At 50.5% G+C, this 57,671-nt stretch carries 58 protein-coding genes (2 of these 58 cut by a window edge); 36 read left to right on the top strand and 22 right to left on the bottom strand.

Translation table 11 applies throughout. The annotated features are described in order from the left end of the window. From M0R33_RS11750 to M0R33_RS11740, 3 genes are all read right to left on the bottom strand, one after another. On the bottom strand, positions 1-277 hold the 5' portion of the coding sequence (locus M0R33_RS11750) for an ABC transporter permease (protein WP_292569006.1). Its footprint begins 482 nt before the window's first position; the window shows 277 of its 759 coding nt (coding positions 1-277); its start codon is at positions 275-277; its stop codon lies beyond the left edge, outside the window. After that, positions 277-1,242 carry an ABC transporter substrate-binding protein gene (locus tag M0R33_RS11745; RefSeq protein ID WP_292569004.1) on the bottom strand — a complete coding sequence of 322 codons (966 nt, stop codon included), beginning with the start codon at positions 1,240-1,242 and terminating at the stop codon, positions 277-279. The genes M0R33_RS11750 and M0R33_RS11745 overlap by 1 nt, the downstream gene beginning before the upstream one ends. 192 nt (positions 1,243-1,434) lie before the next feature. Then, on the bottom strand, positions 1,435-1,782 hold the full coding sequence (locus tag M0R33_RS11740) for a hypothetical protein (RefSeq protein ID WP_292569002.1): 348 nt from the start codon (positions 1,780-1,782) through the stop codon (positions 1,435-1,437). Between the two features lie 292 nt (positions 1,783-2,074). On the opposite strand from M0R33_RS11740, the gene moaA reads away from it, so the two are divergent. The 5 genes from moaA to M0R33_RS11715 all read left to right on the top strand — a co-directional run bounded on the left by moaA (position 2,075) and on the right by M0R33_RS11715 (position 7,982). After that, the gene (gene moaA / locus M0R33_RS11735) at positions 2,075-3,082 is read left to right on the top strand and encodes a GTP 3',8-cyclase MoaA (protein ID WP_292569000.1); all 1,008 of its coding nucleotides are present in this window, start codon (positions 2,075-2,077) and stop codon (positions 3,080-3,082) included. Positions 3,083-3,099: 17 nt separating this feature from the next. Then, on the top strand, positions 3,100-3,462 hold the full coding sequence (locus M0R33_RS11730; protein ID WP_292568999.1) for a YajD family HNH nuclease: 363 nt from the start codon (positions 3,100-3,102) through the stop codon (positions 3,460-3,462). Beyond that, entirely contained in the window at positions 3,459-4,025 is a 567-nt protein-coding gene (locus M0R33_RS11725; protein ID WP_292568998.1) for a DNA-3-methyladenine glycosylase I, read from the top strand. The genes M0R33_RS11730 and M0R33_RS11725 overlap by 4 nt, the downstream gene beginning before the upstream one ends. Before the next feature lie 5 nt (positions 4,026-4,030). Next, a complete protein-coding gene (locus M0R33_RS11720) occupies positions 4,031-4,504 on the top strand; it encodes a pyridoxamine 5'-phosphate oxidase family protein (protein ID WP_292568996.1) in 474 nt (157 codons plus the stop codon). A gap of 184 nt (positions 4,505-4,688) precedes the next feature. Further along, on the top strand, positions 4,689-7,982 hold the full coding sequence (locus M0R33_RS11715) for an EAL domain-containing protein (protein ID WP_292568994.1): 3,294 nt from the start codon (positions 4,689-4,691) through the stop codon (positions 7,980-7,982). Here M0R33_RS11715 and M0R33_RS11710 read toward each other — a convergent pair. Next, positions 7,979-9,103 (bottom strand): transglycosylase SLT domain-containing protein, encoded by a 1,125-nt coding sequence (locus tag M0R33_RS11710; RefSeq protein ID WP_292568992.1) that lies wholly within the window; start codon positions 9,101-9,103, stop codon positions 7,979-7,981. The genes M0R33_RS11715 and M0R33_RS11710 overlap by 4 nt on opposite strands. A gap of 144 nt (positions 9,104-9,247) precedes the next feature. On the opposite strand from M0R33_RS11710, the gene M0R33_RS11705 reads away from it, so the two are divergent. The 6 genes from M0R33_RS11705 to M0R33_RS11680 all read left to right on the top strand — a co-directional run bounded on the left by M0R33_RS11705 (position 9,248) and on the right by M0R33_RS11680 (position 14,489). After that, positions 9,248-10,063, top strand: a complete 816-nt coding sequence (locus M0R33_RS11705; RefSeq protein ID WP_292568990.1) for a DUF2797 domain-containing protein — start codon at positions 9,248-9,250, stop codon at positions 10,061-10,063. 739 nt (positions 10,064-10,802) lie between these two features. Next, positions 10,803-11,183 (top strand): Hsp20/alpha crystallin family protein, encoded by a 381-nt coding sequence (locus tag M0R33_RS11700; RefSeq protein ID WP_292568988.1) that lies wholly within the window; start codon positions 10,803-10,805, stop codon positions 11,181-11,183. 30 nt (positions 11,184-11,213) lie between these two features. Continuing rightward, on the top strand, positions 11,214-11,999 hold the full coding sequence (locus M0R33_RS11695; protein WP_292568986.1) for a hypothetical protein: 786 nt from the start codon (positions 11,214-11,216) through the stop codon (positions 11,997-11,999). Positions 12,000-12,148: 149 nt separating this feature from the next. Then, positions 12,149-12,343, top strand: coding sequence for a DUF2934 domain-containing protein (locus M0R33_RS11690; protein WP_292568984.1), 195 nt, complete (start codon positions 12,149-12,151; stop codon positions 12,341-12,343). Between the two features lie 194 nt (positions 12,344-12,537). Then, a complete protein-coding gene (locus M0R33_RS11685) occupies positions 12,538-13,818 on the top strand; it encodes an ATP-binding protein (RefSeq protein ID WP_292568982.1) in 1,281 nt (426 codons plus the stop codon). Next, positions 13,815-14,489 carry a response regulator gene (locus M0R33_RS11680; protein ID WP_292568980.1) on the top strand — a complete coding sequence of 225 codons (675 nt, stop codon included), beginning with the start codon at positions 13,815-13,817 and terminating at the stop codon, positions 14,487-14,489. Before M0R33_RS11685 ends, M0R33_RS11680 begins: the two co-directional genes overlap by 4 nt. Here the strand turns inward: M0R33_RS11680 and M0R33_RS11675 are convergent. Both M0R33_RS11675 and M0R33_RS11670 read right to left on the bottom strand, forming a co-directional pair. Then, positions 14,475-14,993 carry a DNA-deoxyinosine glycosylase gene (locus M0R33_RS11675; RefSeq protein ID WP_292568979.1) on the bottom strand — a complete coding sequence of 173 codons (519 nt, stop codon included), beginning with the start codon at positions 14,991-14,993 and terminating at the stop codon, positions 14,475-14,477. The two genes, M0R33_RS11680 and M0R33_RS11675, sit on opposite strands and share 15 nt — an antisense overlap. Before the next feature lie 8 nt (positions 14,994-15,001). Then, positions 15,002-15,571: a Smr/MutS family protein gene (locus M0R33_RS11670; RefSeq protein WP_292568977.1), complete on the bottom strand. Its 570-nt coding sequence runs from the start codon at positions 15,569-15,571 to the stop codon at positions 15,002-15,004. Between the two features lie 63 nt (positions 15,572-15,634). Between M0R33_RS11670 and surE the strand changes: the two genes are divergently transcribed. Both surE and M0R33_RS11660 read left to right on the top strand, forming a co-directional pair. Continuing rightward, entirely contained in the window at positions 15,635-16,384 is a 750-nt protein-coding gene (gene surE, locus M0R33_RS11665; RefSeq protein ID WP_292568976.1) for a 5'/3'-nucleotidase SurE, read from the top strand. 2 nt (positions 16,385-16,386) lie between these two features. After that, on the top strand, positions 16,387-17,049 hold the full coding sequence (locus M0R33_RS11660; protein ID WP_292568974.1) for a protein-L-isoaspartate(D-aspartate) O-methyltransferase: 663 nt from the start codon (positions 16,387-16,389) through the stop codon (positions 17,047-17,049). A 132-nt stretch (positions 17,050-17,181) separates the two neighbouring features. Here M0R33_RS11660 and M0R33_RS11655 read toward each other — a convergent pair whose 3' ends face one another. The 10 genes from M0R33_RS11655 to M0R33_RS11610 form a co-directional block, all read right to left on the bottom strand. Beyond that, the gene (locus M0R33_RS11655) at positions 17,182-18,045 is read right to left on the bottom strand and encodes a F0F1 ATP synthase subunit gamma (protein WP_292568972.1); all 864 of its coding nucleotides are present in this window, start codon (positions 18,043-18,045) and stop codon (positions 17,182-17,184) included. Next, the gene (locus M0R33_RS11650; protein WP_292568970.1) at positions 18,023-19,546 is read right to left on the bottom strand and encodes an alternate F1F0 ATPase, F1 subunit alpha; all 1,524 of its coding nucleotides are present in this window, start codon (positions 19,544-19,546) and stop codon (positions 18,023-18,025) included. Before M0R33_RS11650 ends, M0R33_RS11655 begins: the two co-directional genes overlap by 23 nt. Next, the gene (locus M0R33_RS11645; protein WP_292568968.1) at positions 19,536-20,303 is read right to left on the bottom strand and encodes a hypothetical protein; all 768 of its coding nucleotides are present in this window, start codon (positions 20,301-20,303) and stop codon (positions 19,536-19,538) included. Before M0R33_RS11645 ends, M0R33_RS11650 begins: the two co-directional genes overlap by 11 nt. 3 nt (positions 20,304-20,306) lie before the next feature. Further along, positions 20,307-20,594: a F0F1 ATP synthase subunit C gene (locus tag M0R33_RS11640; protein ID WP_292568966.1), complete on the bottom strand. Its 288-nt coding sequence runs from the start codon at positions 20,592-20,594 to the stop codon at positions 20,307-20,309. Between the two features lies 1 nt (position 20,595). Further along, positions 20,596-21,288, bottom strand: a complete 693-nt coding sequence (locus tag M0R33_RS11635) for a F0F1 ATP synthase subunit A (RefSeq protein WP_292568964.1) — start codon at positions 21,286-21,288, stop codon at positions 20,596-20,598. Beyond that, the gene (locus M0R33_RS11630; RefSeq protein WP_292568962.1) at positions 21,285-21,575 is read right to left on the bottom strand and encodes an ATP synthase subunit I; all 291 of its coding nucleotides are present in this window, start codon (positions 21,573-21,575) and stop codon (positions 21,285-21,287) included. Before M0R33_RS11630 ends, M0R33_RS11635 begins: the two co-directional genes overlap by 4 nt. Continuing rightward, positions 21,562-21,876 (bottom strand): AtpZ/AtpI family protein, encoded by a 315-nt coding sequence (locus M0R33_RS11625; protein ID WP_292568960.1) that lies wholly within the window; start codon positions 21,874-21,876, stop codon positions 21,562-21,564. The genes M0R33_RS11630 and M0R33_RS11625 overlap by 14 nt, the downstream gene beginning before the upstream one ends. A 4-nt stretch (positions 21,877-21,880) precedes the next feature. Next, entirely contained in the window at positions 21,881-22,267 is a 387-nt protein-coding gene (locus M0R33_RS11620) for a F0F1 ATP synthase subunit epsilon (RefSeq protein ID WP_292568958.1), read from the bottom strand. 1 nt (position 22,268) lies between these two features. Beyond that, complete coding sequence (gene atpD, locus M0R33_RS11615) at positions 22,269-23,696, bottom strand: F0F1 ATP synthase subunit beta (protein WP_292568956.1); 1,428 nt, start codon at positions 23,694-23,696, stop codon at positions 22,269-22,271. Positions 23,697-23,839: 143 nt separating this feature from the next. Beyond that, positions 23,840-24,514, bottom strand: coding sequence for a transaldolase family protein (locus M0R33_RS11610; protein ID WP_292568954.1), 675 nt, complete (start codon positions 24,512-24,514; stop codon positions 23,840-23,842). A 141-nt stretch (positions 24,515-24,655) separates the two neighbouring features. On the opposite strand from M0R33_RS11610, the gene M0R33_RS11605 reads away from it, so the two are divergent. The 7 genes from M0R33_RS11605 to M0R33_RS11575 all read left to right on the top strand — a co-directional run bounded on the left by M0R33_RS11605 (position 24,656) and on the right by M0R33_RS11575 (position 32,848). After that, a complete protein-coding gene (locus tag M0R33_RS11605) occupies positions 24,656-25,828 on the top strand; it encodes a heparan-alpha-glucosaminide N-acetyltransferase domain-containing protein (protein ID WP_292568951.1) in 1,173 nt (390 codons plus the stop codon). Between the two features lie 817 nt (positions 25,829-26,645). Beyond that, a complete protein-coding gene (locus tag M0R33_RS11600; protein WP_292569089.1) occupies positions 26,646-27,587 on the top strand; it encodes a sugar phosphate isomerase/epimerase in 942 nt (313 codons plus the stop codon). Beyond that, positions 27,577-28,449 (top strand): UbiA family prenyltransferase, encoded by an 873-nt coding sequence (locus M0R33_RS11595; protein WP_292568950.1) that lies wholly within the window; start codon positions 27,577-27,579, stop codon positions 28,447-28,449. The genes M0R33_RS11600 and M0R33_RS11595 overlap by 11 nt, the downstream gene beginning before the upstream one ends. Positions 28,450-28,476: 27 nt before the next feature. Further along, a complete protein-coding gene (locus M0R33_RS11590; RefSeq protein ID WP_292568948.1) occupies positions 28,477-29,334 on the top strand; it encodes an EboA domain-containing protein in 858 nt (285 codons plus the stop codon). Positions 29,335-29,351: 17 nt separating this feature from the next. Further along, positions 29,352-30,236 carry a TatD family hydrolase gene (locus M0R33_RS11585; RefSeq protein ID WP_292568946.1) on the top strand — a complete coding sequence of 295 codons (885 nt, stop codon included), beginning with the start codon at positions 29,352-29,354 and terminating at the stop codon, positions 30,234-30,236. Next, complete coding sequence (eboE, locus tag M0R33_RS11580; RefSeq protein ID WP_292568944.1) at positions 30,233-31,447, top strand: metabolite traffic protein EboE; 1,215 nt, start codon at positions 30,233-30,235, stop codon at positions 31,445-31,447. Before M0R33_RS11585 ends, eboE begins: the two co-directional genes overlap by 4 nt. Positions 31,448-31,459: 12 nt before the next feature. Then, complete coding sequence (locus tag M0R33_RS11575; protein WP_292568942.1) at positions 31,460-32,848, top strand: nucleotide pyrophosphatase/phosphodiesterase family protein; 1,389 nt, start codon at positions 31,460-31,462, stop codon at positions 32,846-32,848. A gap of 8 nt (positions 32,849-32,856) precedes the next feature. Here M0R33_RS11575 and M0R33_RS11570 read toward each other — a convergent pair whose 3' ends face one another. The 3 genes from M0R33_RS11570 to M0R33_RS11560 form a co-directional block, all read right to left on the bottom strand. Beyond that, positions 32,857-33,453: a hypothetical protein gene (locus M0R33_RS11570; RefSeq protein WP_292568940.1), complete on the bottom strand. Its 597-nt coding sequence runs from the start codon at positions 33,451-33,453 to the stop codon at positions 32,857-32,859. Positions 33,454-33,631: 178 nt separating this feature from the next. Next, positions 33,632-34,351, bottom strand: a complete 720-nt coding sequence (locus tag M0R33_RS11565; RefSeq protein WP_292568938.1) for a PEP-CTERM sorting domain-containing protein — start codon at positions 34,349-34,351, stop codon at positions 33,632-33,634. 91 nt (positions 34,352-34,442) lie between these two features. After that, positions 34,443-36,113: a thrombospondin type 3 repeat-containing protein gene (locus M0R33_RS11560; RefSeq protein ID WP_292568936.1), complete on the bottom strand. Its 1,671-nt coding sequence runs from the start codon at positions 36,111-36,113 to the stop codon at positions 34,443-34,445. 653 nt (positions 36,114-36,766) lie between these two features. Here M0R33_RS11560 and M0R33_RS11555 point away from each other — a divergent pair. The 15 genes from M0R33_RS11555 to M0R33_RS11485 all read left to right on the top strand — a co-directional run bounded on the left by M0R33_RS11555 (position 36,767) and on the right by M0R33_RS11485 (position 54,922). Continuing rightward, positions 36,767-38,017, top strand: a complete 1,251-nt coding sequence (locus M0R33_RS11555; RefSeq protein ID WP_292568934.1) for a radical SAM protein — start codon at positions 36,767-36,769, stop codon at positions 38,015-38,017. Between the two features lies 1 nt (position 38,018). Next, entirely contained in the window at positions 38,019-39,029 is a 1,011-nt protein-coding gene (locus tag M0R33_RS11550; RefSeq protein WP_292568932.1) for a methyltransferase, read from the top strand. Further along, entirely contained in the window at positions 39,026-39,739 is a 714-nt protein-coding gene (locus M0R33_RS11545; protein ID WP_292568930.1) for a YdjY domain-containing protein, read from the top strand. The genes M0R33_RS11550 and M0R33_RS11545 overlap by 4 nt, the downstream gene beginning before the upstream one ends. A gap of 292 nt (positions 39,740-40,031) precedes the next feature. After that, positions 40,032-41,231: an inositol-3-phosphate synthase gene (locus tag M0R33_RS11540; RefSeq protein WP_292568929.1), complete on the top strand. Its 1,200-nt coding sequence runs from the start codon at positions 40,032-40,034 to the stop codon at positions 41,229-41,231. Next, complete coding sequence (locus M0R33_RS11535) at positions 41,228-41,920, top strand: hypothetical protein (protein ID WP_292568927.1); 693 nt, start codon at positions 41,228-41,230, stop codon at positions 41,918-41,920. The genes M0R33_RS11540 and M0R33_RS11535 overlap by 4 nt, the downstream gene beginning before the upstream one ends. Positions 41,921-42,000: 80 nt before the next feature. Further along, entirely contained in the window at positions 42,001-43,083 is a 1,083-nt protein-coding gene (locus M0R33_RS11530) for a prenyltransferase/squalene oxidase repeat-containing protein (protein ID WP_292568925.1), read from the top strand. Between the two features lie 234 nt (positions 43,084-43,317). Further along, the gene (locus M0R33_RS11525) at positions 43,318-44,586 is read left to right on the top strand and encodes a hypothetical protein (RefSeq protein ID WP_292568924.1); all 1,269 of its coding nucleotides are present in this window, start codon (positions 43,318-43,320) and stop codon (positions 44,584-44,586) included. Further along, positions 44,586-45,059, top strand: coding sequence for a hypothetical protein (locus M0R33_RS11520; RefSeq protein WP_292568922.1), 474 nt, complete (start codon positions 44,586-44,588; stop codon positions 45,057-45,059). The genes M0R33_RS11525 and M0R33_RS11520 overlap by 1 nt, the downstream gene beginning before the upstream one ends. Positions 45,060-45,517: 458 nt before the next feature. Next, a complete protein-coding gene (locus M0R33_RS11515; protein WP_292568920.1) occupies positions 45,518-46,180 on the top strand; it encodes a hypothetical protein in 663 nt (220 codons plus the stop codon). Further along, positions 46,177-47,199 carry a MoxR family ATPase gene (locus M0R33_RS11510; RefSeq protein ID WP_292568918.1) on the top strand — a complete coding sequence of 341 codons (1,023 nt, stop codon included), beginning with the start codon at positions 46,177-46,179 and terminating at the stop codon, positions 47,197-47,199. Before M0R33_RS11515 ends, M0R33_RS11510 begins: the two co-directional genes overlap by 4 nt. Then, positions 47,172-48,056, top strand: coding sequence for a DUF58 domain-containing protein (locus M0R33_RS11505; RefSeq protein ID WP_292568916.1), 885 nt, complete (start codon positions 47,172-47,174; stop codon positions 48,054-48,056). The genes M0R33_RS11510 and M0R33_RS11505 overlap by 28 nt, the downstream gene beginning before the upstream one ends. Before the next feature lie 6 nt (positions 48,057-48,062). Next, positions 48,063-49,652 carry a BatA domain-containing protein gene (locus M0R33_RS11500; protein WP_292568914.1) on the top strand — a complete coding sequence of 530 codons (1,590 nt, stop codon included), beginning with the start codon at positions 48,063-48,065 and terminating at the stop codon, positions 49,650-49,652. A gap of 1 nt (position 49,653) precedes the next feature. Beyond that, entirely contained in the window at positions 49,654-52,122 is a 2,469-nt protein-coding gene (locus M0R33_RS11495) for a VWA domain-containing protein (protein WP_292568913.1), read from the top strand. Positions 52,123-52,172: 50 nt separating this feature from the next. Beyond that, positions 52,173-54,266, top strand: a complete 2,094-nt coding sequence (locus M0R33_RS11490) for a TonB-dependent receptor (RefSeq protein WP_292568911.1) — start codon at positions 52,173-52,175, stop codon at positions 54,264-54,266. Between the two features lie 50 nt (positions 54,267-54,316). Further along, positions 54,317-54,922: a hypothetical protein gene (locus M0R33_RS11485; RefSeq protein WP_292568909.1), complete on the top strand. Its 606-nt coding sequence runs from the start codon at positions 54,317-54,319 to the stop codon at positions 54,920-54,922. 179 nt (positions 54,923-55,101) lie between these two features. Here the strand turns inward: M0R33_RS11485 and M0R33_RS11480 are convergent, their stop codons facing one another. Together M0R33_RS11480 and M0R33_RS11475 are read right to left on the bottom strand one after the other, a co-directional pair. Beyond that, positions 55,102-55,233 (bottom strand): hypothetical protein, encoded by a 132-nt coding sequence (locus tag M0R33_RS11480; RefSeq protein WP_292568907.1) that lies wholly within the window; start codon positions 55,231-55,233, stop codon positions 55,102-55,104. A gap of 366 nt (positions 55,234-55,599) precedes the next feature. Further along, positions 55,600-55,809, bottom strand: a complete 210-nt coding sequence (locus M0R33_RS11475) for a hypothetical protein (protein WP_292568905.1) — start codon at positions 55,807-55,809, stop codon at positions 55,600-55,602. Between the two features lie 298 nt (positions 55,810-56,107). Here M0R33_RS11475 and M0R33_RS11470 point away from each other — a divergent pair, with 298 nt between their 5' ends. Beyond that, positions 56,108-56,236, top strand: a complete 129-nt coding sequence (locus tag M0R33_RS11470) for a hypothetical protein (RefSeq protein WP_292568903.1) — start codon at positions 56,108-56,110, stop codon at positions 56,234-56,236. 728 nt (positions 56,237-56,964) lie between these two features. Here the strand turns inward: M0R33_RS11470 and M0R33_RS11465 are convergent. After that, positions 56,965-57,671, bottom strand: partial view of an oligosaccharide flippase family protein gene (locus tag M0R33_RS11465; protein ID WP_292568901.1) — the 3' portion only. It continues 769 nt past the right edge of the window; the window shows 707 of its 1,476 coding nt (coding positions 770-1,476); the start codon falls outside the window, past its right edge — the gene reads right to left on this strand; its stop codon occupies positions 56,965-56,967.

Below are 57,671 nucleotides of genomic sequence, written 5' to 3'. Positions count from 1 at the left end.
AAGCGTCCAGAGTTTTATTTTTGCCCAGCACCACACCTATTGCACAGCCCAACAGCATGGCTAAGCTAAAGCTGCCCAGCAGGCGTAGTAGGGTTACGCCAAGATGATACGGTAGTTCGCCGGAAAGCGTGGCCCGCCAGAAGGTAATTGCTACCAAGCCAGGTGTAGGCAGCGTCGGGCTATGCAGTGCGAAGGCCAGAACCTGCCAGATAGCCAGCAATAATGCTATCGATGCAGTAGCTAGTAGCTGGTTGCGAAATCGTCCACTTGATTGCATTAATCTGCGGACCAAAACGTTCCAGGTTGCAGTTGAGCGGTTTTGCCTGTGAGTTTATTGTCACTCAACCGGTGTAACAAGTGATAGATTCGCTCTGCGGCATTCTGCTCGTTCGCCCCCCATTGTTTGACGCGGCCCTGGCAATAGCGGCGTCTTAACAGCGCTTGAGTGTCTTTATCGGGTGATGCGGTCAGGTCAGCAACTTGTTGCCAGGCGCTATCCGAGTCGCACAGGCTATCCTTGGCCTTTTGAGCAGTTTGCAGAAAGTCTTGCAGGGCGGTTTTATGCTGGTCCGCCCAGCTTTGCTTGAACACATAACCCAAGCTAGGGACGGTTTCCGTTATGCCCAGTGCGCGAATAATGTCTTCGCCGCTCATTAATTGCCGGTAACCTTGCGCCTCCAAACGGGCGGCAAATTGCCAGTAGGTCAATAAGGCATCGACGCGGCGACTGGACAGCTGCTGGTTTAACAGCGGCGGTGCGCCGTAAACTTTTTCCAGTGACTGATTTAAATTAAGGCCTTGTTGCAAACCCAAGGCTTGTAATAATGACCAGTTTTTATCCAGTTCCCCGCCGGCAATACCGAGTTTTTTACCCTGCAGATCGGACAGGTTTTTAATGTTGCTATCCGCCGGTACCAACAGGCCACCGGCACTGGCCGAATAAGGGTAAAACGTATAATCGTTGCCTTGGGCGCGCATGCTGGATACCCAAATCCAGTCCGAAACTATTATATCCACGCTGCCGGCCTGTAGGGCTACTTTACCGGCTTGCTGATTGGCGATAGCGACGGTTTCCAGGTTAAAGCCGGCGTTATCCAAGCCGGTTGCATTTTTGATTGCAGCCAGTTCCCAAGCTAAGGTGCCCGATGCCAGTACCCCAAGACGAATTGTCGGCTTTTCGATGCCGAGGCAGACGTTAGAAAACAGGGTAAATAACAATACCAACAGAATTTTGAAAATCATCGTATAGCCTTGCTGTTTTGATTTAAGCGAAATGCAATTTTAACGCAGGCAACGGTAATCCGAGAATGTTTGTCGGTCTGCCGGGGGCGGCGGGCGGCGGGCGGCGGCTGGGAAAAAAATATAGCGAACTTACCTGATTGTTAACGTGCCGCAGGCTGTTCGGTTGATTTCAGGAGGCAGACTTCAAAATTGTCAATAATGCAAGGTAAGATTGCATTTGCCCACCAAGCGGTCACCAAGCGAGGCGTCGCTGTTAGTCAACGGCGTAACATCCATGCCGCAGCCGATTGGAACATCCTTGGCTTTGGTATTTTCAGCAGGCGATTTGCTAATACTTTGACGGTTGGATTTGCGCAGACTGTTTTGCGCATTAGGGTCCAGCCACTTATCGGATAAGGTCAGCACCAGCTTACTGGATCGATTAAAGTCCTCGGCGGATGGTGGTTCGGCAATGGCGGGTAAGGCATAACACAGCAAAAAGCCGACCATTATAGGCCTAAGCAAACGGCTGCTAAGGTAAAAAAAATCAATGGCTTTCATGATTTTTCTCCTGTAAAAACTATCTAATGCAATAGGTTTAGTCGATCGTAAATAAAATTGCAAATTTCGCCGGTAATTTATTTTCCAAATAGCGGCTAGTGCTTTTGAAACCAGTTGTGGATCGCGGTGTCGTATCGAAAAGCTTAAAACTGCGACAATATACGCGGTTATTCGGCGTCAAGAGAAAGCCTGCCGGCTGACAAAAGTCTAAAGGGTCTGCATAAACCTTACCGAATAATCAGCACTGTCGGCCCTGTGTTACCATTTGCAAGTCAACATTTTAACTATAGTCATGACTGATTCTACTCTCCCCGCAACGCTTGTCGATCGATTCGGTCGTGTCGTCCATTATTTACGTGTTTCGATCACCGATCGCTGTGATTTTCGCTGTATCTACTGCATGTCGGAAGACATGGTATTTTTGCCGCGCAAGCAGATTTTAAGTTTGGAGGAAATACAGTTTATTTGTCAGGCCTTTACCGAACTGGGGGTTAACAAAATTCGCGTAACCGGCGGCGAACCTTTAGTCCGTAAAGGCGCCTTGGATTTGCTGCGGCAACTCGGCAAACTGAACGGCCTGCAGGAATTGGCAATGACCAGCAATGGCTCAAAATTGGTGCGCATGGCGCACGATTTAAAAGCAGCCGGCGTCAAACGCCTTAATATTAGTCTGGATACCCTGGATCCGCTGCTGTTTAAAACCTTGACGCGCACCGGCGATCTGGAAAATGTGCTCCAAGGGATCAATGTGGCGCGTGAAGCAGGCTTTCAAAGGATCAAACTCAATGCGGTGATATTGAAAAACCGTAATCATCATGAAGTGGCGGATTTGGTGCAATTTGCCGTCGACCGAAACCTGGATATCAGTTTTATAGAAGAAATGCCTTTGGGTGCGGTGGATAGCCATAATCGCGCCGAGGCTTATTATCCCAGCCAATTGATCAAACAGGATTTGCTGCAACGTTTTGCCTTGCTAGCCGTGCCGGACAAAACCGGCGGGCCTTCGGATTATTTTCAGGTGGCTGGAAGTGACAGCAGGGTAGGTTTTATTTCGCCGCATAGCGCCAACTTTTGTGCCAGCTGTAACCGGGTGCGTTTGACGGCGGAAGGCCGATTGCTGCTGTGCCTGGGCAATGAACACTCGGTAGATTTAAAAGACGTGGTCAGACAATATCCGGGCGATATGCAGGCCTTAAAGCACGCTATTATTAATGCCATGCAGATCAAGCCCGAAAAACACGAATTTAACATCCATGAACAGCCGGTTATTTTGCGCCACATGAACGCAACCGGCGGTTGAAGCAAGCGGAGAAAGCCATGTCACACAATAAATCCCATCAAATCGTTGCCGAAGCCCGGCGTAGTAAAGAAGAGCGTGAAAAAGGGTATCGGGAGCAGGCTTTAAAACTGTTTCCCTGGATTTGCGGCCGTTGCGCGCGCGAATTCGATCATAAAAACCTGCGCGAATTAACCGTACATCATACCGACCACAACCACGACAACAATCCTGCCGATGGCAGCAATTGGGAGCTATTGTGCCTGTATTGCCACGATAACGAACATCAGCGTTATGAAGAGCAAACCCGTTACGGTAGTAAAGGCGGCGCGGAATCAAAAGGCCCGCAAGCCACTTTTAATCCGTTTGCTGATTTGAAAAGCATGCTGCAAAAAAGCAAATGAGCAAGTGTATATGGGCCTTGGCCAGCGCAAATGAAGAACAATATCACGACCATGAATGGGGGGTACCCTTACATGATGATCGGCAATTATTTGAATTTTTGGTGCTGGAAGGGGCGCAGGCCGGCTTGAGCTGGCGCACTATTTTGGATAAACGCGAAGCCTATCGGCAGGCCTTTGATCAATTCGAGGCGGAAAAAATCGCCGCTTACGATCAAAAAATAATCAATGCTTTATTGGCAAATCCCGGCATCGTGCGCAATCGCTTGAAAATTCAGGCAGCCGTGGCTAATGCCAGGGCATTTTTGGAAGTGCAGCAGGTTTTTGGTAGTTTTGATGCCTATATCTGGCGGTTCATAGGCGGCGCACCCAAGCAAAATGCCTGGCAGACCCATGCTCAAATACCGGCTTTTAGCGATGAATCCGTCAAAATGAGCCGCGACCTACAGAAACGCGGTTTCAAGTTCGTTGGTAAAACTATTTGCTACGCATACATGCAGGCGGTGGGCATGGTGAACGATCACACCATCGATTGCTTCCGTTATGCGCAATTAAATAAGGCTTAGTCCGCATGGATGACTCAGAACGCCACAGTCTACAAAATGCTTGCGATGAATTAATTCGGCGGCAGAACAGCTTGTTAATAGCAAGCCGCTCTGCCGACGGTGCCGTCGCAATTAGCTATGCACCTTATTTACGCGAAGAGGCGGGCTTTTATATTTTTGTCAGCGAGCAGGCCAAACATACCCAAAATTTGCTGGTCCAGCCGCAGGCTTCCATCTTGTTTATCGAGCCGGAGGCCGAGGCTGGCAATCCATTCGCGCGGCGGCGGCTAACGTTTGATTGCCGGGTACTGGAAATCAGCAAAACCCATGCGGAATATGCGCAAAAGTTGGATGGCATGGCGGTTAAATTCGGGGAAATTATCGGCATTTTGCGCACCCTGACTGATTTTCATTTGCTGCTGCTGCAGCCTCAAGCTGGTCAATTCGTGGCCGGGTTTGGCAAAGCGTTTACCGTCGATAACTTGGGGCGTTTACAGTAACCTTCGTCTGTCTTCAGGTTGTATCGGCTATGTTACAGTCAGCCGATAAATAATGCTGAATTCGATCTTGAGATAATTAATCCGTTTTATATTGGAAAGGAATCGCAATGTTATGGCCTTTATTTTTCTGTTTCCAGTTAGGCGCATCGCTATATGCGCCCTAGGGTTAACTATTTAAGGAATTATGCGAATCCTGCATTATAAGATTTTTCTAAATATGGCGGCGGCGGCGGGTTACTTTGCGGCTGGTTGGTTCGGCACGTTATTTGCTCTACCGCCAAGTAGCGCCAGTCCGATTTGGCCGGCAACGGGTATGGCGTTGGCGTTGATGCTCGCGTACGGCAATATGGTATTACCCGGGATTTTTCTCGGGGCGCTGATCGCCCAGTTATACGCTTTTCTGGATATTTCCAGCGCATCTAAAATGCTGGTATCCATGGGTATCGGTTCCCTGGTGGCGGTCGGTTGTTGTGTGCAGGCCTGGCTAGGTATGTGGTTGATCAACCGCTACGTCGGTAGGCATGACGCTCTGATCGAAGACAAAAAAATTCTGCACTTCTTTGTCTTGATCGCAGTCAGTTGCTTGGTATCGGCTACGGTGGGGGTGGCCTATTTGGCTTTCCGTGGGGTGATTGGTTTACCCAGTGTCGCCATTAGCTGGGCCACTTGGTGGGTAGGCGATACGATAGGCGCGGCTGTTTTTACCCCGATGACCCTCTTATTTTTAGGGCGGCCCAGGGCTGTCTGGCAAGCCCGTCGCCGTTTTGTCTTGCCGCCGCTGTTGCTGGTAATTTTATTGGTGGTGGTCGCGTTTGAATGGACTATGCGCCAGGAACAACGGCGTCTCGGCAGTCAGTTTCAAAGGCAAGTTGAATTGGTGCAAACCGCGATTCAAGAGCATATGCGCGATCATATGGCAACCAACCTAGCACTTAAGGCACTGTTTGATAGTTCTAAACTAATCGAACGCGAAGAGTTCGAGCATTTTGCGGAAACAATTCGGGATCGGCGCAGTGGTATTCTGGAATGGACGCCGCGGGTCAGTGCCCAGGATAGAGCGCATTGGGAAGCACGGCATCAAAGGATTATCCAGGAATTGAATCCTGCTGGCGGTTTGGAACCGGCAAAACTCAAGACCGAATATTTCCCAGTAACTTATTTGGTGCCCCACAGCGGTAATGAAGAGGCTTTGGGCTACGATATTTCCAGTAATCCTCAGATTGCGCCTATCATTTCCCAAGCTATAAACACAGGCAAAACGATGGCTAGCAGTCCTATTCAATTGATTCAGGATAATGTTAGCCGCCCAGGTGTGGTGGTTTATTCGCCGATTTATAAAAAATTGGGATTGGACACCGCTTATGCTCGCCAGAACGCTTTTTTAGGATTTGTCGCATGTGCGTTCCGTATCGATGCTGATATAAAAGCAATATTCGATTGGTTGGGCAACAAAGAATTGCAATTGCTACTGACCGTTCATGACGGCGATCAATTGATTTACAGCAATTTGCCTAGCGATTTTCACCAGATACTGCAATTTTCCAAGTTGGCCGCTACTAAGCAAGTTGATTTGGCTGGTCGGCAATGGCAGTTCAACTATTGGCCATCCGCCAACTTTTTTAATCAGCAACAATCCTTACGCTTTAACTGGCTGATAGTCGGCGGATTTTTACTGTGCGGTTTGACCGGATTTAGTTTGTTGTTATTGACGGGGCGCACTGCCCGTGTCGAGGAAATAGTCGAAAAACGCACACAGGACCTATTAAGCAGTAATGAAGCCTTAAACCAGGAAATTGCCATTCGCCTACAGCAGGAAAATGAATTGCGGGTGGCAGCCACTACTTTCGAATCGCATGAAGCCATTGTGGTTACCGATGCCGATGGGATCATTTTGCGGGTGAATAAGGCCTTTTGCGAAATTACCGGCTACAGTGCCGAAGAAACCATTGGCCAAAATCCGCGCATGCTTTCTTCCGGCTACCATGATCAGGAGTTTTACAGGGAAATGTATAAACAGCTGGCAAGGAATAATCAATGGAAAGGGGAAATCTGGAACCGCCGTAAAAATGGTACTGTGTTCCCGGAAATGTTGACGGTAACTGGGGTACGGGACCTGCATAACCGTCCGATACATTATGTGGCGATATTTTCCGATGTTAGCGACAAAAAAGCGGCCGAACAGGAAATCCATAACCTGGCCTATTACGATCCTTTGACCAACCTGCCCAACCGGCGACTGTTATTGGACAGGCTGCAGCAGGAAATTGCCGCCGCCAAGCGCCAGTCAAGTTTTGGAGCCTTATTCTTTCTGGATTTGGATCATTTCAAAAATCTCAACGATTCCCGCGGTCATCAAGTGGGGGATGAACTGTTGATGCAGGTGGCGCAACGCTTGCAGTCGATTATCCGTCAAGAGGATACTGCCTGCCGCTTGGGCGGCGATGAATTCATTATTATGGTGCCGGGGCGTTTCATAAGTTTGCAACAAGCCACCAATCATGCCGCCATGCTGGCGGAGAAGATTTTGTTGGCCATCAACCAACCCTTTGTTGTGCAGGGTAGCGAACACCATTTTTCCACCAGCATCGGGGTGACGTTGTATCCGGAAACCGCCGAGCAACCGGAAGACATTATTCAGCAAGCCGATACCGCTATGTACCGCGCCAAGGAGAGTGGACGCAACGGTATCAGTTTTTTCAAGCCGGCCATGCAGGCAGCCGCGGACAGGCGCTTGACGTTGGAAAAGGAAATGCGCCAAGCCTTACAGGATCAGCAATTTGTATTGCATTATCAACCGCAGGTTAACGATCAGCTGCGGGTGGTGAGTGCGGAAGCCTTGATTCGCTGGATTCATCCGGAAAAAGGCATGATTTCGCCCGCCGAATTTATTCCGTTGGCGGAGGACACTCATCTTATTCTGCCGATAGGCGCCTGGGTCTTAAATGAAGCCTGTCGCCAAATCAAGGCTTGGGATGCCGAAGGCAACAAGATTGACCATGTGGCAGTAAATGTGAGTTCGCGGCAGTTCCGGCAGGCCGGGTTTGTGCAGCAGGTCAGGCAGGCTTTGCTGGATGCCGGTGTTAATGCCAAGCGTCTGGTTATCGAATTGACCGAAGGCTGCGTGATCGAGCATATCGATGACACCATTGCCAAAATGCACGCCTTGCAGGCCATGGGGGTGAGGATATCCATCGATGATTTCGGAGTGGGCTATTCGTCTTTGTCGTATCTAAAAAGCCTGCCGTTGAGTCAGTTAAAAATCGACCAAAGCTTTGTCCGGCACATAAACGACCCCAATGCGGCGGTTATCGTGGAAACCATAATCATGATGACTAAAAGTCTGGGCTTGAATGTGATCGCCGAAGGGGTTGAGGATGAGCACCAACTAGAATTTTTAAAAGCCAAAGGCTGTTTGTTTTATCAAGGCTACTATTTTGGCCGGCCGGTGGCTGCCGACGTGTTTAAATTTAGTCTTTAAAAAGCCATGATCAGGCCGGGAATGCCCAGCTGCTGGATACGTATCGCGTTATCGGCTTCTTCATAGGCCAACAACCTGCCTTCTTGTTGCCATAACTTAAAAGCCAGGGCATAGGCCAAAACCCGAATCGGATAATCGCGCGGCAGTTGCTGTATATACGGCTGCATGGTGACAAAATCGCTGGCGCCGTATTTTTGCATGATAAATCGCAGGCCGCCGTTACGCGGGCCAATGTTGTAAGCCAACAGCCCCAGAAACAGGTCGTCCTGCATTTCGGCCAGATAATGCTTTAATGTGGCGGCGGCAATAAAGGCATTGTGACGCGGATTAGCTACATCCGCTTGTTTGACGGCCAATTCCTGGCCGGCTTGCTGCAAAATGAATTTGGGCACGGCCGTGATTTGAAACAAACCCTGGCCGCCGTCCTGGCTGGTGCGCGGTTGAAAAGACGATTCGGTTGCCGCGATACCCAACAAAAGATGCTCATCCACGGCAAAGGTTTTTGCCGCCTGCCGGATATCCGCCGCAAACGGTTCTGCGCGCTGGATCATTTTTAATAATTGCGCTTGATTGTGGCGGCGGTAAGCCGCATACACCTGGTGGGCTAAAGTGGTTCGCGCCGCTTGCTGCTTGCCGCCCACCAGACTGCGGAAATGGGTGAACACCGGGATGTAGCCGTCGTGGAATACAAACCAGAGCATGCCGAGTGCCATGCAAAAGGCGAGGCCGGCCGGCAGACTTGCCAGTTTCGTCTTCAACCAGCCGCGCCATTTCAGCCAGACCAGCAATACGCCCGCGCATAAAACCACCCAAGCCGCCACCCCTGCGGCAAACGGCAGTAAGCTGCCGAAAAAGCCCGATCCCGAAAAAGTGCTGGCGGAAGAACCCAGGATCAGCATGGTGCCCAGTAAAGCGCTAATCGCCAGTCCCAACCCTTCCAGACTGAGTAAGAGCAGGTTTTTCCGGCTCCAAAAAACCTGCGCCGGGCGGCGTTTACGGGCCGCCGATTTACGCGGTTTTCTGGGTTTATTGGCGGCCGGTAGTTGTGATTTGTCCGGCGGCAAGGCCTTGCGTGCGACCGGTTTTTGGCGGGGGGCGATGGGTTTAGGATTAATGGCCACAGGCTGGTTCCGCGGATAGCGGTTGGTGCAATGCTGAGAGAAGCGGCTGGGGAGGAACCGGACTAGCCATCATCACTTCAGCCTTGTACAAATCAAAAACACTGTCATTATAGCCAATTGAATCGACAATATGAGGTTAATACAGTGTTGGGCAGTTTACAGAAAATGACCACGCAACTGGCAGAGACGGTCAGCTACCGGTTGCCGGTGGGTGACGCCGAGTTGGATTTGAATCCGTTGATTGGCCAGCCCGTGCAATTACGGCATAGCGGGCGGATTTTTTGCGTGCATTGCCAAAAAAAGACCAATAAAAGCTTCAATCAAGGTTATTGCTATCCGTGCTTCATCAAACTGGCGCAATGCGATATGTGCATCATGAAGCCGGAAACCTGTCATTACGCCGCCGGCACCTGTCGCGAGCCTAGTTGGGGCGAAGCGTTTTGCTTTCAGCCGCATATTGTTTACCTGGCCAATTCATCGGGCATCAAAGTAGGCATCACTCGCCGTTCGCAAACGCCGACCCGCTGGATCGATCAAGGTGCGGTGCAGGCTCTACCGATATTCCAGGTCGCCTCCCGACATATTTCCGGCTTGATAGAAGTGGCCTTGGCCGCGCATGTCAGCGACAAAACCAGCTGGCAGCAGATGTTGAAGAATAACGTGCAACCGTTGGATTTACCGGCGCTGCGGGATGAGCTGCTGGCGAAATGTACGACGCAATTAGCGGCAATTGCCGAGCAATTCGGTAGCGAGGCGATAACGTTCTTGGCCGATGCCGAAACGCTGCGCATTGAATATCCGGTGCTGCAGTACCCCGCCAAAGTAAAATCATTTAATCTGGATAAAGACCCGCAGGTGTCAGGTGTGCTGCAGGGTATCAAGGGTCAATATCTACTGCTGGATAGCGGTGTGATCAATATCCGCAAGTTTAGCGGTTATGAAGTGGAAGTCTCATATTAGCCGCACACCGCATCTACCGAAACGCAACAGGTTGACAGTCTGGTCAAGCATTGGTTGATATTTGTATTTTGCAATTCTTGGCAGCATCGCAGCCCGCATGCAGTGCCGCGAAATACCGGGGAATCAAGTGTGCGGATAACCCCAACCCGAATTCCGGAAGATTCCCTCCAGGCTACTTGCTGTCGAACAGCAAAACCGTAACCCGCTTGGTCCGTTGAACATTATTGCCAAAATCTCGCACATGTTGCAGGAACTCCGCCTGGGTTTTTTATACGTACTAGTACGTATATTAATCTGCCTGATTAAACGATAAGGTGCAATTTGCGCGTTAGACCAGCCGCATGGGGAAACGCTTGTTAAGCGGCTTCGGCTTTTCCGCAGGGTCTGATCAAACCAGGTTTAGACATAGTTTGCGCAGGGATTTTTTAACACAATCAACGTTAATCATCGACTCTAATTAATAACGATTTGCGCGGACAAGATGGCGGGAAAAACCATAAAAATTGCAGGCCAACGTAGCAGATTCGGCTGAAGTGGTAGCCGTTCCGGAGCTTAGGGCACAGTGCGTATTACAGGGCTGAAAACAGAGGTTTCACTGCCCGCTATGAATTGCCGGATCGGCTTGCAACCGAGAAACAACTGTTTGAGTAACAGTTGTTCGACGATTTCACTCAACATCGGTCTCGCCTTGTGGCGGGATTTATGCCTACTGATAGATTGATAAAGTTCGGAGTAATCCATGAGCACTACAGAAAAAGAGATTAAAAAATCCACCGAATTATCACCCTCCAGCTTATCCGGCGGTTTGTTTTCATTGAACGAGCGGGATAATTTTTTTGACGATTTCCTCTTGCGCAAATGGCCGAGGCTATTGGATTGGAATTTTTCGGCCGGGTTCGAAAAAGCGGCTCCCAAAGTGGATATTCTCGACCATGACGCCGAGATAGAGGTTCAGGCTGCTTTGCCCGGCGTCGGCAAGGATAATCTGGATGTGACGATAAACAATCAAACCAGCACTATCCGCGCCGCTGCGGAGCAGGAATCAAAAGCCGGCATGCTGAAGGTACTTATTCCTAAAACGGAACAAAGTAAACATAAGACTATCGAAATTACCGATTGATTTCCGTGCTGAAATTGGAGGAATGCCGATATGAAACGTTCACGGAATTTACAGAAAACAGGCGCGCTAGGGTGCCAGGAGATCAACCGGGAGACCGCTATACATGAGGCGGGGCATGCTGCGGGCATTTATTTCGGCAACAGGCAAAAAGCGTTGCCTGTTGTATTCTTTCGGATTTATATCCAGCCGGATAAGCGCGAGTCGCACACTGGCTGGCTCTCCGGCAATCCTAATAAACATTATGCTGCCAAAATAGAAGGCGGCCGCTTGATACATGCATTGCCCTATTCATTTGCAGAGGCGACCAAACACTTTACTCCGGCCCAAAAGCAGGATTATCAGCGGGCGTTTGAGGCCGATATGTTTAACTTGTTGATCGGCCCGTTGGCGGAAGCCAAATATGTGTCTCTGCGTGATGACGAATCTCATAATTTTGGGTTGGTCCATTTGGATTCCTTGCATTTTTATGGCGGTTCATCGGATCTGGAAGCTATTAATGAGTATATCGATTGTTTTTTACGCTGCAACGCTTTAAAGGAAGACAAAATTTCCGACTTATTCAAGGCCGCTTGCCGGTTTGTGAATGAGCCGTCTCATTGGCGGGCCATTATTAATTTAGCGGATGCTATTTTGGCCGCGGAAAATCAAATCATCGAATATGACGACATTGTTGCGGTGCTGGAGCAGGGGCAACATATTGCCAGCACACCGAGACCCCTGTTAACCGAGTGTGCTCGGAAGCGGCACCAACCGGTCGAGACAACCGATGCGGAACCGTTAGCTGGTTGCAACAATGAAAAGGCGCCAACGGAATAGAAATTTAAGGGTATGCTAATGATGACACACCTAACATATTGAAGATTCAATCGCCTGGTCGGCCATGAAGGCATGCCGAGTGGCAATTGTGCCGCCTGATCCGTGCCTATTCGCCGTGATGACAGGTTTGATAGGGCTGGAGGTTAACAATGACGACTACAAGCAAAAGGCAAAAGAAAAAATATTGCTTACATCCCGAAGATGTCGTGGTAGTAATACCGCTACCTTATTTTGATGATGGGATAGCAAAACTCGCATATTTCAAGGCTGAAAAACGAGGCTTTGTGCCTGGATATGCGTTGGATGATTGGCTGGAAGCGGAGAAAGAGTTCGTGCCGCGATAATATCGACGGATTTCAAGAGTTTTCCCCCGCATATTCGTTTGTACACTAATGGATCCATGTTTTGCCACACCGGTTGCTAAAAGATGGATATTATTTTTGCGCCCGGAAATGGGGAAGTCGGATGGCGAAATGATTGATTTCTCAATGGTCGAAGTCAGATTTCCTTTTTCAAACAGGGTTGAGGAAGGTATGGCATGAAAAAATCAAAAATACCGCCTGATGAGCTTCGTAACCGGGCAGAGCAATGCTTGGCGCAACAACCGATTCCCGGGCAATGCCATGAAGACGCTTCGTGCAAACTGATGCACGAGCTGGATGCGTACACGCTTGAACTGGAGATGCAAAATGAAGAGCTAAAAAGTGCGCAAGCAGAAAATCAGGTTGCCTTGCAGCGCTATACAGAACTGTATGATTTTGCGCCGGTCGGCTATCTTACCCTGGAAAATACCGGGCGCGTGGTTGAAATCAATTTAGCCGGAGCGGCGCTTCTGGGCGCTAATCGCGGCGACATCATTGACCGCTCCATTGTCTCTTATTTAACGGATCGGCTGGCATTTAAGAAATATCTGCAGCAAGCTTTTCTGTCAAAAGACAATGTAATCGCCGAGTTGGGCGTTAAACGCACGAATGGCGGGATTATCGATATACACTTGGAAAGCCGAATCAGCCTGGACGAGGAAGGATTGCCCGCTGTCATTCACACGATAATGACGGATATATCCAGGCGTAAGTCGCTCGAGCGGCAATTGCAGCAGCAGCGTAGCGAAATGGACGAGCTAATCAAACAACAAGTAGCCATCCAAACCGCCGCAGCAATCGCCCACGACCTCAATCAGCCTTTGGCGGCAATATCCGCTTTCGGCGAAGTGGCGTTGCGTTCTCTGAATAAAGACGACGTAAGCGCGCAGGCCTTGGAACGCGCGTTAGTTGGCCTGGTAGAGCAGGCCCAGCGTGCCGGACTTTGTTTGCATGAGTTGCTCAGATTTTTGCAACGGGGTGAGCTGGTTATAGAACCGATCAATCTCAATGGTTTGATCGAGGATGTTATCACCATTGTGCGGCATGACAAATTCAGTTGCTTCCAGCCTGAACTTATACTCCAACCTAATTTGCCGCCGGTATTGGCTAACTCCTTGCAGGTTAAAAAAGTATTGCTTAATTTGCTCTACAACAGCCTCGATGCTATCCGGGAAGCCGGCCTTGAGACTACGAAAATTTCTATTAAGGTGTATACCCATGCCGAGCTAAATATGGCACAAGTTACTATACAAGACAGGGGGGCCGGGCTCGATGACGAGGCGATTAAACGGGTTTTTGAACCGTTTTTTACCACCAAACGGAATGGCAGCGGACTAGGCTTGGCCATTAGCCGTTCTCTTATCGAGGCCAACGGTGGGCAGCTTTGGATGGATGAGAATGTAGAAACAGGGGCCATATTTCATTTCACTCTGCCATTTGCATTGCTAGCGGAATGAATCAAATCCATCCCGACTCGCAAGTTTTCATTATCGATGACGATGCCGCTATTCGGGATTCCTTGTCCTTGATGTTGGAGGTGGAGGGCTTTTCGGTGCTAACCTTTGCCAGTGCAAACGCATTTCTTGCGGCAGCCCAACCGAAAGACATCAGTTGCGCCATTATCGACATACAGATGCCGGACATGGATGGATTACAGCTTCAGCAGGCCATGATGGAGCGCGGCTTATCATTGCCTATTATCTTCCTGACAGGACATGGCGATATCCCAAAGAGCGTCAGAGCCATCAAGGCTGGCGCGTTGGATTTTTTAACCAAACCCATCACGCAAAAAAAGCTTTTGGCTAGCCTCTACGAGGCTTTACAGATGGCTGGGTCACGCCATGCTCAGCTAAAGCGCTGCCACGAAATCGAAGGGCGAGTGAACACTCTGACCAATCGGGAACGTCAGGTCATGTCACTGGTTTTGGCGGGACACTCCTGCAAGGATAGTGCGCGTCTACTGGGCATTAGCCATCGCACCATAGAAATCCATCGATCGCGGCTAATGGAAAAGATGGGCGTCGCCAACGTTTTGGATTTGGCCCGGATAACGCATGATTGCGGTCTGGTTGTTGATTTTGAGGATTCTGAATCGGTCCTGCCTAAAATATCATTAAATATAGACTGAGTTTGACCCGCTGGTGATTACCGACCAGCTTTGCAGTTTTTGTTGCAAAGACCAGGCCGCGTGGGCCGGGCTGGTCGAAGGCAGGCGTTGTAAACAGATGTCGGGTTTGGTTAAACCCGGCAGCACCAAGCGCTTGAAAGCCTGTTCGGCGGTGGCGCCGTTGAAGAATATGTAGCGAATGCGCGGATGGTCGGCTAAAAAGCCCTGGAAATCGTTAACGATGATCGACCTTTTCTCGATAGCGGCATCCAGGCTGCCGGGCCGGAAACAGGATTGCATCACATCCCACACGGCGATGTTGGCGTCGAGCAGGGCTTGAGTTTTACTTGCATAATCCGGCAGTGGACCGCACTGCAGTAATTCGGCGATGATAGGCCAGAATTGGTTGCGCGGATGCGCGTAATACTCCCCTGCGTCCAGTGAGGCTTTACCGGGTATGCTGCCCAAAATCAGAATGCGGGCGTTTGGGCCGGCAATGGGCGGAAAGCTTTGAATATCCGACATGATCTACGCTATTCGAACTCGTCATCCGCCTGACTGAATTTATCGGATAAGCGCAGCAACACATACAGCGCACCGGTACCGCCGGCTTTAGGCGGGGTGGAGCAAAACGCCAGTACGTCCTTGTGCTGGCGCAGCCACAGATTGATATCGTTTTTCAGTACCGGCTGGTTGTCCGGCGAGTTATAGCCTTTACCGTGGACGATTTGCACGCAGCGGCAACCGTCTTCCACGCAAAAATGCAGAAAGCGCAGCAGTTGTCGTTGGGCATCGCGGCTGCTCATGCCGTGTAAATCCATTTCCGCGTCCACACCGTAATAGCCCTTGCGCAATTTTTTAAGCACATTTTTTTGCAGGCCGGGGGCCAGAAAGACGACTTTGTCTTCCTGAAATAAGGTTTCCAGGCTACCGGCCACGTCATTTTGCAAGGGATCAACCTGTTCCAGCGGTTTAACCGCGGGCACCGGCCGAGGTTTTTTGTCGGGTTTAAGAACCACCGTATTGGTGTCCAGGCGTCTGACTTCGCCAATCGAGTTTCTGAATAAGGTGCTATCGTCTGAGTTTGTGGGTTTTTTTGTCACGTAAGCTGCTGGTTTTGCGGTTTTTTTGCTAATATGGGAGCATTTTAAGCTATTCACAGCGCTATGCACATTCTGATCAGCAACGACGATGGATATTTGGCTCAGGGCATCAATGCGCTGGCGGCGGCTTTGCAACAGCACGCCGACGTATCGGTGGTGGCGCCGGATAGAAATCGCAGCGCCGCCAGCAATTCGCTGACGCTGGATATGCCGCGCAGGGCAACCCTTTGCGATAACGGATTTGTGCGGGTGGACGGCACACCGACCGATTGCGTACATCTGGCCATCACCGGATTGCTGGCGAGCGAACCGGATATGGTGTTTGCCGGAATCAACCATGGCGCCAACCTGGGCGACGATGTATTGTATTCCGGTACCGTGGCGGCGGCCACGGAGGGCCGTTTTTTGGGTTTGCCGGCCGTGGCCGTTTCCCTGGTCGGTAGCGATCCCAAACATTTCGATACCGCGGCGCAAGTGGCCGTGGCGCTGTTGAAGAAAATTCAGACGCATCCTTTGCCGGACGATACGCTGTTGAATGTGAACGTGCCGGACCTGCCGTTCGAGCAGCTCAAAGGTTTTCAATCCACCCGACTCGGACAACGGCACAAGGCCGAGGCCGTGATTCGGGCCAGCGATCCGCGCGGGCATACTATTTATTGGGTGGGGCCGCCGGGTAGCGAACAGGATGCCGGGCCGGGTACCGATTTCGATGCGATTCGGAATGGTTATGTCTCCGTCACGCCGTTACAACTGGATTTGACCCGTTTCGATCGTTTGGAGGGGCTACGCGAGTGGCTGACAATAGAGGTATAGGCATGAAGCAACGCTTGCAAGGTACGGGCATGACCTCTCGGCGCACCCGCGAACGCATGGTATCCCGCCTGAGAGAACAAGGCATTAACAACAGCAGGGTATTGGCCGCCATGGCGGAGACGCCCCGGCATGTGTTTGTCGATGAGGCTTTGGAAAGTCGGGCTTACGAAGATACCGCTTTACCGATCGGGCATAATCAGACCATTTCTCAGCCTTATATCGTGGCCAGAATGACCGAGTTGCTGCTGGAAAAGGGCCCACGAACTAAAGTGTTGGAAATAGGTACGGGCTGCGGTTATCAGACCGCTGTTCTGGCCAAGCTGGTGGAACAATTGTATTCCGTGGAACGTATAGCCCCCTTGATGAAAAAAGCCCGCGATTTGCTTTGGGAATTGGGCATCAAGTCGGTCGGTTTCAAACATAGCGACGGTAGCTGGGGCTGGCCCGAGCATGCGCCGTTCGACGGCATATTGGCTGCCGCGGCCCCGGCTGAAATTCCGGAAGCGCTGCTGGCGCAAATGGCCGTGGGCGGCATCATGGTGATTCCGGTCGGTAGTGAGGGGCGGCAAGAGCTGCATCGTATTACTCGCACGGAAAGTGGTTTTGAAGACGAAGCCATAGAGCCGGTGACCTTCGTGCCGTTTTTATCGGGTGTCAGCCGGTAGCGGTTGCGCTGATTATTGCTCGAGCCGGGCAGGTATTCGACGATTCCTTGATGGCGACAATCTCGAAACAATCGATTGCGCGGCGTAAGCGGGCGGCAAATATCCGTCACGGCACCGAAACCATGGGTTGGTCTAGTCGCTATTAACCGCCTCAAAGCCTGCGCCGATATCAAGTAACTCCGCATCGATGGCATCCTGGCGCCGCATCCGAAATTCCGCGGCCAATTCGTCGAGTTTTTCCTGAATGTTTTTTTCGGCTGCCTGGGTGGTGCGCAAACGCATCTGATGCTCCGAAGCCAAGGATGCGGAACAGGCGCGAAACAGACAGATAAACAGATGCTGCCGAATCAGGGCCGCCAGCAGACTTTCGGTGTCAAGACTATAGCTGGGCAGCAGATGAGAGGGCCAGGGTGCTTGGCTCAAGTTGCCGAACGAGCGCGGATCGACGGGCAGCAGGTGGAGCTGAGTGGGTGAACCGGACTGGTTGTAAAACAGCAATACCCGTTCGAACCCACGGTCCTGCCAGGCATCGATTTTAGACAATAGCAGCCGGACAGTGGCAGTAATTGCGGTTGCCGAACCCGGTGTAAAACAGCTGTCCTGTACAGGATGGTCGAGCTCGCTTAAGCGGGTCTGAATCCGCCCGCCAACCGCCAAAACCGTGCGCGCGGATGGCGATACCCCCAATCCGCTCATGCTGTCCAGCGAAAAGTTAACCAGGTCTTCGTTGAAACGCCCGCACAAGCCCACATCCGAGCCGAAAATGATGGCCGCTAATCGCGCAATGGCTCGGGGCCGATCGGGTTTGTCAAAGACTTTACCGCGTAGCGCGACCTGCAAGCCCATTTCCACCGTTTGGGTATAGTCATCCAAAGATTTCAGCACCGCCTCGTACTGACGGGCGCTGACCGCGGCCAATGCCTTCATGGTGCGGACGATGGCATGCAGATCGCCCACGGTTTTGATACGACGTCTAAGGGTTTGTTCGGTCTCCATCGGCCTCTCCAAGATCCAGGGCTTGTTTTGCGGCCTCGAGTATCGCCGCGCGGTCTTCGCCAGTCAGGATTTCGCCTCGCTCGATACGCTGGCCGATTTCGTTCAAATAGTTCATGGCGACAGTGCGCAGTGTTTGTTCCGCTTGGGCAATTTCGTGCAAGGGTAGATTATCGAATAGGCCTTCGGTTACAGCCAGCAGCACTATGATTTGCTCGAAAGGGCTCAAGGCCTCCTGCTCATGTTGCTTAAGAATTTCCCGCACTCGCTTGCCCCGCTCCAGAATGCCCAGGGTTTTCTGATCCAGCCGGGTGCCGAAGCGGGCGAACATTTCCAGTTCCTCGAATTGGGCGTAATACAATTTCAGCGCGCCGGCGACCAGTCGATAGGCCGGCAATTGCGCCTTGCCGCCCACCCGGGAAACGGATTTGCCGACGTCCACGGCCGGTAACAGGCCTTTGTGAAATAACTCGGGCGACAGATAAATCTGGCCGTCGGTAATGGAAATCAGGTTAGTGGCAATGTAGGCGGCCAGGTTTTCCGCTTCGATTTCGATGATGGGCAGCGCAGTCAGCGATCCGCCTTTCGCCAAGTGAGTGGCGCGCTCCAGCAAGCGAGCATGAATATAGAAAATGTCGCCGGGATAAGCTTCGCGGCCCGGCGGCCGGCGCAGCAGCAAAGACAGCTCGCGGTAGGCGAGGGCGTGATGGGTCAAGTCGTCGTAGACGATCACGACATCCCGGCCCTGTTGCATAAAATACTCGGCGATGCTGGTGGCGGCATAGGGCGTGATGAATTGCAGGCCGGGCGGATCTTCGGCGGCGGCCGGGACCACGATGGTCTGCGGCATGATTCGTTGCGCGCGCAAGGTATCGACCGCTCGCGCCACTGCGTCGCCGCGCTGGCCGATTGCGCAATAGATGCAGATGACATCGCTGTCGCGCTGGTTAACCAGTATCGCCAGCGCTATGGCGGTCTTGCCGGTTTGGCGGTCGCCGATGATGAGCTGACGTTGCCCGCGACCGATGGGGATGGCGGCATCTATGACTTTGATGCCGGTTTGCAACGGTTCGGTGACCGGCGCGCGCTCCAGGATGGCGGGCGCTTCCCGCTCGATGGGGCTACGCTCGGTGATATTCAACGGCCCTAGTTCGTCCAGCGGTTGGCCTAAGGCGTTGACGATGCGGCCGAGTAATGCTGGCCCAACCGGTAGGTCGGCCACCCGACCGGTGCGGCGTACCCGGCTGCCCGCGGCTATTTGGGCGCTAGCCCCCAGCAGCACCACACCCACTTGTTCGGGATCGAGATTGAATGCCAAACCGAACAGGCCTGCTTCGAATTCAACCAGTTCCATGGCCTGCACGCCGGGCAAACCATCCACCAAAGCTACACCATGCCCGACATGGCTGATGATACCGGTTTCGACCAGGGTCAAGGCAGGTTGGTGCTGTTCCAATAAGCGCTTGAGGGTCATGGCTGTATTGGTTAAAGCGTCATTCAGCATGGCTGGCTGCTCGGTTTAAAAGGGTATCCAATTCAGCCTGTAGCTCCTCGAAATAACGTTCCACACGCCATTCCAGAGTATAGGCCGGACTGGTCAGTATCAGACCCAGCCGACTGTCCGGCAAGACTTCGAAGCGGACATTAACATTACTATGCGGCAGTATACGCTTCATGGCATCGGCGAACCGCGTGCGCGACGCTTCGTCGAGTTCGCGACTGCTGGCCAACGCCATGTCTTCGGGGCCGGATGCCGACAATAGCTGCTTTTCCCGAGTCGATAGCGCATTCAACCGGTTAAGAAAATTGTCAAATAGCGCCTGTTCCAATTCCTGGCTGCTCAAATCTTGCAAGGCTTTGCGTGCGGTGGCGGTGATCAGTCGACTGAGTTCGTTACAGAGTCGGTTTTGGCACTCGGTTTTTTCTCGCGCCAGGTCGTGCCGCCATTGCTGGGACAGGATTTCGAATTCAGCGCGAGCTTGCTTGGCCAGCTTTTCCCGTTCGTTCTCCGCCGCTTGCCGGGCTGCAGTCATCAGAGCGGTGCGATGCGTCTCCAGTTCCGCCAGTTGGTTTCGGTAGTTATCGGCTTCCTGTTCCGCCTGCTGCATTTTTTGTTCGGCTGCCCGCGCGTTCGCCGCCATGGTCTGTTGACGTTTGTCCATGGCCTGAACGATAGGCTGGTACAAAAAACGCCGTAACAGCCACATCAGGATCAGGAAATTGATCCATTGCGCGGCAACGGTCAGCCAGTCGATTTGCATGCATCAACCTCCGGTCTTGCTGATAAAGTGTTCCCAAAACGGATTGGCAAACATGAAAATCATGCTTAATACCAAGCAATAGATAGCGGTGGATTCGACCATGGCCAAACCGACGAACAAGGTGCGGGTCAATGTCGGGGCCTCGTCCGGTTGCTGGGCTATGGCGCTCAAGGCGTCCGACAGGGCGCGGGCTTCTCCGAGCGCGGGGGCAATGCTGCCGATGGCCATGGTCAAACCGGCGGTAAAGATGGATATGCCGGCGATGATGACGTCGGCGGTAATTTCGTTCATATTAATCTCCTGGGTTTGGGGTGCGGTCGTTGCGGGCGGCTTGGGCGGAGGCGATAAAAACCATAGCCAGCACGGCAAAAATATAGGCCTGTACCAGACCGGTTATCAAGCCGAGAAATTGCAGCAAAATGGGGAAAAACAGCGGCACGATGCCCAGCAGAATAATGCCGATCACCGAACCACTCATCATGTTGCCATACAGGCGCACAGCCAGGGCCAGGGTTCGGGATAACTCGCCGATAATATTAAACGGCAGCATGAACACGCTGGGTTTGATGTATTCGCCAAGATAGGCCAGCAAGCCGCGTTGGGCAATACCGAACAAGGGTACGGCGGCCAGCACCGCCAATGCCAAGGCGGTCGTGCAGGATAATGACGCTGTCGGCGGCGAAAAACCCGGTACGACGGCCAGCAAGTTGGCGGTGGCGATGAATAGAAACAGCGTGCCGACGAAAGGCAGATAGGGGCCGGGTTCTTGGCGGCTGGTTTGGCGGATCTGCTCGCTCAGGCCGCTGACCAGGATTTCCAGCAGATTTTGCCAGCGGGAGATTCGCACACTGTCGTTCAGGCGCCGGGTGACCAGATAGGAGCAGGTGACCAAAATAGCCATCACCAGCCAAGTGTAGGCAATTGTGGCATTGATCGGCAAGGGGCCGATCCAGCCGAGAATATGATCGTCCGGACTCAAGGTCATGGTTCGATTTTCCCCGTCTGGATGCGCCGTACCCACCACCAGCGGGCCAGTAATAAACCCGGCAGAGCGGCGGTATAACGTTGCCAATGGCCGTCCGCTAGCCAGTACAGGCCGATACCGACCAGCGCCAGCCGCAGGAACAGGCTGGCTGCCATGCCCAAACCCGGATAGTGCCAGTGCGGCGCTCGCCGGACGCTCAACCAGAGTCCGCCAAAATACAGGCTGCCCAGCGCAATACCGACGCCCAAGGCTAATAGCAGCTCCGAGAAAAAATCAGGGTTGTTCATCAGTGTGGTTTCCATGTCTTTCCCGTTCTATCCAATACCAGGCATTTCTGCAGCCCAATATCACACCCAGAAATAATAGCGTCAAGGTCCAGGACGGCGGGCCCGGCCACTTGTGATCCAGCCAGATACCCAGGGCAATACCCAATACGGTGGGGATGGTCACCGACCAACCTACCAGACCGAACATGCCCAAACCGAACCACAAGCCCTGCTTGGGCTGCCGGCGCGCGCGTTGGTGGCGAGCGGCCTTACGGCCTATGCGATCGGCCAGTTGTGGGCGGGGTTTGCTTGGTTTGGCCATCTCATCAGTGCTTTTGTAAATCCAGAAAACGTTTCGCCACGCCGGCCTCCAGTCTTGCCAGCACGCTACGCGCGTAGCGGTCATGTTCATCATGAGCGGAGCCGCGGGCCTGCATTGCTGCTTTTAGTGCCTCAGGGTCGTCGCCGACTACCGCTTCGCGGGTGGATACCCGCACTTGGGGGCCGCATTTAACCAGTATGCCTTCATCGATGCCGAGAAACATCTCGACGCCTTCCCGGGTGATATAGCGCAACAGGCCGGGCACCAGCGCCGAGACGAAATCCACATGGCGAGGTTCCAGGCAGAACCAGCCGTTTTCGGCTTCGGCGATCACTTTAGTTACGGCGATATCCACCAGCACCTCGCTTGGCAACAATACCTTTAACTGCATCTTAGGCCTGGTCCTTGTCGGCGTCGAGTTTGGCTTCATCGATCGCGCCTATCATATACAATACGTGCTCGGGAGCGCCGGCATAGTGGTCGCTCAGAATGCGTTCGCAGCCGTTCAGGGTTTGTTCGAGACTCACCCAGCGCCCGGTTTGCCCGGTGTATTGTTCGGTAGCGAAAAAAGGTTGGGTCAGAAAACGCTCCAGGCGGCGGGCCCGGGTGACCGTGCGCCGGTCGGCTTCAGCCAGTTCTTCCAGTCCGAGCATGGCGATTATATCCTTGAGCTCTTCATATTCGGCCAGCGTGCGCCGCACGTCTTGCGCAACCCGATAATGCCGGTCCCCCACCACGCTCGGATTGAGCATTTTCGAGTTCGAGGCCAGCGGGTCGATAGCCGGATAAAAGCCCTGCGCGGCGCGTTTGCGCGATAACACCACCGAAGCCGACAGGTGAGAGAAGGTGTGGCTGGCGGAGGGGTCGGTAAAATCGTCCGCCGGCACATAAACCGCCTGTACCGAGGTAATGGCGCCGCTCTGCGAGCTGGCGATGCGTTCTTCGAGTTCGGCCAGTTCGGTTGCTAAAGTAGGTTGATAACCGACCCGGGAAGGGATGCGTCCCATTAGTCCGGAGACTTCCGTGCCGGCCTGGATAAAGCGGAAAATGTTGTCGATCAGCAGCAGTACATCCTGTTTCTCGGTATCTCGAAAATATTCCGCCATGGTTAGTGCGGCATGACCGACCCGAAAGCGCGCGCCGGGCGCTTCATTCATTTGCCCGAACACCAGTATGGCTTTATCCAGTACTCCGGCAGTGCGCATTTCCCGATAGGTTTCCTCGGCTTCGCGGCAGCGTTCGCCTATGCCGCAAAACAGGCTGACGCCCTGGTAACGCCCCGCCATGTTGTGAATCAACTCCGCAATCACAACGGTTTTGCCTACACCTGCGCCGCCGAACATGCCGGCCTTGCCGCCGCGTTCCAGCGGCGATAACAGGTCGATGGCCTTGATGCCGGTCTCGAACATCGCCATCTTGGCCACACGCCGGGCCAATGGCAGCGGCCGTTGGTGGATGGAACGCCATTCGCCATCCTCGAAAGGTTCGCCGCCGTCTATAGCCTCGCCGAATACGTTCAACATGCGTCCCAGTAATCGCTTGCCGACCGGTACGCTCAACGGCCGGCCGGTATCGACGACGGGCGCGCCGCGAGATAAGCCTTGGGTCGAGTTCAGCGCGATGCCTCGCACCTGAGTAGGGCTTTGATGGGCGACGACTTCGATGATCACTTGCCCGGCATCGCCGGCCTTTAAGGCGTTGTTGACCGCCGGTAAATCGGCCGGGAAAAACACATCCACCACGCTGCCGCGTATAGCCGTCACTGAACCGCCGGCCTGTTGATTAGCGGGCCGGCCCAGAACGGCTGTTTGCGTTGACATGCCGTTCATCGGCTGTGTGCGGATTTGGCGAGGCGTTGAAGATAATCAGGCAGGGTCATGCTTGCTGTTCGCTGCGGCTAAAAGCTTCACCCTAACGCTATCCGCGGATTCAGGCAATCGCATTTTCGTTTGCCGCAGTCAGCTTAATCTTCGTAAGATAAGCGATCGGCAAAAGCCGCATGCCAGTCTTGGCTGAATTTCTCGACTGCGGTGTCCGTGGCTGGAGTGGTCAGGAATTGCCGAGCTATATCGATAGGCAATGTCACTGCCCGCACGCCGTGTGACAACACTTGTAAAACTTGGTGGACATTTTTGAAACTGGCCACCAATAATTTGCTCGGCAACTGATATTGATTGATGAACGATTGCAAGTCGCCGACTACCTGAATGCCATCAACGCCCAGGTGGTCGATCCGATTAACATAGGGGGCCAGATAGTCGGCGCCGTTTAAGGCCGCCAGCATGCCTTGCTGTAGGTTGTAAATTGCTGTAGCCAAAAGCGGAACACCGTCTTTTTTCAACTGTTTGATGGCGCTCAACCCCGCAGTGTGGGCTGGAATTTTTACCACGATGTCAAACGGCAGTTCATGCAGTTTGTGCGCTTCGGCGATAATGTTGTCGGCGGTGTTGCTGATTACCTGCACATGAAATCGGGCCTCGTCACCCAATATTTCCGTCATTGCCGGCAGCAAGCGATTCACGCTCATGCCGCTGGCCGCCATGATGGTCGGATTGGTGGTGACGCCCGCCAAGGGCAAGGCGTGGGATAAGTTTTCAATGTCCGCTAAATTGGCGCTGTCTAAATAAAGTTCTAACATAAAGGAAAGAGATTAATGAATGGATTGCGGGGTCATTGCAGTAGTATACCGATGAACAGCTTAGGGTTGATAGGGTTCATTGGAAGGTCTTTGCCGATCCTGATAAGACAACTTTAAAAATACCGTCAGAGGATAGCTACATTGCATACGCATTCAAATTCGGGGCGATTAACCTCTATCGATACTCTGCGCGGTCTGGTCATGGTTTTGATGACCTTGGATCATACCCGGGATTTTTTCAGCTCGGCTCATTTTAAGCCGACCGATCTCGATCGCACCAATGTCGCCTTGTTTTTGACGCGCTGGATTACCCACTTTTGCGCGCCGACATTTGTGTTTTTGGCGGGTATCAGCGCCTATTTATGGTATTCACGTCGCGAACCGGATGCGCCGATCAGGGCGTTTTTACTCAAACGTGGGTTGCTGTTGATTTTTTTGACGTGTACTGTCGAAGCCTGGGCTTGGAACTTTCGTAACGACTTTAGACAGATAGATGGCGGCGTGTTATGGGCCATCGGCTGGTCAATGATAATGTTGGCCGGGTTGGTGAAGCTGAAGGTGCGCTGGATTGTATCCTTCGGCATCTTGATGATTGTTTCGCATAATGGTTTTGATGCGATCAAACCCGAGGCGTTGGGTATTTTCGGCGCCTGGTGGGCAGTGCTGCATACCGGCGATGATGTTGTTTTGAGCGAGAATTGGTCGATTAACCCCTATTATCCGTTGGTGCCCTGGATAGGCGTGATGGCGGTGGGGTATGGGTTCGGTAAATGGATGAGCGTCGAGCGTTGGCGAACCCGGCGACGCCTTTTGCTGTTGGGGATAACCTTAATGGTCTTGTTTATTGCGCTACGCTTCAGCAATGTCTATGGTGATCCTAATCCCTGGCAAACCTATCCCGATCCGGCATTTACCGTATTATCGTTTATCAACTGTCATAAATATCCGCCGTCTTTATTATATTTGTTAATGACCTTGGGGCCGGCGATTGCCGTGTTGGCTTGGCTGGAGGGGAAGCCAAACTTTTTGGGTCTTTTACAAGTGTTCGGCAGGACGCCGCTGTTTTTCTATCTGGTGCATTTATACCTGATTCATTTGTTGGCGTTGTTGATGGCGAGTCTGGATTCCGGCCCGGTTTCAGCCTTAATGGCTGGCGGTATATGGTCCAAGGATATCCCCATGGATTATGGTTACGGTTTACCAATGGTTTATCTGTTTTGGAGCGCGGTACTGCTGATGCTTTATCCGCTTTGTCTAGGCTTTGAACAATTAAAAGCTCGCAGCCCGCATTGGCAATGGTTGAATTATTTATAGCAATGTCTAATTCTACTTTGTCAGAGTTCACTTCAGTGCGATCGGAGGCCGTCTTGCGTGAGATTGTCTGGTCTTTTGCTTCACCGGAAGCAGTGTTACAAGCATGTCCGACGCAGGTTGCGTTTTGCTTCGAAACTATTGCTCATCCTTACGAGTCGCGGCTTTCTTGCAGTTGGCCTAGTCGTTGCCCCGCGCCTCCGGCAAATACAGGCGCGTATCAATCAAGGCGACCATGTCGCCTCGACAGCGCGTGGCGAACCGGCAAGTATCGGCCCGGCTATTCCTCCGTCCGGCAACAGCGGCCGAGGACTTGCCAAACAACACTACCTTCGGTCGCATAGCTTGATGATCGACTTGGTTGGCGCGCATATAGCCAGGCGCTGTTGAGGTGCCCTGTTGCGGCGAGGATACGAAAAATGGTGAAAATACAGCCGAATGCGTATTCCCATCTTTGGACGGTAATCTCCGAAATTAAGGCGAAATCCCTGCCGATTTAACCGATGGCAACATTTCGGTCTAAGCCTGATGAGGCGTTTGTCGCTTCAAGCTGGAAGGGCGACGCTGGTGGTTACCGCAATTTTGATGAACTTCGAATTCCTGGATTAGCCGAGCCAGCGTTTTATCAGCTGTTGATGCGGTTAAGGCCGGTCTGGCTTTGAACGCCGACGAAGGCTTTCTTCTCGGATTTTCGGCCCCACCTCTCCTTCGAGTGGTCCTGAAGGTTTGCTCACCGATTTGGAGGAGAATAGATGCGGGAAAAATGAATTCCTTGACCCAAGGTAAACTCTTAGAGTAAAAATCCAGTTCCACCGATGTGATGGATTTTAGCCGTTCCGGGTCGACCGGAATCGGTGTTCAAATTATTCGGTATGCGCATAAATCAACTTTCGATCTAAAAATGTTACTTGCTTACAGTACCAATGCATTTACAAAAACGGATTTATCTACGGCATTAACGGAGATTTCCGATCTCGGGTATGCCGGAGCGGAAATCTTATGTGAAAGACCGCATTGGTATCCGGATGATATTGATGAGCGACAACTTCAAATGGTGAAAGAGCTTCTGCAACAAAAAGGTCTAGGGGTCAGTAATTTAAACGCAAACACCGCGAATAGTTTTTTTACATCGCCTCCGCCTGAAAATGTATTTGAACCCTCCTTGACCAATCGGAAACCAGAGATACGCAGAGCGCGTGAAGCAATTGTAATTAAAGCTATACATATGGCCCATAGCATTGGCGCAAAATGTATTAGTCTCACGTCAGGCAGGCCAACGCCGGGATGTTTTCCGGATGACGCAGTGGGCTATTTTATTGAAAGTCTTTCAAGAATATGTGAAGCCGCGCATCAATATAATGTAGCTGTCGGCATTGAATATGAACCAGGGTTGCTCGTTGAAAATGCTTATGAAGTTCTTGATGTAATTGATCGAGTCGATTCGGATTTGCTCGGCGTAAACCTGGACATAGGACATTCTTATTTGAATGGAGAGGAGCCTGAAGTCACCATTGAAGCTCTGAAAGGTCGGATATGGAATATTCATATTGAAGATATCAAAAATATGAAACATTTCCATCTAGTGCCTGGCGATGGCGATATGCCCTTTAAACGGTACCTGAAAGCGTTAAAAAAGATTGGGTATCAAGGGTATTTAACGGCCGAGCTTTATAGCTTTCCTCAATGTCCAGTCGAAGTAGGTCGGCGTTCCTATCAGTATCTTGCCAATTTGTTAGCCGAGCTTGAGTGCAATGACTATTAATATAGTCGACTATCTACAATTGATGCGTGCGCCGGCTGTATTTACAGCATTGTCGAATATTGTCGCAGCGCAATTAATTGTCACTGAGGGGCAAATTGACTGGGAGATTATATTATTACTTGGCGTTTCCTCGATGTGTCTTTATATCTCGGGAATGATATTAAATGATTGCTTTGATTATCAGGAAGACCTTCGTGATCGTCCTGAGCGTCCCCTTCCTTCTGGGCGTATTCCGCTGAAATTCGGATGGCAGTTGGGTTGGACTTTTTTGTTTATAGGTCTGGGCGTTGCCGTTATGGTTGGACTCCAGCAGCTTCTGATCGCCGGATTTTTATCGGTATTAATCGTTTTTTATAACGCGGTAGCAAAAAAACAACTCTACGGTTTCCTTATAATGGGCGGGTGTCGGTATTGCAATTGGCTATTAGGTTTGTCGACAATGGAGTTGCAATGGGGCAGCTTTATTCTGGCGATACCCATATTCATCTATGTAAGCTCGTTGACTTTATTAAGCACTATTGAGACTACTGCTAGTAACAAGAAGTTTATCGTTCATTGCGGTATCGGTATGCTAGCATGTGCGCTAGTGATATTTTATCTACAGCGCCACAGCCCCTATGCAAACATTATCTCTTTATTGGCTCTAGTAGTTGGGTTTTGGTTAGTGCTCAAGCGCTTGTATACGGCATATCAAAAGTTTTCTGTTATGGAAATTCAGCAAACCATAAAATATCTGGTGATAGGTGTCATCCCGCTGGATGCGTTGGTAGTATTATCGGCGGCGGCTAGCTGGTATTCTGTTACGGTATTATCCCTGATGATACCGGGTTGGTTTTTCGCGCGTAGTTTGCGAGTAACTTAATTTACACAATTGGCGAAGGATGTGGGCATGATCGAGGCTGCATACGCTAGGATTCAATCAGAGTTGCAAAGTCTGCGGAACGATAAAGGTATGCAATGGTTGCTGTCGGGCCAAGACAAAATTAAAGCCAAACAAGATGTAGTCAACGATCTGCTGACATGGTCTGCAGGTGCGCGAAGCACTCTAGGTCAGGAGAGGCTAAATGCCAATGCCGAAGCCATAAGCGTAGCCGAAAATAGACTGATGCCTATCGATCAGTGGAGTATTGCCGATGCGGGACGCGCGCTATTGATATTACAAGCTGTAATGTCGGCACCTGAACAGCATGCGCTGATTGTGCGAAGTTACTTTGAGCAGGGCGATGAAAGCGAAGTTGCCATTATGGTCCGTATAGTCAATCTTTTCTATGACGCCGAAAGCTACAAATTTCAAGTGCGAGAAGTCGGTAGGACGAATAGCAAACCCCTTTATGCTGCATTGGCTCAGTATAATCCTTATCCAGCCCGTTTTTATGATGATCATGAATTCAACCAGCTGGTTTTAAAGGCATTGTTCATCGGAGTCGGCATTGCCTCGATAATTGGTCTAAGCGAGCGCGCAAACTTCGAGCTATCCAAAATGTGCGAAGACTATATTGACGAACGCGTAGCGGCGGGACGATCGATACCACCCGATATCTGGCTAGCTCTGGAGCCTTTTGCGAGCGCTAATGGACTTGGTTTAATTCACCAACACCTACAACACGATACCCCTGAGCACAGATATTTTGCGGTTAAAGCGTTGAAGCAGCAAAAACCATTGTGTGCCGAGCGCCAGCAGTGGTTAAATACCTTTCGCAAGAACGAAAAAGACCACAGAATTCTGGCCCTACTATCTTCAAATTAACTTTTGCTTTGGACACGATGATGAAATACTTCGATCCTCATATTCACATGTTGGCTCGGACCACCGACGATTACGAGCGTATGGCTGCAGCCGGAATCGTCGGTGTGGTTGAACCTGCTTTCTGGTTAGGACAACCGAGAACCCAAGCGGCCTCCTTTATCGATTATTTTAATGCCTTAATCGGCTGGGAATCTTTTCGTGCCAGCCAATTCGGCATTCGTCATTACTGCACGATCGGAATCAACCCCAAAGAAGTCAACAATGTTCCGATGGCCGAAGAGGTCATGAAATTTTTACCTCGATATTGTGCCAAAGATAATGTAGTGGCGATTGGTGAAATCGGTTATGACGATATTACCGACGCAGAAGAGCGTTTTTTTGCCGAGCAGCTATTACTTGCCAAGGAACTGAATTTACCGGCTTTGGTGCATACGCCGCATCGGGATAAAAAGACCGGCACTGAGAGAACGCTCTCGTTAGTAAAAGAGGTTGGTATCAATCCGGAATTGGTTTTAATCGATCACCTGAATGAAGTGACATTACCCCTGGTGCTGGATTCGGGTTGCTGGCGAGGGCACTCGGTTTATCCGGACACCAAAATGAGCGAAACCCGCATGGTGGCGCTACTGCAGCAATACGGACTGGAAAAAATGGTCGTCAATAGTGCCGCGGATTGGGGTAAAAGCGATCCGCTGAAAGTGCCGAAAACCGGCCAAGCCATGCTGGACTCAGGCTTCAGCGAAGCCGATGTCGAGCGGGTATTATTTAACAATCCGATTGAGTATTACGCACAAAGCGGTCGAATTTCGATAGAGGAAGTGCTGGCGCCGATGGCGATAGATCAACAAATGCTCTGGGAAGATAATTCCGTATTACGCGGACAAACGCCCGTCGTCCAGTGACCGACGGTTCAGCTCGCAAGCCTTGGCAAAGGCACGAACTGACTTATTGCAGCAATGTTCACCCGGCGGAAACCTATGCGGCGTTGAACGCGGTCGTGGCGGAGTTCGTACGGGCAGTACGGCAAAGGCGCGGTTTGGACTCGATGGGCGCAGGCCTTTGGATCAACCACTCGGTGGCTTCCGAGTTGCTTGATCAACCGGAAAAGCTGCATCAGTTTCATGGTCTGTTAACAGATAGTCAGATCGATTTGTTTGCCTTGAACGGGTTTCCGTATGGCGATTTCCATGCGGGTACGGTCAAGGAGCATGTCTATACGCCGGACTGGAGCGAATCGTCGCGTTTGCTGTATACGCAGCAACTTGCGGAAATATTAGCGTACTGTCTGCCGGATAACGTTGCCGAAGGTACCATATCAACTTTACCACTGGGTTTTCGCCATGGCTGGAACACGCAAAAACACTCGGCGGCAATGGATGCCTTATGTAAATTAGCGAATTTCCTGGAAAATCTTCATCATCGTACTGGCCGTTCCATTCGTGTTTGTCTGGAAATGGAGCCCGATTGTGTGCTGGAAACCACGGACGAGCTGGTTCATTTTTTCCAAAACCAACTACCTGAAACCGCTGCGGCTCTTGGGATTCGAAAGCAGGCGCTAAGTGAGTATTTGGGTATCTGTTTCGATGTCTGTCATCAGGCGGTTATGTTCGAACATTGCGGCGACTCACTCAGCCGTATCGCTGCAGCCGGTATCGCAATCGGCAAAATTCAGATTTCCAGTGCCCTGAGCGTTGCTCAGCCTGTCCGACATCAAGCCCGTCAGGCGCTCGCGGCGTTTGCAGAACCTAAATATCTGCATCAGGTCCGCACCTTGATCGGTCAGCGCTTGGCCGGAGTCCTCGATTTGCCGCTCGCGCTGACTGAAAACGGGCTGGCAGACGGTCATCCCTGGCATATTCATTTTCATGTGCCTATTCAGACGGCTATACTGGCTCAAGCGGAATTGGGAACCACACAAGCGGCTATTTTAGAGACGCTCGATTTTCTAAAGAATAATACACGGCATAGGCCGCATATAGAAGTAGAGACTTATACCTGGCAAGTGCTACCAATCACGTTGCGCCCGCAAAGTGATAGCGATCTGATCGAAGGTCTGAGTGACGAACTTGGTTGGCTGGAAATGGAAATGTATAAAAGAGGGCTAGTTCAATGAGGCGGTATTCCTATGATAAATAGTAATCCCTTACTGGTCATTAACGTTGTCGGTCTTAGCCCTTCGTTGCTGGGTAAACATACTCCGAATCTGAACAGTCTTATCAACCAAGGTTATCTGGCCGAGCTCGATGGCGTTTTTCCTGCCGTTACCTGCACTGCGCAGGCGACCATGCTTACCGGAACGCTGCCACGTGAACACGGCATTGTCGCCAATGGTTGGTACTTCCGCGAGTTGGCCGAAATCGGGTTTTGGAAGCAGGCCAATCAATTGATACAGCGCGAGCAGGTTTGGGAAAGCCTGAAAAAATTCGATCCGGCTATCCACTGCGCGCAAATGTTCTGGTGGTACAACATGTACGCCCATGTGGATTTCTCGGTCACACCCAGGCCGATATATCCGGCCGATGGCCGTAAAATTCCGGCGATTTATTCTAGCCCCATGGCCTTGGGCGTTGAACTGGAAAACGAACTTGGCCCGTTTCCGATGTTCAATTTCTGGGGGCCGACGGCGGACATCCGCTCATCGCAATGGATAGCCGATGCCGCGACGCAGGTATGGCAGAAGCGGCAACCGGCGTTGGAGTTTGTTTATCTGCCGCATCTGGATTACAACCTGCAACGCCTGGGGCCCAATCATCCTGACATTTGGCAAGATGTAAAGAAAATCGACACCATTGCTGGGCAGTTGATCGATTCGGCAATTGAACGTAACGGCGATGTGCTAATCGTTTCCGAATACGGCATCGAGCCTGCCGAAGGCGTGGTGCATATCAATCGGGTATTGCGCGAGCACGGTTTTATCGCGGTTCGCGAAACCTTGGGTTGGGAACTACTGGATTGCGGCGCCTCGAGGGCGTTTGCCGTGGCCGACCATCAGGCAGCCCATATCTATGTTCGGGCACCTGATGATGTCGCCAGAGTCAAAAAACTGTTGCAACGGGTCCAAGGTATCGAATTTGTCTTGGATAAGTCAGAGCAAGTTCAATGGGGGCTGGATCACCCGCGCTCCGGCGAGTTGGTTGTGATGGCGGCACAAAATCAATGGTTTAGCTATTACTACTGGCTGGATGAACAAAAGGCGCCCGACTTTGCCCGAACCGTCGATATTCACCGTAAGCCCGGCTATGACCCGGTCGAGTTGTTCCTCGACCCAAATCTGAAAATTCCCCAATTGAAGATAGGTTTCAATCTGCTGAAAAAGAAGTTGGGCTTTAGAATGTTGATGGACGTGATTCCGCTAATGCCGGAACTAGTGCAGGGCACGCATGGTCGTCATCCTTCGTTAAGCGGTAAGGAACACGGCCCGCTGCTGATAGGCAGCAATAAGAACTTCGCCGACAGAGCTTATGCAATGACAGACGTCAGTCGATTGATAAAAGGGCACTTTTCAAACAGTTAAACGCAGGCTCATTCTGTTGTTTGCAGATAAATGACGTTCACCTGTTGGTCTTGATTGATCAACGTCAGTCTCGATGGGTGATTTTCGTCAACGGCTTTTCGCAGCATTTCAACTGCATTGTGTACGGACGAAATATCCCGGGCATCGATCTGAGCAATCTGGGCATCGGGTGGCAAGCCAGCAAGCGGCAGCACGGTTTCGTTAAATTGCGACATGTTGTCGGCATGGGCCAGGCTGTCCAGCGCCTGTAACAACTCGATCTTATCTACTTTCTTGAAATGCGACAGGGAGTTGTCAGGGGCTGAGGGTGGTGCTTTTGGGCTTTTTTCGTCAGTACTGGTTTTGGCCATTGGATTGCTATCGCTCGAACCGGCGATGCATTCATTCCGGCTCTTATTATTTGCCGATAGCGTGATGCAGTTTTCGGTTATGGCGATAACCTTCCACGCTTGCAAATCATCCCCCGGGGCCACGGTTTTTTTCTCGCCATCGGGAAATTCAAGCAAGGCGCGAAATACACCGCTTCCTAGTTGCATGATCCCTGAAACGCGAAAATCGACGCTATTTTCGCTACAAAGACCGACATCAAGGCTGCCAATCGCCAACGACGCAATCAGTAAAGACATATTTACAATTTTTAGCATGGTACTGAAAATGGTTGGCTACTAAGAGGGGGCGCTTTAGCGGATAAACCCGGTGATTTATCTCTGAATGGGGAAATCCGAGCGGTTGCAAGGTAACGCGCGCGGGCCAAACTTTAACGGGCCCGCGCTTAAATGAAGCCTACGCCTTACACGAATTGCCGCGCAAGTGTTTGTGGAAAAGGCCTATGATGCCAAGGCTCATCAATAGCAATGTACTCGGTTCAGGTACGTTGTTTGTTTGATAAAAGCGTTGTTCGAAAGAGCTCAAGCTTGCTTCGGTGTCAGTGTCGGAGAACACATAAAGGTTTTTACCGATGAAAATTTCGGACCGTGGGCCGAAGAACCCAGAGTCCACTAAGCTGCCATTCACAGCACCGTTGGCCCAGACTTGTTCTGCATTGAGTTCGACAAGATGGTCGAGAGCAAACTGATCTGCAGCGCTGGCCTCACTGGTTCCGACATATTCCCATGCGCCATAACCGTTATTGGTGCCACTTGCAGTTAAACTACCGGTCACGCCAAGACCGACGCCGTTGATTAAGCCGGCTGACGCTGTAACCCGGAAGCCGAAAAACAGATCGGCAAAATCGATACCCGTGACCGTCAGCGGAGAGGTCAAGGTAAAAGAAAGGCCGTATTCGTTTCCCGCGGAACCGTCGCCGATGCCCGTTACATCAATGCTGCTGATGAGATTGGCTGGGCTAAAGGTGTCGTCATGAATAGTCCACTGGTCAAAGGTCTTGTCGCCGACCGTGAGGCTTTGACCGATCAGGTCGCTCAAGAGCGTCGCTTGCGCGCTGCCGGTCGCCAGAAGAGCGGCTATCAGCAAAGGGCCCGTGAATAAATGTATCTTGTTCATATCGTTATCCTCAAATTGGTATTCTGTTTAAAGTCGTCCGGTATAACCGGGAGGGGAGCCAGGCTCACCCTCCCGTTTCAATGCGCGATTATTATGGCTGTTGCCCAATTCGGCCAATGCAAATTTTGGCGTCCTTGGTATTGATGATGCCATTATGGTCAGGGTCTCGCGGATCGTTGGGGCCGCTTGCGGCTTGATACAAGGATCTGTTGATCGAGATGATGTCGGCCTTGTCGATATCGCCGTCATTGTCGACGTCGCAATCGTGGATAACCACTTCGCAGGCATCGCCGGTGCCGTCACTGTCGCTGTCGAGTTGGTCAGGGTTGGCAGTGGTCGGGCAGTTGTCGCAGACATTACCAACGCCGTCGCCGTCACTGTCTTCCTGGTTGGGGTTGGGGTTGATCGGGCAGTTGTCAACCTCATCGCAGACACCGTCGCCATCGGAGTCCACACAAGCACCCCCAGTCGCGCGTTGTAAAACCAAAATTGCGTAAGCGTCGCTGACGCCCCGGTGTCCCCAGTTCCCAGGTGCGCTATTACAATTATATTGGCCGCTGGCGCATTGGTATCCCAGAATGCTGTAGGCATAATCGAAATACTGGTTTTGCGGATCGGCACTGTAATAGCCGGGGCCGCCGGCACCGAAGAGAGCGACTCTAGGCAGTGTCATTGGATCGCGGTGAACTTGGCGAACATTACAGGCCGCATCTGGAGCAAGCGTGCCTAAATCGTCCGGTCCCAGATTGCCGGCATTAATTGGGGTGGAGGCGTGCCGCAGGAATTCGCGTCCTTTGAAGGAGCTCCACAGGTAATACCAGTAACTATTTGCTGACCAAAAATTGCCCATGCTATCCAAATCTTGCCAGCGGTAATGGTTGCGATGCCATCTCAGGTAGTTTTGTACGGCGCTGTCGTTGATGTCGGCGCCGCCAAGAATTTGCACCCAGGTGCCCGAAGCTGTTTGTTGTAATGATGGTTTGTAGGACGCTGCTTGGTATCCATGCCCCCTTTCGGTGGCGTCGACTACATTACAAGAGGCATTGTCCGATCCGGTGTTAGATGTGCTAGGCGGCTGCTCGGAATGGACTTTATATGCATTTCTGGCATTGCTTAGCGCGGTATTGACCAGTCCTAGGCGTGCAGCGTCGGCATACGTTGGGTCCGAATATACCGACTTCGCGGAGGCCAGACCCGCTACCGCAAACTGGGTGGTGGATGAGTCGTCGCAATTGGGAGAGGAAAGGCCGTAACACCAGTATCCCGTGGGTCTTTGGTAGCTTAATAATACGTCGGTCAGTTTGTTGACGGCTCCTACCAAGCTGTACGGCAGTGCGGCCGGCAAATCGGCATGGGCGCCGCGATCAGGCCCGCCGCTACGCAAATACAGTGTTAAGGCCATCAAATAGTTGCCGTTTCTATAGGAGGTATAAAACGTGCCGTTGTCGAGTTGTGTCAGCATATAAGCCACCGCGCGACGCATCCGGGCTTGATCGGTTGCGTTGGCTCCCGAATAGCCTTGGGGCGGGTCGCTGGGAATGCCGCTCGCTCGCTTCTCCAGTAATGCCAGGGTAGGCAGGCCAACACCGTCGCGGTCAACTCCAGTGGGGTTGCTATAAGCGCCAATCGAATCGAGATAATTGATGCCGCGGTCTATCGATGACGATACATCTTGTTCAAATGGGGTTACCGCAAAAACATTGGTACCGGCCAGTAGGGCGCAGGAGCCAATGATGAATGATTTTAGGTGTGTGTTTTTCATAAGTTGTCCTCTCCAAAACTTCCAACATAATTATTCGGTTTATTGGAAGCAATAAACATGCTCAAAATAATAGGCTATATAAAACAACTTGTTACCATGCGCTCTTAAATATTAAAACTTGTAACTGTAAAAAAAACCAACAGTCTTCATGGTATCTGCTCTTGAAATGTTCAATGATCGATACTGACACCAGAATTACCCGGAAAGCCAGCTATTTTTCGAGTTTTTTCCTAAGCACCCGGCTATTAGTACAATTGCATTGCTAATCAATCAACGGTTACGATTCCGGGAAACAAAAGCATGACCGGCACGCTGCACCAAAAGTATCGCGTACTAGGAATATCCGCGGATTAGCTTAGCGAACGCCGGTGCTTTACAAGCAAGTCGAAATAGCCTTATTCTGGATAAAATAGGCTTGCGGTATTTTTTTAATGCTGTCCTGCTGATGGTGTTTCTAAATACCTAGTACCGTAGTTTAATTGCCCGGAACCAGTGTAAAAAAAACTGACACTTAAGTTTAATAATAATTACACAGTATTTTGGTGGTGCACGTTGTCCAGCTTGCTGTTAAATGGCGCCGGCCAGCTCAGGTAATGAATCGCCCAGACCCACGTTTTTGAACTAATCCGCTGTTTCGTAAGGAGAACTAGTATATGCCCAGCACCAAACTGCCTGAAAATGCGGCACTCAAACTGGATCTTATGTTTGAAGGAATTCGTTATAGTAATGCGTTAGGGGAAGCTGCTGATGGCGCTTTTCCCAACTTTTACCCCTATCGCTTCGCCCTCGGCGAACCGGACCCCACGGGCAAAGGCAAGGCCGAAATTCCATACATGCTGGTGACGGAAGATGAAGTATTGAGTCGCGTCAAGGGTAACGGCGAGTCGCCATGGATTGTCGACGGCGACAAATACAACGGCTACCGTCTATGTCACGACCAGATTAAATTTCCGGCGCAGGCCATTCGGTTTACACCCATTCCCGCGTGGATGAAAAAACGTACCCGCGATGGAACAGCGATGGATCAAACCGGCATCAGTTTGCATACCGATATGGCGGTGATTAATGTAGCTCCTGCTTGCCAGTATTTCCTGGCGGAAAAACAAAATGGCAAGTCGATGCGTTGCGGTTTTTGCGCATACGGCGCACCGGATGCGCGTAGCGAACAACTGGGTCAGGACATATACCAAACTTCCTTGCCGGATTTGACCTATGCCCGGATGAAGGAAACCCTTGCTGAGTTGGTGAATAGCGACGAGGTGAGGCATATTTATCTGGTAGGCGGCTCGATGGCGGACTGGGCCGAAGAAGGGCAGCGCTTTGTGGAGCTCGCCAGGCAGGTTCAATCGGTTAATCAGCATAAAATTCCGGTTACTTGCGGGTCGGGCGCATTGCCGGACCGATATATCAAGCAGTTACATGACGAAAACTTGGTGGATGCCGTTTGCTTTAACCTGGAGGTTTGGTCGGAGGCGCTTTTTGCCAAGGTTTGTCCAGGCAAACACAAGTTTGTAGGCTATAAAAGCTGGATAGCCGCGCTGGAATATGCGGTTAAAATATTTGGCAAAGGTAGGGTGTATACGGCCATGGTTGCCGGCATTGAGCTCGGTCCTGATTACGGTCTGACTTATCGGGAGGCGCTTAACCAAGCCCTTCGTGGTGCCGAAGACCTCATTTCAAGAGGCATCATTCCAATTTATTCATTGTTTTGGCCAGTTGCGGGGCACAATTTGCCAGCAGCATACGCTAATTTGAGGGACTATTTCGAACAGTTAAATCTTGGTTATGCTCAAATCAGAAGCGATTATGGCATGACTATCTGGGATGGATTTATGTGTCATTGTTGCGCCTACATGCAATTGGAATGCGATATTGATTTGCACAGCACCATAGAGGAGCATTAAATTGAATAACAACGCTACATTTCAAGACCCGAGCGCCATCATGAGCTTGGCGACAGCCTATTGGAATTCGCAGATCTTTTTAACGGCCCATCGTATAGGTTTATTTTCACTGTTAGCAAAGACGGCGAAGACAAGCGAACAAATAGCGATAGCGTTGAATACGAAGCCCAGACCTACTGCGTTGCTATTAAATGCCTGTGTGGCGCTAGGCATATTGGAGAAAGATCGGGAATACTATAAGAATGCGCCGTCGACTGAGTTCTTTCTTGTTCCAGGATCTCCCGCATTCATGGGTAATGCAATCAGCTACAGTGACGATCTCTACGAAACCTGGGGCAAGTTAGAGCAATGCTTGCGAGAAGATAAGCCTATGCTGCCGCCTGCGGAATATCTCGGCAGCGATGTTGAAAAAACCCGGCATTTTGTTTATGGGATGCATAATCGAGCAATGGGCACCGCCAGTGCGCTGGTCAATTTAGTTGACTTGGGTGATCGTCGACAATTGTTGGATGTAGGTGGAGGTCCAAGCACCTATTCTTGTATGTTTGCCGGGCGCTATCCCGAGCTGAAAAGCAAAGTGCTTGATTTGCCGGGGATTGTTGCTCATGCGAACGATATCATTAGTTCCATGGGCAAGCAGCATCAGGTTTCAACTCTGCCTGGTGATTATCACACCACCGAATTTCCAGAAGACAACGATGTGGTTTTAATTTCCGGCGTCTTTCATCGAGAAAGCGAACAGGATTGTCGGAAATTGATCAATAAAGCTGCTGATAGCCTAAACAGTGGCGGCATGCTGATTATCAGTGATGTTTTTGCCGATATGGGGTGCTGCAGTCCTGTGTTCGCGACATTGTTTGCTGTGAATATGGCGCTTACCGCTGAAAATGGCGGTATCCACGCGGATGCCGATGTCATGAAATGGATGGCCGACGCCGGATTCACGGGTTTGGAAATAAAAAAATTCCCGCCTCCTATGCCGCATCGACTGATTGCGGGATATAAGCAATGAAAATGAAGTTTACATGGGTTTTAGTTTTAGCCTTCCTCCTGCTTGGCTGTAGCGAACAACCGATTCGACCTACTGAGGAAGTGATAGAGCTCAATGGAAATAAAGTTACCATCGTTAAATTGGATCAGGGGCATTTCAAAATCGGCAATATATTGGTCGACACGCGATCCAGACGTTTTGAGGTGCAGGGTAAATTTTTGCGAGTAGGGCCGCCGATAGAGTTTTTGGCCGTTGCCAAAAATGGACGCCGAGGCTACGAGAGTTTGCTTGAGTTCGACGTTAACGTATATGAGTTTAATTTGGCTTGCATTCTGATTGGATTGGATGCGCATAAGGGGGCGCCTCCACGGGCTCACTTCGATCCTTCTGTCATTGAGGGTGACGCCGTGCAAATTACTTTAGCCTGGGAAAAGAATGGAACTCATGAAGAGCACGAGGCATCGGAATTTTTTTTAATAGGCGATAAAAGCTTAGTTAAGGGTGATTGGGTGTACACCGGGTCAACATTTGTTTCGTCGGGGTATTTGGCGGATATAGACGGAGGCACGTTGGTGGGTTTTGTTCATGATCCGGCAAGCATTATCGAGCATGGACACGGGTTTGGCTCATCCAGTTATGGGGGGTTAAAACTTAACCAGGCTTTAATGCCTGCTGTAGATATGCCGGTGACGGCAATTTTCGAATATGTCGGCAATACGCAAAATAATTAAAAAAACCCGGACGATATTTTGCCTAAACTCTAATGCTTATCCTTGGATTCGATAAAAATTCGCTACATCTATCTTGCTAGTAACCCTCCGGTTTAAATGGTGATATTAGGTTAAGCCTGAGCCGCTACAATTAATTGTATTGCAATAAATTCGCATGCCTTTGTTTTTTGAGTTCCTGTTATTATGTTGCGGGAACGGCTGAATGTTCGTTTTTCGTTTACCTGGTTTTCGACAGCTATTACTACGCTGTAATGTAGTTACACAATTTCTTCATCATCAATATTATAAAGGTATGAAATTAAATCCTTCTAGGGCAGGCGTTTGGCTTATTGGTGCCTACGGCGATATTGCAACAACCTTGATTACGGGCAAAATAGCCATACAAGAAGGGCTGGCATCTAGTGCCGGGCTTGCGACCGAAATGTCGCCTATGAATTTGTTAAATATCTGTGCACTTGACGAGCTGATTATAGGCGGACACGACATTTTTTCTAGCACAGTCAAGGAGCAAGCGGAAGCGGTCTGCGATCGATCAAGGACCTTCTCGTATCCCTTGCTAAAGCAGATAGAACAACAGCTGGAAAAAATCGGCCAAGATATAGAAGTGCTCCCTGAATTAAATTGGGAGTTTACTCAACCTGGAGAGTACTTGCCGTCGCTTGTCGAATTGTGTAATAAATTTAGACACTTGCTCAAGGTATTTGCCTCCAAGCATAATCTTGACCATATTGTAGTGGTCAACATTGCTTCTGCTGAAACGTTTATACCGTTAACTGCCGCCCACGAAAATATTGATGAATTTGTAAAGTTGATTGACAGGGATCGCAAAGATCAGGTTTCACCTAGTATGCTTTACGCATATGCCGCTTTCATGGAAAATTATTCTTATTTAAACTTTACGCCTAATGTGGGTGCCTCAATTGGCGCGTTGCAAGTATTGGCGGTGGAAAATGGCGTGCCTTTTTACGGTAATGACGGTAAAACCGGCGAGACCTTGGTTAAGACTGCCTTGGCGCCTATGTTTGCGGCCCGTCATTTAAAAGTGATGAGTTGGGAAGGTACTAACTTATTGGGTAATGGCGATGGTAAAACCCTGAGCGAGCCGGAAAACTGTAAGAATAAAATTCAAAATAAGGCGGCGGCATTGCCGCAAATTCTGGGCTACCCTGTCCATGCCGGTGTCGATATCAATTATGTGCCGTCCTTAGGCGATTGGAAAACAGCATGGGATTTGATTCATTTCAAAGGTTTCTTAGATGTACCGATGACGATGCAATTTACTTGGCAGGGGTGCGACTCGATTCTGGCCGCGCCGTTGGTACTGGATATGGTCAGGTTGATGGAGTTTGCTCATCGGCAAGGGGAGCATGGTCCTATGCATCACTTGGCGTGTTTTTTTAAAAACCCGATCGGTGTTGGAGAGCACAATTTCCATAAGCAGTATGAAATGCTAATCGATTATGCGGCCAAACACCTAACGCAAAGCCAATGACAAACCCTGCGCCAAGCGCCCGGAATCAAGTTTTGGCTTTTTTGTTGGCCTGGTTTTTAATCGTTTTGGCGGGGTTTTGGGCGCCTTCCATGTGCATTGATAGCGCTGGGCCGGTTTCATTAAAAGCCGATTTAATGTTACGGACGATTATCGTTATCGGCCTCGGCTATTTACTCTATCCAGGTTGGCAATTGCAACCAAGCCGGATACAAGCGTTGTTCTGGAGTTTTATGCTGGCATTGGCATATTTGACCATAGCGATTTACGTTGATGATAACAGCGTATTTACGGCCACGGCGTTAAACGCCACTATTGCCATTTTTCTGCTCAGTCTGTTTCTGCACGGCGTCGTCATCAGCCTATCGGCACTATCCACTCGTAAGGGTATGCTACCTTTATGCGGCATATGGATATTCGTTTTGTTATTTACCCTGCCGTTGTGGGTGGCGCCGTGGGTGGAAACGGCTATAGTGACTCCAGCCCGATTAAACATCATGCTTTGGAGCAGTCCGCTAAGTTATCTTGCGGCCATGTTGGATTATGATTATCTGCGGCAGCAGTGGTTTTATCAGCATCTACCCTATGGAGCCCTGCGCTATGACTATCCCGATGCCCGTTACTATAGTATAGGTTTGTTGATCGTCTCGCTTATTACATTGGTGAATCCAAAGCTCGGCAAAGGCCTATAAATTTTTTGGCGCCAATCATCGTATCGTGATTTTGTTTAAACTTTAAATGCGTCCTTTTATTAATTCAGGAGTAAACGTCAATGAAATTATATAAGTCTGTCTCCGCTTTCTTCATTTCCGTCGCTATTTCGTATGGTGCGGTTGCCGGTCCGGCAATGGATCCAGAACTGAAAGGCAAGTCCAATCAGGCCGTTGATTTAGGACTTCACTATTTGCGCGAACATCAAGCGGAAAACGGCTCGTGGTCGAACTCGGTCGGCGTGACGGGACTTGCCTTGCGGGCATTTCTGGAAAGCCATAGGCAATATAAAGAAGAGGATGGTCCGTTTATCACCAAATCGATCAAATTTATCCTCAGTCAGGTAAAGCCGAATGGTGCTATCAGCGAGAGCATTCAGAATGTCAGTTACAACACGGCGGTCGCCATTACCGCGTTGAAAGCCACTAATAATCCAGCCTATGCCGAGGTCATTGGCAATGGGCAGAAATTTATCAAAGGCATACAACTGGATGAGAGCAAGGATTATTCGCCGGATCATCAATACTATGGAGGCATAGGCTATGGCGGTGATGAACGTCCGGATATGTCGAACCAATATGTTGCCTTGGAGGCTCTGAAGAAAACCGAAGTTGATTCCAACGACCCCGTTTGGCAGCGAGCCTTGAAATTCATCAGTCGCAGCCAAAATAACAGTGAGACCAATGACCAGGCCTGGGCAAAAAATGATGGCGGTTTTACTTATATGCCGGGCTACAGTCCAAACGGTGAAACCAATTCTTATGGCGGTATGACGCATGCCGGCTTGGTCAGCTTGTTATTTGCCGGTCTTGATAAAGACGACCCAAGGGTAACGGCGGCCTATAGCTGGATCAAACAGAATTACACTCTGGAACACAACCCCGGAGCATTAAAGGATCAAGGGCTGTTTTATTATTACAATGCTTTTGCCAAGAGCATGTTTGCCTATGGCGAGCCTGAAATAACGGATGGCAACGGTATCGTGCATAACTGGCGCAACGATTTAGTCGGAAAGCTGCTCAGTATACAAGCAGCAGATCGTTCATGGGTCAATGAAGTTGCTAGATGGTGGGAAGGCGACAAAAACCTGGTTACTGCCTGGAGCATAATCGGGTTGAATTATGCTACCAATGAAAGCCCCTAATTGAAGATGCGCAATTAAACAATGATCCAGCGCCGATTGTACTCATGGGTTTTGGCATGGATTTACCTCAGTAGCGCGGAGGCCGACATAGCGCCGAAAATCGACACGTTTCCGGTTTGGAATAGTCGTTACAACGTTGGAAAAGCAACCGAGGTCGAAGTGCGGCTAATCGCTGCGCAAGACGGCGATTATGTTATTTCCACCGGCTCGTTATCGGCAAACGTGCATCTTTTGATGGATACGCCCAAGTCAATATGGTTGCCGTTGCGCCCGGATTCGTCCGGTTCGATCGCGCTTAAAGCCTACAAACGTGGCGAATCCGCTGTCGCGGTAGAAAGAAGCATGACATTCAGCGCGATCGACAAGCCACAAATCGTCATGGTTACCGATGGCGTAACTGCCGATGGGCGCCAAGCGCTTATTCAGCAACTGCGCGTTTCCGATCACGATGTGTTTACCTCAATAAGCGCGCAAGCCTTGCCGCGCTTTGGTACCAGTTATGCGTCCGTACATGCCGTGGTGATGCATTTTTCTGCTCTGCAAACATTGGAAGACCGACAAATTAAGGCCCTTTCGCGCTTTCTAATGCAGTGCGGTAGCATGATTGCGTTGGCATTTCCCGACCCAATTTTCAAACGACTCAAACAATTATCGGGTTGCCAAGGCAATTTTCTCGTCAATGTTTTTTCTGCCGATCAACTCGCCGCGCAGCGGGCTATGCTGGAAAAGCCATCTGCGCTGCCAGTATTTACAGAATTACTGGACACCAGACCCCGATCGAAAATTGATCAACTCTATACGTTGTTGGTTATCTTTTGTTTAGGCTATTTACTGATCGGGTTTATTGCTGTTGGTGTAGCTAGTCGGCAGCGCACCTTATTCATCCTTCCGCTGATCAGCGCTGGGATTGCATTGCTGGTCTGGGGGCATCGACAGCCGGATAAGGTTTTAAGCAGTTGGTTGGAGATGGGCGCTGGGCAGTCATCCGCATGGTACAGCGCGCGATTGACATTACAAGGCACGGGGTTTTGGCGGGAGCGAATCGAGCTGCCCATTGAGGCTGTTTACGCTGCCAACACGGCTGTCGATGGACAAATGCTAATGACTGAAAACGGTAGCCTCGAGTTTCCCGTTGAGTATGGCTTACTATCACAAAACACGTATCACTGGCAGTCAGGTTTGTCCGTTGACGCGCCGCTAAGTCTGGCAATTGAAAACGGTATGCCGGTTGTCGTCAATAGCGGGCCGCAGTTGACAAAACAAGGCCTCTTCAGATGGCGGGGAAGCATCTATATACTCCCATCGCTCCAGCCTGGACACGCATGGCGTCTGAGCTCGGCAACAGCAAAGGCTGAGTATGCCAAAATAGTCGAGATGTTTGCCAAGCAGAGCAGGCAAGATTCATTCGCCCTGCTGATTCCTTTTTCAGCTGATATTTTACCAGCCGTGGCACAGCGAAGCGGTTGGTTACTGATCCATGGCGCAAACAGCGGAGTTTTATGATGAGTCTGGTTCGCGTTGCCTATTTTATGGGGTTGATTATATGTTTGCCGCTGTTCATTCGTACCTGGGGAGTACTTTTCAATGCGGAAACCCCCATCAATGCTGCGCTTGTAATCGGAGAGGCTGTCAAGTTGTCTTGGTTGTTGCAAGCGGTCGCGTTATTGATTTCGGCTCCATGGTTTATCCGGGACTTCGCGATTAAACAGGCCCTGATAGCCCATTTAATGTTGATCATGGCGCCTGTGCCGTTTTTTGTAGTGGCTTGGTTGGCTGATGCCATTACCCTCATGATGATGCTAAAACTTGTTGCCAGTCTGGTAATGGTGTCATTATTTTGTGTGTTTATGATATTGCCGTTCAATCGGCTTTGGTTTTTTAAGTACATGCCAATAAATTTGGATATGCCGCTGTGCCTGATGGCGGCGGTTTTTATTTGGAAAACGAGTGATCTATGGCTCAGATGGCTAACCTAGCTGATATCAACGATAAAAAAATTATCGAGCGCTGCATTGGCAAAGCTAGAAACATCATCTGGCTGAACATTACGATTCATGAACTAAAGCGCGGATTGAGACTCGGTGTTTACCTATTGTTATTGTGCGGTATTGCTAATCAGTTTTTTTATCCAATATCGCCTGCTTTGGCCATTGTTGCGTCGTCTTTACCGCTAGCGTTTGCAGTCGCGTCGGTCTCGATGAAGAAACCCGGGTGGATCGCTACCTCAAACATCATCGATGAACGGTTTTCGAACCGTTTACTGCTGACTACCGCAGTGGAGTTGCTTCGGCAGGACTCAAGAATTGACAGGGGCTTTACGCCATGGATTCTGCATCAAGCCGCACAAGTGGCAACAGCCCAATTCGCACAAATAAACTCAACGACCTTATGTCAGCCGCATAAAATCCCCTGGCCTGAATTGGGGGGAGTATGCATGGGCCTGTTTCTGGTCGTGCAACCCGGAAAAATCGATACATCATTATTTCCGGATCGGTCGTTGGTCGTGAATGAAAAATTATTGATGCCGCCCGGGCAAGCAGCCAAAGCGGACTTGATTGCCGAAATAAGAAATTCTCGCCTTAACAGTCAGCCAGTGACTGCCTCGGCGCCAGATCCCTTTGAGGTGCCCCCGGCATCGGAACATGAATCATTGCCGGGACAGGAAGGTGCGTTTGTTTTGTCAAAAAAAGAAATGCTATCCACCACCGCTTTAGTGGATGACAATCGCCCCGTAACGATGTCATCGGATGCGTCTTCTGATTCAAGCCGGAATATTGAAACCCATATGAGGCAGCATCGACAGGCCCAAGGTACAGGTTTCGGGGCCGATGATGCACTTTCGACAAGAGACTACCAAAATCATTCGAATGCTCGGGTTAAATATTTTGCCGTTCCGTTACAGGGTGGCGAGGCAGTGAGCGACAATAGTGGCAGCGTTCCGTATAGCAATTACCGGTTTAACGAAAGCAATAAACACCTGAAACCGTCTGTGGCGCTTACAATGAAAAAACCCTCGATGCCTATGAACAGTGTTTTGACATTCGGCCAACAGCATTATGTTTACACGTATTTCAAACAAATCCATTCGAAAAAATGAATACAGTGCAGTCTCTCGATCAGATTGAAAATTGCATTACCCGGTTTCAGGCAGATTTTTTAATGCTGCGCGACCGGCTTGCCCAAGTCATAGTTGGTCAGGATGAGGTCATCGACAATTTGATCATTGCGTTATTTGCCGGCGGACATGTATTGTTGGAGGGCTTGCCAGGTCTCGGTAAAACGCATTTAATCAAGGCGTTGGCCTCGAGTATCGAGATGCCTCTGTCCCGCATCCAATGCACGCCCGACCTGATGCCGGCCGATATTACCGGTAGTGAAATATTGCTTAAAATGAATAACGATGCGGAAGTACGTATCGATTTCCGCAAGGGGCCGGTGTTTTCGTCCATGGTTTTGGTCGACGAAATTAATCGTACTACGCCCAAGACTCAATCGGCATTGCTGGAGGCCATGCAGGAAAGTCAAGTCACCTGTGCCGGCATTTCGTATCAATTGCCGCAACCGTTCTGGGTCATCGCCACCCAAAATCCGATTGAGTTGGAAGGAACCTTCCCGCTGCCCGAGGCGCAACTGGACCGTTTTCTATTCAAGATTACAGTCGACTATCCATCGGCTGACTCATTATTCGACATGATTGGGCTCGTACTGGATGACGAGCCGGCCGAACATCTGTCTACAGTACTTTCGGCTGCACGCATGAAGGAAATGATGGGAGAGGCAAGGCAGGTTGTCGTTGCCGACAGTGTCAAGCGTGCCGCCGTGGCGTTAATTTTGGCGACGCATGATAACCCTGAAGGCAAAAATGTCATCGCCCGGCGGCACATACGTTATGGCGCCAGTCCGCGCGGCCTGCAAGCCTTGATCAAAGCGGGACGAATCAAAGCATTGGCCAACGGTTGTGGTCATGTTGCCATAGAGGATATTCATGATGTGGCCTTATTGGCGTTACGCCACCGTATCTTGTTGAATATGGACAGCGAACTCGACAATATTAGCGTCGATGAGGTCTTGCTACAAATACTACAAACATGGCGCAAAAACCTGTCGCACCATTGAAGCTGAATGAGGTTGAACTGGAAGGGGTGGTGCGGGTTGCCAAGCCAAAACTGTTCAAGCACATGGCCGATATCTCAGGGCTTTATCGAAGCCGGACCCTGATCAGCGGCGGTAATAATTATGCCGGATTCAGAGAATACTGCCCTGGCGATGAAGTCCGTTCAATCAATTGGCGCGCCAGTGTTCGCAGCCGACAGTTCCAGGTGGATCAACATCAGCAAGAAAAAAGTGGGCGCTGGTATATCTGCCTTGATGTTAGCGCCTCTATGCGTTTCCCGGAATCCGACAAATGGCTGTTGGCGCAGCAACTGGCCGATGCTTTTTCTTATATTTTGTTGGCCTGCGGCAATGAGCTGGGCATGGTGGCGTATAGCGACCGTATCCATCAGTATTGCCCGCTGGGAGTAGGCCGAAATCAATACAAGAAGTTGCACAAATTGTTAGAGCAACTATTGCCGGATAGAAAAGGTGGAGACTCATTGCTGCAAAGCAGCCTTCCTTATCTCAAACAGCAGGCGTCTGTGATCGTGATTAGCGATTTTCTGCAATCTGATTTCATGAGGCATGACTTGGACAGATTGCGTAAAGCGGGGCATTACCTGCACGTTTTTCATGTGCTTTCCAGGCATGAAACCGATTTATCGGCCAATGGAATAGTCCTTCTCGCCGATATTGAAACCGGCGAACTTTTGCCGGTAGAGTTAACTGAACAGGCCCGAGAGTTGGCGGCGGCAATGCAGCGGCGGCAGAGCCAAGCATTGCAAGCTTATTGTAAGGAGCATCACTTTGATTATTCCTTTACGACCGGTGACAACGATTGGAAAACCGTCATTCTCAATCACATATCTTGTCTGTAACCCAATATGCTTAGCTGGGAATCACCATTATGGTTATTGGCGCTGATCGTGCTTCCATTGCTACGCTTATTACATTGGATCAACAATAGAAAGGCGGCGATCCCTGTCTCCAGTCTGTTATTTTGGAGAACGTCTGGCGCAGTGTCCCAGCCTTTCTGGCAGGGGGCTAAAGTTGATCCTATCTGGCTGCTTCGTGCCATGATTTTCGGCGCGATGATTCTGGCGCTGGCCGGGCCTGTCTGGGTGAATCACGACCAGCGAAAGGTGCGGGTCTGGTTCGACGATAGCTATAGTTTGCAAACGACGGAATCGGCATCCAACCAAAGCCGATTGGCCTTGGCTATTGATGCGCTGATTAACAAACTGCAAGAAGTCGAGTCTATTCAGGCCAAAGTGTATTCTTTGCGGAACCCGGGCTACATGCCGCTGCTACTGGATACCCAAAATAAATCTGACTGGCGGCAGCAACTGTCCAATTGGGTCACCAGTCAATCGGAATCGGAATCTCCGCCACTGGCTGGGCAGCCCATGGTTAATGTCGAAACCTGGCTGGTAACCGATGGCGCCGACCCTGAACTTACACAAGCAATCAAAGCGCTGCCCATTCATCAAATCATTCGGGTCGGCAACGAGACGGAGAATGGTGCGGTAACCCTGCTCGGGGCCCGTCCTAGTTTACAGAAATTCGATATATGGCAGGGCATCATTCGCGTCAATCATTTTGGAGATTCAGGCAGCAATAGAACCATTGAACTGTGGTACGGCAATCAAATGCGTGAACAATGGCAAGTGCGCATGGTCCCCGAACAAAGCCGGGAGGTCGGTTTTACCGTCGAGTACGCGCAGACGAATCCTGCCCCGCTCATGGTTCGTTTAACGCCTACCGATAGTCTGCAGGAAGATGATCAGCTCAGTTTGAGCTTCCCATTACCCACTAGCACTAGAATTCATGGTAACTGCCCCGCGACGCTAATGGCGGCCATCAACGTTCACCCTTTCTTGCGGACTGACGGGGTGAATGATGAGCAGGCTGGTCTGGATATCGTGTGTGGGGACATTGCCGTAGAAGGTGCGGGCGCTATTCTTAGGTTTCATCAAGCCGACGGGGTACAAAAAATCGATACCGCCCCGGTTTGGTCCGAATTCGCTGGCGCATTGGGCGATTTGCGCTTGCCGCCGCATCTGATGCGTCAAGTCCGGTCGTCGGCCGATAATAGGCATGGAACCGCTGTTTTGCTGTCCGATAGTATTCCGCTGATCACACTCGCCACGGCAACGCATAGCGTTGTGGATTGTTATATCGATATGGGATACGAAGAATTTGCCCGGCAAGCCGAATATCCGGTACTTTTTGCCGGACTGGTCGATCTGGCAACAGGCCGGTCCCATCTGAGTCCGATAGCGGTCATTGCAAGGAAGGTCGAGGCATCGCGAGTCAAACCATTACCCCTATCGCTTGCCGACGCCAACCCTGAAGACGTTTTGCAAACAGCCTCCCGCGACTTGGCGGCCTATTTGATTTTTCTGGCCATGCTGTTGCTGCTGGTTGACGCGGTGTTGGAACGAACCAGGCGGACGGAGTCGAGGCAGCCCTGATATGTCACTGGTATTGAGGATTACGATCATGCTGCTATTGGCTGCGGCTGTCTGGAATCCCCGCATTCCTTGGGGTGAAGGTCCAGTTGACTTGTTGTTGCTCGTAGACGATTCATACAGCATGAACGGTAAACTGGGCTCAACCGTCTGGCCCCAGGTTCGTGATCTGGTGCGTAACCTTCCGAAGCATAGCCGAGTGGCGCTCATTCGCTACGGCAAACAGCCGGTACTAGAATTGCCGCCGACTGACATTGACGAGCCGCAGCTTGTTGCTTTGCTTGACTCGGAGTTGCCGCTCAGGCAAGTGACATTGGATAGGTCCGCATCGAATCTCGAACAGGCAATGGTTTTTGCTGCGCGCTTGATAGCGCCCAAACGCGCAACCACGTTGTTGATTATTCATGACGATCAACAAACATCCGGTGACGCGTCGGCCATAATTCAGTGGCTGAAAGAACAAGGACTTCAATTAATTCAGCTTAATGTGGCGTCGCCGACGGCGGCGCCGGATGCCTGGATACAATCGCTTAAAGTGCCATTTTATGCGGAAGTCGACCGACCTTTACCGGTTACAGTTACGGTTGGCGGAAATCACGATGCTGCGGTCATGCTGAACCTTTATATCAATGATCAATTGCAGCTTCGGCAGTCGCTGCAGGTCGTACCGGGCGAACCGGCATTGCTCCAATTCGAGATGGCAGGCTGTTCCGTTGATGTCTGCCTTATCAAGGCGCAGCTAGAGGCTGATAACGATGCCATTCCTCAAAACAATCAGCGTCAGCAAGCAACGACCGTCGATAAAGCCAAACCCATCCTGTATATTGGCCATAAAAAAGGCCCTTCCGCCATTTTTACAACGCTGACTGCATCCGGTGTTGCTTTGAATGCAATGCATCCTGACTTATGTATGTCCACAAGCGAGCAACTCAAGCCCTATGCGGCGATTATTTTGGATGACATTGCCAGCGGGATGATGCCGGACAGCTGTTGGAATGCCCTGACGCAAGCCGTAAGCAATTTCGGGGTGGGATTGATAGTGCTGGGCGGACCCAACAGTTTTGCGGCTGGCTCCTACCGGCATTCCGTGCTCGAAGACTTGTTGCCGGTCACGGCGGAAGCGTCAAAACAACAGGAAGCGATCAGCTTGTTATTCATGATTGATAAATCCGGCAGCATGGCGAGTGATGGCGGCGACCCAAGCCGAATCGCAATGGCTCGCCAAGCCGTTATCGAGAGTATGAGCGCGCAAGGCGAGCAGGATGCTTTTGGTTTGATCAGTTTCGACGCGAAGCCGCATTTGCATATTCCGATCATGCACCATGACGATCCCGTTGCCGAAATTCGGGAAGCATTCAATGTTCAGGCTAATGGCGGAACTCGATTAAAGCCGGCATTGGATTTCGCCATACAGGAGCTGGATAAGCGGCGGGCCGGTAAACGAATGTTGGTTTTGCTCAGCGACGGATTTCTGGATGAGCAGGATATGGCGGCCGTCGAACGAAAAATTGTCGAGCAAAAGATTACGCTGATAACCCTAGCCATCGGCAACAACGCCGAAACGGAAAAACTACGCCGTTTGACGCAACATAACGACGGAAAATTGTTGGGTGTCGATCGTATGATCGAGCTCCCGATGTTATTGCGGAAAGAGCTCGACCAAAGGCGCGATCCAGTGACAAAGGGAGCTATTTTGGTCAATCAACAAATCCCTCTGCCATTTATGGGTGACGGGACAGGATGGCCGGATTTATCGGCATACATGGTCACCAAGGCTAAACCGGATAGTATTGTTTATCTTGAATCCGCCAGCCGCGATCCTTTGTTAGCCATGCGCTATGCCGGTATCGGCAAGGTTATCGCGCTTCCGGCGGGTTTGGAAGGATGGGCTGAAAACTGGTTGGGTTGGCAAGAATGGAGCCGGTTTGCGCATGGCTTGATTCGGTGGTCTTCTATGTCAAATCGTCATCCACAGGTAAATATTGGGATCTTGACCGTATCCGGAAAAAGCCAATTACATGCCGATGTGCTCACCCCGGACCGGATTTGGCAAGTGAATGAATCGGGCAAAATGACTGTGACCGATCCGCATGGACAAATTCATAGTCAGACATTGAACATGAGCGCTCCCGGCCACTATATCGGCGACCTGTCAATGGATAAGGAAGGGCTTTATACAATAGGCGCTCGAATCGGAACTCTGAATACATCGCTCAATATATATAACCAAGCGCTGGGTGAATATATGCCATTAGATATTCTGATGGCGAATAAGCCGGTTTTATCGAAATTAATTCCGGATGGTGGCGGCATAAACGATGTCAATAACCGGCAAATGATCCACATTCGAGGTGTTTTTTTAGGCTGTGCAGCGTTACTTTATCTGGCTCTTATATTGCTTGCGAATGAGTTTTATTTTCATATAATATCTTCGCATTTACTATCACTCATCCGGAGATGCCGATACTTATGAATAGGAAATTGAGGTTTTTAGTCGCATCCGATTTGGTCTGCCTTGTTTCAATGAGTTCGGCTGGAGCTGCGGGTTATGGTGACACGGATGCGTTGCAACTCGACCCAGTAATCATTACGGCGACCAGGAATGAAAAAAGTTTGTCGGAAATCCCTTATGCCGCTAGCGTGGTGGATTTGGAAAGCGATAAGGCCAAAGCCATTTTTCGGACTGTTCCGGAGGCGCTGAAGTATGAGCCGGGAATCATGATCCAAAAAACGGGTCATGGGCAAGGCTCGCCCTATATCAGAGGCTTTACAGGCTTTCGCACCTTGTTTTTGGTTGACGGCATACGCCTTAATAACTCGGTCTGGCGCGATGGCCCAAACAACTATGTCGGCACTGTAGACCCATACAGTATCAGTAGAATGGAAGTAGTCCGGGGGCCTAGTTCAGCACTCTATGGCAGCGATGCGATTGGCGGTACCGTTAACATGATCAGCCAAGGCAATACCAGCACCGAAACAGGATTCAACTTACATCCCAATGTTTATTACCGCTTCGCAGATGCCGAAAATTCACATACCGGCCATGCGGAAACCACCGGCAATTACGACGACAAGCTGGGTTTTCTGCTGGGCTTGACCTACAAGGATTATGGCGACGTCGTCGCTGGCGATCCGGTCGGCTTGCAGCCCAAAACCGGTTACCGCGACGTGGATGTCAATTTTAAGGGCGATTATGCGCTGACGCCGGACGCTAAACTGACATTTGTTCATCAGCACGTGCAGATCGATGATGCCTGGCGAAGTCATAGCACGCAGTATGCCGTTCCCTGGAATGGTACGGTAGCGGGTACCGATCAGAAGCGGTCGTTGGATCAGAAGAGAGAGCTAACCTACGTAAAATATCAGGGCAAGAACTTTAATGGCCTATTTGATAATCTGAACGTCACCACATCGTTTCAACAACAGGACGAATCCGAAACCCGTATATTGAAAGCCGGCACGGCCAACAATCGAAATCCCATCCAACAGCAAGGCTTTCAAGTCGATACGGTCGGCCTTACCATACAGGCCGACAAGACCAGCGATTTTGGCAAGTGGACTTACGGCATTGAGTATTATCACGACTCGGTGAATTCCTTTAGGAATAACTACAATACTGATGGCTCTTTCAGAAATTCCGAAATTCAAGGTCCAGTGGCCGATGGCTCTTCCTACGACCTGTTTGACATCTTTATGCAAAACGAATATGCCTTGCTGGATTCGTTGGATTTAACTGTCGGCGGACGCTATACCCACGCAGCGGTGGATGCGCAGAAGATTAAAGACCCGGTTAGCGGGCTGCAAACCACATATTCAAGCGCTTGGAATAATCTGGCAGGAAACGCCCGTCTAATGTATCACATTGATGAAGAGCACCACTGGAATGTGTTTTCGGGTGTTTCTCAAGGATTTAGAGCGCCAAATCTGTCCGATTTAACCCGATTGGATACTGCCTTGTCCGGCGAAAGAGAAACATCTACGCTTGATTTAAAGCCGGAACAATATATTTCTTATGAGGCCGGTATTAAGACCGATTTCGAAGATTGGTCGGCGCAACTGACTTATTTTTACACCGACATTACCGACATGATTATCCGTGTTCCAACGGGCAACGTTATAGATGGACAACGTGAAGTGACCAAAAAGAACTCCGGTAGCGGCTTTGTGCAAGGTATCGAGTTTGGCGGTACTTATCGTTTTGATCCGCAGTGGACGGCATTTAGCTCGGCCAGTTGGACTGAAGGTATGCTCGCGGGCTATCCGACTTCGGCTCCGCAATTGGTGGACGAGCCCATGTCGAAGATGATACCGGTGATGGCCAATTTCGGCCTGAGGTGGGATTCGCTGGCAAAGAACTGGTGGGTAGAAGGGATGATCACGCTTGCCAGCAACCAGGATAAATTGTCATCCAGCGATCTGCGGGATACACAAAGAATACCGCCGGGCGGCACTCCGGGTTATGCTGTCTACAACATTCGCGGTGGCTGGCGAGTCAACAAACACGTCAATCTGACGTTGGCGCTGGAAAACCTGTCGGATGCCGATTACCGTGTACACGGTTCGGGTTTGAACGAGCCCGGCAGGAATTTCATCATGGGTGTGGGTGTGAAGTTTTGATGTGGCATGATTCATATCCCGCATACTGAAAATAAAAACCGGTAAGAGGTATGTTTAAAGATAAAAAACCGATGTCATTTTTTCTGATCGTTATGGTTTCCTTGTTAATACCGATTATCCCTTTTGCCGTAATCGGAGAACTGCCGGGTCAAAGCTGGCTGTCCGCCGCCGATGACAATGCGTTTTTGTTCGGTGTCACCGGTACAGTGTTGTTGTTGTCGGATATTCTATTGCCTATTCCATCCACGATAGTCGGTACCATGCTGGGCGCTCGTTTGGGTTTTTTGAGTGGACTGTTCTGGTGCTGGAGCGGGTTGATGCTGGGGAATTTGATTGGATATTACCTGGGGCGGGCTGTGTCGTCGCGCTCGGGTGAGGCACTGCCTCAGTCTCCTACCTTATTGGTTTTGGCGGTGACTCGGCCCATACCGGTTCTGGCGGAGGCTGTTACGTTTACCGCCGGAGCCGGTGGCGTCGAATTAATGCCATTTTTATTTGTTTCCTTTTTTGCCAACGGGGTGTTTGCGGCCGCGTTGGCTGGAAACGGCGCCGCATTTATCCCTAGCGATCTTTTTGGGGTCGGACTCATCTTGCCGATGCTGCTGCCGGTTGCCGGCTGGTTAATCTGGCAGACGAAATTTAAAGGGAAAAATTGAGTTTGGGCTTTCGCGGTTAACCGCCATCGCCATTTGCAGAATGTGTTGCCGTTATAGCTAAAGGGTATTTTGACATCGGTGTTGTCCGATCAGATCAATGCAGAGGCGAGCTTCAATCCGGAATAACCTTTGTCCGCCAAGTGCCTCGATCGCCCATACTGTGCAAGCAGCCTGGGTTTTCACGGCATCGACAAAGGTTTGGCGGTGAATTGGCTGCCGACGTTCTCCGGTTTGCCGTGCGGTCGGAAGGTCTGCCCCAGGATATAGACAGCATGGCAGGCTTTCAGCGTGGTCGCGACCTGCGCTGCCAAGGCTTTTCGGCTGGCCCGGTTTTAGATACACAAAGCCTTTCGCCGGGGGGGATATAGGTCGTATCCCGCGCCGGCGCCTGGTTGGCGCGATTAATGGTGATGCCGCGCAACGAGTGGGGATAGGTTTCGTGCCCCGGCTGTTTCTGCGGGCATGGGGTTGGCAATAAATCGCTTCGATGCTCATGCGCACCCCCATGGAGTCAAGTGCAGCTTATTTAGCCGCCGCATGATGTCGAGATCAGATTCGGAACCTGCTTAACGGCTAGTAGACACTGCCGCGACCAATGTCCAACAACACTTGCTGATTCATGGGATGCTCGGATTGACGGTTTATCATCGCTTTGCGACTCAGCAATCCAGCCTTGTTCAGCGCCCGCTCCAGCCAATGAGCGCAAGTAAAAAATCATTCTGCAGAGTTTGCTGACCGATTTTGCCATGTTGAACCGGTAAATCAACCGGGGCGAGTTGGATTCCGTCGGCTTTGCCAAATACCTCGACGGCCTGTTCGCTCGATTGCTTTTTCCTGTCGACAATTTGATTTTGATGAACGTCAAATTCCTGGGTTAACCGAGCCAAGGTTTGTTGCGGCTAAGGCCACGCTGGCTTTGAAAGCCGACTAATACTTTCTTCTCGGTTTCCACCTCTCCCGGCAGATGGCCACCTGATTTAAGTCGGCCATCTGCCGGATTTGACTATTTCCCGCAAAAATTTTTATATCGATTTAACTTTAATAAAGTATTTCAACAAGTTGTTTTAGGTCAAGTTGTAAAAAAACAACCGACATTAGGCTGTAAAGTTGGCTAAAAGCACTATTGAGTTTTATTGAGAAGGTGGCAAACTCCCGACATATCCATCGGTTTTGGAGGGGGAAGCTATGAAATTAATAATCATATTGGTGTTTGCGGGTTTGGCTTATGGCGGTGCGCGCCTGCTATTAAATGTACTTAAAGAGCTAGCGGAAATTGCCTCCGAAGCTTGGCATAGTGGTGAAACGGAACAATAAGCTTCGAAACCATTGCGTCAAATCCGAATGATGTCGTTTGTAACACGCGTTTTATACCAATTTCACCGGCGTTGTTTTAAAAACAGAGTCAGGTGGTCAAAAAAAACCGACTGGTAGAGGTTTTCAAACCAGTCGGCTAATGTGCATCCCAGCTTTATGAGCGAAGCACTTTCTCAGAATCGATTCATTTAATGACTGTTAAACTGATTGCGTAGGTCGGCGCGATTAGTTAACTGTGGTTCTCCCGAATTTAAATGCGGTATATTGCAGCTTATTCAAGTGTAGCCGTTACGAGTTCTTTTGTTCAGCAGACGGGTTAATTTTAGTATCCGGGTTTTTCCAGTTTTTTGCTTGAATGATTAAGTCTATATCATAGATGTAACTTGGATTCAGTTCGAACCCTGGCTTAGCATTTTTGAATGGACTAGCTTTGTTGAATTTACTGTTCATCTTGGTCACCCGAAAGCGGTTGCAACGCATACGTTGCTAGATAACTGTCATTAAATCGTGTTGTTATTAACGCAGCAAAGAAAGTGCCACTATCAAATTAAAGTGAAAAAATGCGGCTTGAGCTTAGCTTGCCGAGCGTAATTAAGCTTGGTACGACAATATTTGTCACTTTGGTCCTGACATAAGTGACAGTTTTTGTTGGGTGCAGTCAGGTAAAACTCGGTTAGTGTTGTGGTTTGCCTGTGGCAGCAATTAAGCGGTTACAACAGTGAATGTAGCTAGGCATGCCGCTGCAATAGCGGCCGTACGTCGAGGAATCCGACAATGCCGAGGTAGATTATCAATCCCGCCGTGCCGCTAAGCCAGTTATTCCATTGGCAGGCCGTTACTAGATAATGATTGGCAACGTACAGCCCTATACCCAGCGTAAGGTACGCGCCGATTTTGCCCAGCGGATAATCCACCGGATAGTAAAGGCGTCCTAGCAACCATGATAGGCAAACCATGAAAAAATAACAGGCCAGCGTTGCCCAGGCTGAGCCGACGTATCCCCATAATGGAATCCACCAGATATTCAGCGCTATGGTTATTACAGCGCCGGCCAAGGACACCCAGGCCCCCAATCCGGTTCGATCACTGAGTTTGTACCAAACCGACAAGTTGACATAAATCCCTAAACACAGGTTGGCCAGCAATAAAATGGGTACCACAGTCAGGCCGGTGCGGAATTCCGCGCCTATAAAATATTTAAACAGGTCGATATACAGCATCACCAGCAAAAAGATAAACACGCCGGCAATCACAAAATACTGCATCACCAGTGCATAAGTGCGCTTGGCGTCGGCCCGGCCGGCATAGGAAAAGAAAAACGGTTCGCCGGCATAACGAAACGCTTGCACGAATAAACTCATTAAAATCGACAATTTGTAACAGGCGCCGTATATGCCCAACATTTTTAAATTGGTGACTAAATCATAGGGCAGCA

The sequence above is a fragment of the Methylomonas sp. genome (genome assembly GCF_023228165.1).
Lineage (GTDB): Bacteria > Pseudomonadota > Gammaproteobacteria > Methylococcales > Methylomonadaceae > Methylomonas.
This window is presented reverse-complemented; position numbering and strand designations above follow the sequence as displayed.

Bases quoted from the DNA above. Each gene is read 5' to 3' on its own strand.
- M0R33_RS11525 (WP_292568924.1), top strand. From the start codon at position 43,318: ATGGATACGCCCAAGTCAATATGGTTGCCGTTGCGCCCGGATTCGTCC.
- M0R33_RS11715 (WP_292568994.1), top strand. From the start codon at position 4,689: ATGCGAATCCTGCATTATAAGATTTTTCTAAATATGGCGGCGGCGGCG.
- M0R33_RS11630 (WP_292568962.1), bottom strand. From the start codon at position 21,575: ATGAACAACCCTGATTTTTTCTCGGAGCTGCTATTAGCCTTGGGCGTC.
- M0R33_RS11700 (WP_292568988.1), top strand. From the start codon at position 10,803: ATGAGCACTACAGAAAAAGAGATTAAAAAATCCACCGAATTATCACCC.
- M0R33_RS11545 (WP_292568930.1), top strand. From the start codon at position 39,026: ATGAAAATGAAGTTTACATGGGTTTTAGTTTTAGCCTTCCTCCTGCTT.
- M0R33_RS11740 (WP_292569002.1), bottom strand. From the start codon at position 1,782: ATGAAAGCCATTGATTTTTTTTACCTTAGCAGCCGTTTGCTTAGGCCT.
- M0R33_RS11515 (WP_292568920.1), top strand. From the start codon at position 45,518: ATGGGCCTGTTTCTGGTCGTGCAACCCGGAAAAATCGATACATCATTA.
- M0R33_RS11610 (WP_292568954.1), bottom strand. From the start codon at position 24,514: ATGTTAGAACTTTATTTAGACAGCGCCAATTTAGCGGACATTGAAAAC.
- M0R33_RS11495 (WP_292568913.1), top strand. From the start codon at position 49,654: ATGTCACTGGTATTGAGGATTACGATCATGCTGCTATTGGCTGCGGCT.
- M0R33_RS11505 (WP_292568916.1), top strand. From the start codon at position 47,172: ATGGCGCAAAAACCTGTCGCACCATTGAAGCTGAATGAGGTTGAACTG.
- M0R33_RS11695 (WP_292568986.1), top strand. From the start codon at position 11,214: ATGAAACGTTCACGGAATTTACAGAAAACAGGCGCGCTAGGGTGCCAG.
- M0R33_RS11680 (WP_292568980.1), top strand. From the start codon at position 13,815: ATGAATCAAATCCATCCCGACTCGCAAGTTTTCATTATCGATGACGAT.
- M0R33_RS11600 (WP_292569089.1), top strand. From the start codon at position 26,646: ATGGATTTTAGCCGTTCCGGGTCGACCGGAATCGGTGTTCAAATTATT.
- M0R33_RS11530 (WP_292568925.1), top strand. From the start codon at position 42,001: ATGAAATTATATAAGTCTGTCTCCGCTTTCTTCATTTCCGTCGCTATT.
- M0R33_RS11585 (WP_292568946.1), top strand. From the start codon at position 29,352: ATGATGAAATACTTCGATCCTCATATTCACATGTTGGCTCGGACCACC.
- surE (WP_292568976.1), top strand. From the start codon at position 15,635: ATGCACATTCTGATCAGCAACGACGATGGATATTTGGCTCAGGGCATC.
- M0R33_RS11555 (WP_292568934.1), top strand. From the start codon at position 36,767: ATGCCCAGCACCAAACTGCCTGAAAATGCGGCACTCAAACTGGATCTT.
- M0R33_RS11540 (WP_292568929.1), top strand. From the start codon at position 40,032: ATGAAATTAAATCCTTCTAGGGCAGGCGTTTGGCTTATTGGTGCCTAC.
- M0R33_RS11470 (WP_292568903.1), top strand. From the start codon at position 56,108: ATGAAATTAATAATCATATTGGTGTTTGCGGGTTTGGCTTATGGCGGT.
- M0R33_RS11485 (WP_292568909.1), top strand. From the start codon at position 54,317: ATGTTTAAAGATAAAAAACCGATGTCATTTTTTCTGATCGTTATGGTT.
- M0R33_RS11655 (WP_292568972.1), bottom strand. From the start codon at position 18,045: ATGGAGACCGAACAAACCCTTAGACGTCGTATCAAAACCGTGGGCGAT.
- M0R33_RS11520 (WP_292568922.1), top strand. From the start codon at position 44,586: ATGAGTCTGGTTCGCGTTGCCTATTTTATGGGGTTGATTATATGTTTG.
- M0R33_RS11640 (WP_292568966.1), bottom strand. From the start codon at position 20,594: ATGAACGAAATTACCGCCGACGTCATCATCGCCGGCATATCCATCTTT.
- M0R33_RS11730 (WP_292568999.1), top strand. From the start codon at position 3,100: ATGTCACACAATAAATCCCATCAAATCGTTGCCGAAGCCCGGCGTAGT.
- M0R33_RS11745 (WP_292569004.1), bottom strand. From the start codon at position 1,242: ATGATTTTCAAAATTCTGTTGGTATTGTTATTTACCCTGTTTTCTAAC.
- M0R33_RS11685 (WP_292568982.1), top strand. From the start codon at position 12,538: ATGAAAAAATCAAAAATACCGCCTGATGAGCTTCGTAACCGGGCAGAG.
- M0R33_RS11510 (WP_292568918.1), top strand. From the start codon at position 46,177: ATGAATACAGTGCAGTCTCTCGATCAGATTGAAAATTGCATTACCCGG.
- atpD (WP_292568956.1), bottom strand. From the start codon at position 23,696: ATGTCAACGCAAACAGCCGTTCTGGGCCGGCCCGCTAATCAACAGGCC.
- M0R33_RS11620 (WP_292568958.1), bottom strand. From the start codon at position 22,267: ATGCAGTTAAAGGTATTGTTGCCAAGCGAGGTGCTGGTGGATATCGCC.
- M0R33_RS11645 (WP_292568968.1), bottom strand. From the start codon at position 20,303: ATGCAAATCGACTGGCTGACCGTTGCCGCGCAATGGATCAATTTCCTG.
- M0R33_RS11590 (WP_292568948.1), top strand. From the start codon at position 28,477: ATGATCGAGGCTGCATACGCTAGGATTCAATCAGAGTTGCAAAGTCTG.
- M0R33_RS11690 (WP_292568984.1), top strand. From the start codon at position 12,149: ATGACGACTACAAGCAAAAGGCAAAAGAAAAAATATTGCTTACATCCC.
- moaA (WP_292569000.1), top strand. From the start codon at position 2,075: ATGACTGATTCTACTCTCCCCGCAACGCTTGTCGATCGATTCGGTCGT.
- M0R33_RS11625 (WP_292568960.1), bottom strand. From the start codon at position 21,876: ATGGCCAAACCAAGCAAACCCCGCCCACAACTGGCCGATCGCATAGGC.
- M0R33_RS11595 (WP_292568950.1), top strand. From the start codon at position 27,577: ATGACTATTAATATAGTCGACTATCTACAATTGATGCGTGCGCCGGCT.
- M0R33_RS11660 (WP_292568974.1), top strand. From the start codon at position 16,387: ATGAAGCAACGCTTGCAAGGTACGGGCATGACCTCTCGGCGCACCCGC.
- M0R33_RS11725 (WP_292568998.1), top strand. From the start codon at position 3,459: ATGAGCAAGTGTATATGGGCCTTGGCCAGCGCAAATGAAGAACAATAT.
- M0R33_RS11720 (WP_292568996.1), top strand. From the start codon at position 4,031: ATGGATGACTCAGAACGCCACAGTCTACAAAATGCTTGCGATGAATTA.
- M0R33_RS11635 (WP_292568964.1), bottom strand. From the start codon at position 21,288: ATGACCTTGAGTCCGGACGATCATATTCTCGGCTGGATCGGCCCCTTG.
- M0R33_RS11565 (WP_292568938.1), bottom strand. From the start codon at position 34,351: ATGAACAAGATACATTTATTCACGGGCCCTTTGCTGATAGCCGCTCTT.
- M0R33_RS11575 (WP_292568942.1), top strand. From the start codon at position 31,460: ATGATAAATAGTAATCCCTTACTGGTCATTAACGTTGTCGGTCTTAGC.
- M0R33_RS11650 (WP_292568970.1), bottom strand. From the start codon at position 19,546: ATGCTGAATGACGCTTTAACCAATACAGCCATGACCCTCAAGCGCTTA.
- M0R33_RS11560 (WP_292568936.1), bottom strand. From the start codon at position 36,113: ATGAAAAACACACACCTAAAATCATTCATCATTGGCTCCTGCGCCCTA.
- M0R33_RS11535 (WP_292568927.1), top strand. From the start codon at position 41,228: ATGACAAACCCTGCGCCAAGCGCCCGGAATCAAGTTTTGGCTTTTTTG.
- M0R33_RS11500 (WP_292568914.1), top strand. From the start codon at position 48,063: ATGCTTAGCTGGGAATCACCATTATGGTTATTGGCGCTGATCGTGCTT.
- M0R33_RS11490 (WP_292568911.1), top strand. From the start codon at position 52,173: ATGAGTTCGGCTGGAGCTGCGGGTTATGGTGACACGGATGCGTTGCAA.
- M0R33_RS11675 (WP_292568979.1), bottom strand. From the start codon at position 14,993: ATGTCGGATATTCAAAGCTTTCCGCCCATTGCCGGCCCAAACGCCCGC.